The organism is Nocardia nova NBRC 15556 (assembly GCF_001613005.1).
GTDB lineage: Bacteria > Actinomycetota > Actinomycetes > Mycobacteriales > Mycobacteriaceae > Nocardia > Nocardia nova.
The window spans coordinates 1-56,411 of record NZ_BDBN01000038.1 but is presented as its reverse complement, the minus strand read 5'-3'; the positions used below and the strand labels follow the sequence as shown (position 1 = coordinate 56,411).

57 protein-coding genes and 1 tRNA gene (1 of these 58 running past the window's edge) are annotated in these 56,411 nt (G+C 68.5%); 18 read left to right on the top strand and 40 right to left on the bottom strand.

Features of this window, described 5'->3' with window-relative positions:
• Positions 1–1,042 carry the 5' portion of a glycosyltransferase gene (locus NN2_RS16625; RefSeq protein ID WP_063014645.1) on the bottom strand. 170 nt of this gene lie to the left of the window's left edge, so only the first 1,042 of its 1,212 coding nucleotides appear in the window; it begins with the start codon at positions 1,040–1,042; its stop codon lies beyond the left edge, outside the window.
• Positions 1,043–1,648: 606 nt separating this feature from the next.
• Positions 1,649–3,718, bottom strand: a complete 2,070-nt coding sequence (locus NN2_RS16620; RefSeq protein ID WP_063014643.1) for a catalase — start codon at positions 3,716–3,718, stop codon at positions 1,649–1,651.
• A 420-nt stretch (positions 3,719–4,138) separates the two neighbouring features.
• Between NN2_RS16620 and NN2_RS16615 the strand changes: the two genes are divergently transcribed.
• Positions 4,139–4,795: a trypsin-like peptidase domain-containing protein gene (locus NN2_RS16615; protein WP_156511355.1), complete on the top strand. Its 657-nt coding sequence runs from the start codon at positions 4,139–4,141 to the stop codon at positions 4,793–4,795.
• Here NN2_RS16615 and NN2_RS16610 read toward each other — a convergent pair.
• Entirely contained in the window at positions 4,774–5,244 is a 471-nt protein-coding gene (locus tag NN2_RS16610; RefSeq protein WP_063014639.1) for a PaaI family thioesterase, read from the bottom strand. The genes NN2_RS16615 and NN2_RS16610 overlap by 22 nt on opposite strands.
• A 170-nt stretch (positions 5,245–5,414) precedes the next feature.
• Positions 5,415–5,487 (bottom strand) — tRNA-Asn (locus NN2_RS16605).
• Between the two features lie 295 nt (positions 5,488–5,782).
• Here NN2_RS16605 and NN2_RS16600 point away from each other — a divergent pair.
• Entirely contained in the window at positions 5,783–6,028 is a 246-nt protein-coding gene (locus NN2_RS16600) for a hypothetical protein (protein WP_036499775.1), read from the top strand.
• A gap of 64 nt (positions 6,029–6,092) precedes the next feature.
• Here the strand turns inward: NN2_RS16600 and NN2_RS16595 are convergent, their stop codons facing one another.
• The 7 genes from NN2_RS16595 to NN2_RS16575 form a co-directional block, all read right to left on the bottom strand.
• Positions 6,093–6,692 carry an alpha/beta fold hydrolase gene (locus tag NN2_RS16595; RefSeq protein WP_245658737.1) on the bottom strand — a complete coding sequence of 200 codons (600 nt, stop codon included), beginning with the start codon at positions 6,690–6,692 and terminating at the stop codon, positions 6,093–6,095.
• On the bottom strand, positions 6,626–6,922 hold the full coding sequence (locus NN2_RS38605) for an alpha/beta fold hydrolase (protein ID WP_245658736.1): 297 nt from the start codon (positions 6,920–6,922) through the stop codon (positions 6,626–6,628). The genes NN2_RS16595 and NN2_RS38605 overlap by 67 nt, the downstream gene beginning before the upstream one ends.
• A 14-nt stretch (positions 6,923–6,936) precedes the next feature.
• Positions 6,937–8,847 carry a DNA primase gene (gene dnaG, locus NN2_RS16590; RefSeq protein ID WP_063014637.1) on the bottom strand — a complete coding sequence of 637 codons (1,911 nt, stop codon included), beginning with the start codon at positions 8,845–8,847 and terminating at the stop codon, positions 6,937–6,939.
• A gap of 163 nt (positions 8,848–9,010) precedes the next feature.
• Entirely contained in the window at positions 9,011–9,193 is a 183-nt protein-coding gene (locus NN2_RS38600) for a zinc ribbon domain-containing protein (protein WP_245658735.1), read from the bottom strand.
• A gap of 14 nt (positions 9,194–9,207) precedes the next feature.
• Complete coding sequence (locus NN2_RS16585; RefSeq protein ID WP_227462941.1) at positions 9,208–10,470, bottom strand: deoxyguanosinetriphosphate triphosphohydrolase; 1,263 nt, start codon at positions 10,468–10,470, stop codon at positions 9,208–9,210.
• Between the two features lie 24 nt (positions 10,471–10,494).
• Complete coding sequence (locus NN2_RS16580) at positions 10,495–11,187, bottom strand: YdcF family protein (protein WP_030512880.1); 693 nt, start codon at positions 11,185–11,187, stop codon at positions 10,495–10,497.
• Positions 11,188–11,265: 78 nt separating this feature from the next.
• Complete coding sequence (locus NN2_RS16575; RefSeq protein WP_030512879.1) at positions 11,266–11,961, bottom strand: MBL fold metallo-hydrolase; 696 nt, start codon at positions 11,959–11,961, stop codon at positions 11,266–11,268.
• A gap of 64 nt (positions 11,962–12,025) precedes the next feature.
• On the opposite strand from NN2_RS16575, the gene NN2_RS16570 reads away from it, so the two are divergent.
• Positions 12,026–14,023 carry a TPM domain-containing protein gene (locus NN2_RS16570; RefSeq protein WP_063014635.1) on the top strand — a complete coding sequence of 666 codons (1,998 nt, stop codon included), beginning with the start codon at positions 12,026–12,028 and terminating at the stop codon, positions 14,021–14,023.
• 10 nt (positions 14,024–14,033) lie between these two features.
• Here NN2_RS16570 and NN2_RS16565 read toward each other — a convergent pair whose 3' ends face one another.
• The 7 genes from NN2_RS16565 to NN2_RS16535 all read right to left on the bottom strand — a co-directional run bounded on the left by NN2_RS16565 (position 14,034) and on the right by NN2_RS16535 (position 20,800).
• Positions 14,034–14,492 (bottom strand): VOC family protein, encoded by a 459-nt coding sequence (locus NN2_RS16565; RefSeq protein WP_063014633.1) that lies wholly within the window; start codon positions 14,490–14,492, stop codon positions 14,034–14,036.
• A 35-nt stretch (positions 14,493–14,527) separates the two neighbouring features.
• Entirely contained in the window at positions 14,528–15,133 is a 606-nt protein-coding gene (locus NN2_RS16560) for a response regulator transcription factor (protein WP_063014631.1), read from the bottom strand.
• Positions 15,134–15,190: 57 nt separating this feature from the next.
• Complete coding sequence (locus NN2_RS16555; protein ID WP_063014629.1) at positions 15,191–16,417, bottom strand: sensor histidine kinase; 1,227 nt, start codon at positions 16,415–16,417, stop codon at positions 15,191–15,193.
• A gap of 85 nt (positions 16,418–16,502) precedes the next feature.
• Complete coding sequence (locus NN2_RS16550) at positions 16,503–17,285, bottom strand: ABC transporter permease (protein WP_063014627.1); 783 nt, start codon at positions 17,283–17,285, stop codon at positions 16,503–16,505.
• 1 nt (position 17,286) lies between these two features.
• A complete protein-coding gene (locus NN2_RS16545) occupies positions 17,287–18,222 on the bottom strand; it encodes an ABC transporter ATP-binding protein (protein ID WP_063014625.1) in 936 nt (311 codons plus the stop codon).
• Between the two features lie 68 nt (positions 18,223–18,290).
• Positions 18,291–19,211, bottom strand: a complete 921-nt coding sequence (locus NN2_RS16540) for an NADP-dependent oxidoreductase (protein WP_063014716.1) — start codon at positions 19,209–19,211, stop codon at positions 18,291–18,293.
• A 197-nt stretch (positions 19,212–19,408) separates the two neighbouring features.
• A complete protein-coding gene (locus tag NN2_RS16535; RefSeq protein WP_063014623.1) occupies positions 19,409–20,800 on the bottom strand; it encodes a glycine--tRNA ligase in 1,392 nt (463 codons plus the stop codon).
• 157 nt (positions 20,801–20,957) lie between these two features.
• On the opposite strand from NN2_RS16535, the gene NN2_RS16530 reads away from it, so the two are divergent.
• Positions 20,958–21,353: an ArsR/SmtB family transcription factor gene (locus tag NN2_RS16530; RefSeq protein WP_245658734.1), complete on the top strand. Its 396-nt coding sequence runs from the start codon at positions 20,958–20,960 to the stop codon at positions 21,351–21,353.
• Positions 21,350–21,781, top strand: coding sequence for a Fur family transcriptional regulator (locus NN2_RS16525; protein ID WP_104364756.1), 432 nt, complete (start codon positions 21,350–21,352; stop codon positions 21,779–21,781). Before NN2_RS16530 ends, NN2_RS16525 begins: the two co-directional genes overlap by 4 nt.
• Positions 21,782–21,799: 18 nt before the next feature.
• Here the strand turns inward: NN2_RS16525 and NN2_RS16520 are convergent, their stop codons facing one another.
• Genes NN2_RS16520 through NN2_RS16510 form a run of 3 tightly spaced genes read right to left on the bottom strand, consistent with a single transcriptional unit; the run spans position 21,800 to position 23,865 of the window.
• Positions 21,800–22,198, bottom strand: a complete 399-nt coding sequence (locus NN2_RS16520; protein WP_082857032.1) for a hypothetical protein — start codon at positions 22,196–22,198, stop codon at positions 21,800–21,802.
• A gap of 8 nt (positions 22,199–22,206) precedes the next feature.
• Positions 22,207–23,004 carry an isoprenyl transferase gene (locus NN2_RS16515; protein WP_051755092.1) on the bottom strand — a complete coding sequence of 266 codons (798 nt, stop codon included), beginning with the start codon at positions 23,002–23,004 and terminating at the stop codon, positions 22,207–22,209.
• A gap of 42 nt (positions 23,005–23,046) precedes the next feature.
• A complete protein-coding gene (locus NN2_RS16510) occupies positions 23,047–23,865 on the bottom strand; it encodes an SAM-dependent methyltransferase (protein ID WP_063014619.1) in 819 nt (272 codons plus the stop codon).
• 156 nt (positions 23,866–24,021) lie between these two features.
• Between NN2_RS16510 and NN2_RS16505 the strand changes: the two genes are divergently transcribed.
• Positions 24,022–24,897 carry an LLM class F420-dependent oxidoreductase gene (locus NN2_RS16505; protein WP_030512865.1) on the top strand — a complete coding sequence of 292 codons (876 nt, stop codon included), beginning with the start codon at positions 24,022–24,024 and terminating at the stop codon, positions 24,895–24,897.
• 9 nt (positions 24,898–24,906) lie between these two features.
• Here the strand turns inward: NN2_RS16505 and recO are convergent, their stop codons facing one another.
• From recO to NN2_RS16465, 8 genes are all read right to left on the bottom strand, one after another.
• Positions 24,907–25,680, bottom strand: a complete 774-nt coding sequence (gene recO / locus NN2_RS16500; protein ID WP_063014617.1) for a DNA repair protein RecO — start codon at positions 25,678–25,680, stop codon at positions 24,907–24,909.
• Positions 25,681–25,775: 95 nt separating this feature from the next.
• Positions 25,776–26,189 carry a hypothetical protein gene (locus NN2_RS16495; protein WP_146098627.1) on the bottom strand — a complete coding sequence of 138 codons (414 nt, stop codon included), beginning with the start codon at positions 26,187–26,189 and terminating at the stop codon, positions 25,776–25,778.
• Positions 26,190–26,421: 232 nt separating this feature from the next.
• Positions 26,422–27,342 carry a GTPase Era gene (era, locus tag NN2_RS16490; RefSeq protein ID WP_063014613.1) on the bottom strand — a complete coding sequence of 307 codons (921 nt, stop codon included), beginning with the start codon at positions 27,340–27,342 and terminating at the stop codon, positions 26,422–26,424.
• Positions 27,339–27,719, bottom strand: a complete 381-nt coding sequence (locus NN2_RS16485) for a cytidine deaminase-like protein (RefSeq protein WP_063014714.1) — start codon at positions 27,717–27,719, stop codon at positions 27,339–27,341. The genes era and NN2_RS16485 overlap by 4 nt, the downstream gene beginning before the upstream one ends.
• Complete coding sequence (locus NN2_RS16480; RefSeq protein WP_063014611.1) at positions 27,706–29,064, bottom strand: hemolysin family protein; 1,359 nt, start codon at positions 29,062–29,064, stop codon at positions 27,706–27,708. Before NN2_RS16480 ends, NN2_RS16485 begins: the two co-directional genes overlap by 14 nt.
• A gap of 145 nt (positions 29,065–29,209) precedes the next feature.
• A complete protein-coding gene (gene ybeY, locus NN2_RS16475; RefSeq protein ID WP_030512859.1) occupies positions 29,210–29,764 on the bottom strand; it encodes an rRNA maturation RNase YbeY in 555 nt (184 codons plus the stop codon).
• A gap of 91 nt (positions 29,765–29,855) precedes the next feature.
• Positions 29,856–30,932, bottom strand: a complete 1,077-nt coding sequence (locus NN2_RS16470) for a PhoH family protein (protein WP_063014712.1) — start codon at positions 30,930–30,932, stop codon at positions 29,856–29,858.
• A gap of 196 nt (positions 30,933–31,128) precedes the next feature.
• A complete protein-coding gene (locus tag NN2_RS16465) occupies positions 31,129–32,025 on the bottom strand; it encodes a LysR family transcriptional regulator (RefSeq protein ID WP_063014609.1) in 897 nt (298 codons plus the stop codon).
• A 101-nt stretch (positions 32,026–32,126) separates the two neighbouring features.
• Between NN2_RS16465 and NN2_RS16460 the strand changes: the two genes are divergently transcribed.
• The gene (locus NN2_RS16460; RefSeq protein ID WP_063014607.1) at positions 32,127–33,398 is read left to right on the top strand and encodes an MFS transporter; all 1,272 of its coding nucleotides are present in this window, start codon (positions 32,127–32,129) and stop codon (positions 33,396–33,398) included.
• A 46-nt stretch (positions 33,399–33,444) separates the two neighbouring features.
• Here NN2_RS16460 and NN2_RS16455 read toward each other — a convergent pair whose 3' ends face one another.
• The 6 genes from NN2_RS16455 to NN2_RS16430 all read right to left on the bottom strand — a co-directional run bounded on the left by NN2_RS16455 (position 33,445) and on the right by NN2_RS16430 (position 39,117).
• Positions 33,445–34,185: a 16S rRNA (uracil(1498)-N(3))-methyltransferase gene (locus tag NN2_RS16455; protein WP_063014605.1), complete on the bottom strand. Its 741-nt coding sequence runs from the start codon at positions 34,183–34,185 to the stop codon at positions 33,445–33,447.
• Positions 34,186–34,192: 7 nt separating this feature from the next.
• Positions 34,193–35,341 carry a molecular chaperone DnaJ gene (dnaJ, locus tag NN2_RS16450; protein ID WP_063014603.1) on the bottom strand — a complete coding sequence of 383 codons (1,149 nt, stop codon included), beginning with the start codon at positions 35,339–35,341 and terminating at the stop codon, positions 34,193–34,195.
• A 131-nt stretch (positions 35,342–35,472) separates the two neighbouring features.
• A complete protein-coding gene (hrcA, locus tag NN2_RS16445; RefSeq protein ID WP_063014601.1) occupies positions 35,473–36,504 on the bottom strand; it encodes a heat-inducible transcriptional repressor HrcA in 1,032 nt (343 codons plus the stop codon).
• A gap of 234 nt (positions 36,505–36,738) precedes the next feature.
• Positions 36,739–36,948, bottom strand: coding sequence for a hypothetical protein (locus tag NN2_RS16440; RefSeq protein WP_030512852.1), 210 nt, complete (start codon positions 36,946–36,948; stop codon positions 36,739–36,741).
• 114 nt (positions 36,949–37,062) lie between these two features.
• Positions 37,063–38,265 (bottom strand): radical SAM family heme chaperone HemW, encoded by a 1,203-nt coding sequence (gene hemW / locus NN2_RS16435; RefSeq protein ID WP_082857030.1) that lies wholly within the window; start codon positions 38,263–38,265, stop codon positions 37,063–37,065.
• Positions 38,266–38,310: 45 nt separating this feature from the next.
• Complete coding sequence (locus NN2_RS16430) at positions 38,311–39,117, bottom strand: AraC family transcriptional regulator (protein WP_082857029.1); 807 nt, start codon at positions 39,115–39,117, stop codon at positions 38,311–38,313.
• Between the two features lie 110 nt (positions 39,118–39,227).
• On the opposite strand from NN2_RS16430, the gene NN2_RS38170 reads away from it, so the two are divergent.
• The 7 genes from NN2_RS38170 (at position 39,228) to NN2_RS16400 (ending at position 45,377) form a co-directional block, all read left to right on the top strand.
• Positions 39,228–39,437 (top strand): hypothetical protein, encoded by a 210-nt coding sequence (locus NN2_RS38170; protein WP_063014599.1) that lies wholly within the window; start codon positions 39,228–39,230, stop codon positions 39,435–39,437.
• Between the two features lie 173 nt (positions 39,438–39,610).
• Positions 39,611–39,703, top strand: coding sequence for an Ms4527A family Cys-rich leader peptide (locus NN2_RS39095; protein WP_368854180.1), 93 nt, complete (start codon positions 39,611–39,613; stop codon positions 39,701–39,703).
• Positions 39,704–39,836: 133 nt separating this feature from the next.
• Complete coding sequence (locus tag NN2_RS16420; protein WP_030512848.1) at positions 39,837–41,615, top strand: nitrite/sulfite reductase; 1,779 nt, start codon at positions 39,837–39,839, stop codon at positions 41,613–41,615.
• A gap of 13 nt (positions 41,616–41,628) precedes the next feature.
• Positions 41,629–42,345: a phosphoadenylyl-sulfate reductase gene (locus tag NN2_RS16415; protein ID WP_030512847.1), complete on the top strand. Its 717-nt coding sequence runs from the start codon at positions 41,629–41,631 to the stop codon at positions 42,343–42,345.
• The gene (gene cysD, locus NN2_RS16410; protein ID WP_104364755.1) at positions 42,324–43,256 is read left to right on the top strand and encodes a sulfate adenylyltransferase subunit CysD; all 933 of its coding nucleotides are present in this window, start codon (positions 42,324–42,326) and stop codon (positions 43,254–43,256) included. The genes NN2_RS16415 and cysD overlap by 22 nt, the downstream gene beginning before the upstream one ends.
• On the top strand, positions 43,256–44,581 hold the full coding sequence (locus tag NN2_RS16405; RefSeq protein WP_063014597.1) for a sulfate adenylyltransferase subunit 1: 1,326 nt from the start codon (positions 43,256–43,258) through the stop codon (positions 44,579–44,581). The genes cysD and NN2_RS16405 overlap by 1 nt, the downstream gene beginning before the upstream one ends.
• A gap of 19 nt (positions 44,582–44,600) precedes the next feature.
• Positions 44,601–45,377 (top strand): sirohydrochlorin chelatase, encoded by a 777-nt coding sequence (locus tag NN2_RS16400; protein WP_063014704.1) that lies wholly within the window; start codon positions 44,601–44,603, stop codon positions 45,375–45,377.
• 80 nt (positions 45,378–45,457) lie between these two features.
• Here the strand turns inward: NN2_RS16400 and NN2_RS16395 are convergent, their stop codons facing one another.
• Positions 45,458–46,246, bottom strand: coding sequence for an HAD family hydrolase (locus NN2_RS16395; RefSeq protein ID WP_063910784.1), 789 nt, complete (start codon positions 46,244–46,246; stop codon positions 45,458–45,460).
• A 193-nt stretch (positions 46,247–46,439) separates the two neighbouring features.
• Here NN2_RS16395 and NN2_RS16390 point away from each other — a divergent pair, with 193 nt between their 5' ends.
• Entirely contained in the window at positions 46,440–47,213 is a 774-nt protein-coding gene (locus NN2_RS16390; protein ID WP_063014595.1) for an SDR family NAD(P)-dependent oxidoreductase, read from the top strand.
• Positions 47,214–47,219: 6 nt separating this feature from the next.
• On the opposite strand, the gene NN2_RS16385 is transcribed toward NN2_RS16390, so the two are convergent.
• Complete coding sequence (locus NN2_RS16385; RefSeq protein WP_063014593.1) at positions 47,220–48,152, bottom strand: helix-turn-helix transcriptional regulator; 933 nt, start codon at positions 48,150–48,152, stop codon at positions 47,220–47,222.
• Positions 48,153–48,241: 89 nt separating this feature from the next.
• Between NN2_RS16385 and NN2_RS16380 the strand changes: the two genes are divergently transcribed.
• Positions 48,242–48,682: a VOC family protein gene (locus NN2_RS16380; protein WP_063014591.1), complete on the top strand. Its 441-nt coding sequence runs from the start codon at positions 48,242–48,244 to the stop codon at positions 48,680–48,682.
• Positions 48,683–48,688: 6 nt separating this feature from the next.
• Here the strand turns inward: NN2_RS16380 and NN2_RS16375 are convergent, their stop codons facing one another.
• The 3 genes from NN2_RS16375 to NN2_RS16365 form a co-directional block, all read right to left on the bottom strand.
• Entirely contained in the window at positions 48,689–50,980 is a 2,292-nt protein-coding gene (locus NN2_RS16375) for an Hsp70 family protein (RefSeq protein WP_063014589.1), read from the bottom strand.
• 420 nt (positions 50,981–51,400) lie between these two features.
• Entirely contained in the window at positions 51,401–52,984 is a 1,584-nt protein-coding gene (locus NN2_RS16370; RefSeq protein ID WP_063014587.1) for an FAD-dependent oxidoreductase, read from the bottom strand.
• A 14-nt stretch (positions 52,985–52,998) separates the two neighbouring features.
• The gene (locus NN2_RS16365; protein ID WP_063014585.1) at positions 52,999–54,006 is read right to left on the bottom strand and encodes an AurF N-oxygenase family protein; all 1,008 of its coding nucleotides are present in this window, start codon (positions 54,004–54,006) and stop codon (positions 52,999–53,001) included.
• Positions 54,007–54,289: 283 nt separating this feature from the next.
• Between NN2_RS16365 and NN2_RS16360 the strand changes: the two genes are divergently transcribed.
• Positions 54,290–54,949 carry a GntR family transcriptional regulator gene (locus tag NN2_RS16360; RefSeq protein ID WP_063014583.1) on the top strand — a complete coding sequence of 220 codons (660 nt, stop codon included), beginning with the start codon at positions 54,290–54,292 and terminating at the stop codon, positions 54,947–54,949.
• Entirely contained in the window at positions 54,949–56,214 is a 1,266-nt protein-coding gene (locus NN2_RS16355) for an MFS transporter (protein WP_063014580.1), read from the top strand. The genes NN2_RS16360 and NN2_RS16355 overlap by 1 nt, the downstream gene beginning before the upstream one ends.
• Positions 56,215–56,411: the final 197 nt, after the last annotated feature.

The window sequence follows — 56,411 nt, the reverse complement described above, 5'->3', positions numbered from 1 at the left end:
GGACCTCGGCCAGAACGGCGGGGTCCCTCGAGGGGACCAAGTGTCCGGTCACCCCATCGAGAACGGTGTCGAGCATTCCGCCGACCGCGGTGGCGACCACGGGCTTCGCGCACGACATCGCTTCGAGGGGAACGATGCCGAACGGCTCGTACCACGGCGTGCACACCACGGCGTCGGCCGAGCGCAACAGCATCGGCATCTCCGCCCGCAGTACCGGCCCGCGCAGCCGGACTCGTTGCGACACACCGTATTCCGCGGCCACGGCCCGCAATCGCGCTTGCTCGGCTTCGTCCTCGGCGCTCGCCGAACCGCCGGCGATGACCAGTTCGGTATCGGGGACCTCCGACAGTGCCGCGATCGCGGTGTCGAACCCCTTGCGCCGCACCATGCGGCCGACCGAGACGATCCGCCGCGGCAGCTCGGGTTCCTCGGCGGGGCCGTCGGGAGTGAACAGCGACAGGTCGACACCGCAGGGCACCACCGATGTGCGCTCGCGCGGCACACCCATCCTGCCCAGCTCGCGGACCTCGTCGGAACAGGTCGCGACGATATGGGTCGCTCCCGCCGCCACCCGGCGCTCGGATTGGACACGGGAGCGTGGGCTGGTGTCGGCCAGCCCTTGAAAGCGCCGCTTCACGGTGCCCAGCGCGTGGAAGGTCAGAACGACCGGAACGGCGAGGTCGCATCCGGCGCGTTCGGCGGCGATCCCCGACATCCAGAAATGCGCGTGCACGACGTCAGGCCGATCGGCACTCCACTGGGCGCGCAGGAAGGCGGCGAACTCGCCGAGGAACGGCAGAATATCGTCTTTCGAGATGTGCTCCGGCGGACCGGCCGGAACGTGGATCACGCGATATCCCGCCCCCACCAGCACTTCGGGGGGAATGTCGGGGTCGTCTCGGCGGGTGTATACCCGCACATCGTGCCCCAACCGGGCCAGTCCCGCAGCGAGCTCGGACACGTGCACGTTCTGCCCGCCCGCGTCCACACCACCCAGGGGAGCCAACGGGCTCGCGTGCTCGGACACCATCGCAATCTTCACGCTTCCTCCGATCCGCGTCGCCGCCGGTGGATCTCGCGCTCTCGAACTGCGCCATAGCCGGCGGAAACCGTGCCATGGATGTTGGGACTCGCTGCGCCCGGCTCGATCGTCGACTTCTGAACCGGTTCGTGGTCGTCATGCCCTCGCAGCGGCGATGCAAACGGTCCGGAGCAGAACCATCGGGCAACCGGGCGGGCGGCGGATGTGACAGTCCAGCCGCACGGCGGCGGCTCCCGGCCGAATCCCCCTGTGCGCCATTAAATCCGTGGGTAAGCATCGGTTCGCGCGCCGCGGGCTCGTCGGCACTGGACCGCAACTCGCCCGGCCGCGCGCAGGTAGCCGGCCGTGTACAGGTAGGTTGTCCTCACTCCGCAGCGGCGCGGCGAATTGCGCAGGTGGGCGCCGTGCTCGTCGGCTCCGGCAAGCGGGACCAGCCACGCTTCGACGCCCAGGGCCGCGGTAGCGGCCGCCCCGCCCGGCAGGTGACTCGGCGTGTGCACGTCGACGACGGGGGCGGCACCTCTCGGCACAGTCGCTCCGAGCGCACCCACACCAGACGTCGGGGACCGCGTCCCGAGGACGACGACCGCGGCGCGCTCGTCATCGTCAGTCCTCGAACCGGGCCCAGTACCGGACATCCCGGCACCGGCCGAGGAAGTCGGCCACCGATGCGCCCGCCGCGAGATCCATGACGCCGGCATCGAGTTCGCCGGTCAGTCCCGCGGCCGCGAACAGCGCGCCGGCATTGCGGTGGGCGATGAATTTGCCGTGCGCGTAAGCGTCGCTGACGAAGTCGCGCGCCGGCGGCACGGTGGTGAGTTCGGCGGCTCCGGCCTCGGACGCGAGAATCACGACCGCGTCGTAGAGCACCGAGGGTCCGCCGTCGATCTTCTGGTCCGCTTCGACAGTTTTGCCGTCCTCGGTAGTGACACCGCCGACCTTCGGCGCGACGATCTCAAGGATCGCCTTCTCCGCCTGGACCGCCTCGCGTACCTCGGCCAATGCCTCGGCATCGACCCCGTCGGTGACCAGCACGCCGATCTTGCGCCCCGCGATGCTGTCCGGGCCGTTGCGCACGATACTCAGCGCGGGCGAGGGCGCCAGATCGGTGATCGGCTCGCGGGCACAGCGAGCCGGTTCCGGAAGCTCCGCGAGGCCGAGCTCGTCGGCGACCGCCGTGGCCAGATCCTCGTGAACGTTGCGCAGCGCGGCGACGACCCGGGCACGGATCTCGACTCGATCGCATTTGCTCAGCTCGAAGACGAACGCCTCGACGATGTGCCGCTGCTCGATACTCGTCTGGCTCACATAGAACTGACGAGCCTGGCTGTAATGGTCGGCGAAGCTTTCCGCGCGCAGCCGGCGTTTGGGACCGGATACAGTCTCGGGAACCGTCGTGAAGCCCCGTTCGGGATCCTCGCGCGGGCCCTTGATCTCGTCGGGCCACGAATTGGGCTCGTAATTGGCCCGGCCCTTCGGATTGACCATAGCCATGTGGCCGTCCTGCTGGAACGTCGCGAACGGGCACTTCGGCGCGTTCACCGGCAGATGGGTGAAGTTGGGGCCGCCGAGCCGCTTCAGTTGGGTGTCGAGATACGAGAAGTTGCGGCCCTGCAGCAGTGGGTCGTTCGTGAAATCGATGCCCGGGATGATGTTCTGCGTGCAGAACGCCACCTGCTCGGTTTCGGCGAAGAAATTGTCGACGACCCGGTTCAGCACCAGCTTGCCGACCGGGCGCACCGGCACTTCCTCCTCCGGGATGATCTTCGTCGGATCGAGGATGTCGAAGGCGAAGCGACCGGCGAAGTCGTCGTCGAACAGCTGCATGCCCAATTCCCATTCCGGATAGTCACCGGACTGAATGGCATCCCAGAGATCGCGGCGGTGGAAATCGGGATCGGCGCCGTTGATCTTCAGCGCCTCGTTCCACACCACCGACTGCATGCCCTGCTTCGGCTTCCAATGGAATTTGACGAACGTGGAGCGGCCCTCGGCGTTCACCAGCCGGAAGGTGTGGACACCGAATCCCTCCATGAACCGGAACGAGCGCGGAATCGCTCGGTCGGACATGATCCACAGCAGCATGTGGGTCGATTCGGGAGTGAGCGAGACGAAGTCCCAGAAATTGTCGTGGGCCGTCTGAGCCTGCGGAAAGCCACGATCGGGCTCCTGTTTGGCGGCGTGGACCATATCCGGGAACTTGATGGGGTCCTGAATGAAGAAGACCGGGATATTGTTCCCGACCAGATCCCAATTTCCCTCGCGCGTATAGAGTTTCACCGCGAAACCACGGACGTCGCGAGCCAGATCGAACGAACCCTTGTTACCGGCCACCGTGGAGAATCGGACGAATGCCTCGGTCCGGCGACCGGCCTCCTGGAACGGATCGGCCCGGGTCAGATCGGACAGCGAATCGTAGTTCTCGAAATAGCCGTGCACGCCGAAACCGCGGGCATGAACCACCCGCTCCGGAATCCGCTCGTGGTCGAAGTGGAAGATCTTCTCGCGGAAGTGGAAGTCCTCCAGCAGCGCGGGCCCGCGCTCCCCCGCCCGCAATGTGTTCTGATCGTCTCCGACAACCACACCCTGCTGGGTGGTCAGCCGCACGTCCTCACCGGTTGCCTCCTGGTGAGTTTCGCCGCCGTTGCCCGGCCGACCTGCCACATCGTCCGTCATCTCCCGACCTCCTGCCGCTGTACGCCGAACCGCTCGGTCACCGAGCCGATACCCGCCCGGTCCGGAGACAAACGTTCGCTCGGCTACCGAAAGGGCCGTGCGGCGAACTTCGACGAGCAGACCCTCCGGCCCGCGACGGCGAGCGAAAGTCGTTGCAGTCCTTGAGATCCCGGTCGCTCAACCGACGGCACAGCTTGGGCCGGTCCCGAGCAGGACAGCTGCGGGCGGCCTCGGCGTTCGATCCCGGTCTTCGGACGCGTTTTCCCTCCCCATCACGCGCACTACCCGAGCCGATCGCGACTATTCCTCGGCAAGTGACCGAAGACCCTATGAACGGCCGGCATCCTGTCCGTAGAAAAGGCTGCAGCGACATCGCAGGCGGTAGGGAGGAGTGACGCCGAGGGCGCCATGGCCGAGCAGATGAAGAGATCGATCATCGCAACCGCGCTGTTGGCCGGAGCCGTCGTCCTGGCGGCGCCGGCGGTGGCTCCCGCCGATTCGCCCGCCCGGGCGGTGGGGCCCGGCACCTCGCTCGGCCTCTGCACGATCACCGCGGCCGGACACGACGCAGCGGGCAACGCGGTGGCGCTCACCGCCGGTCACTGCATGTTCAGCCCCGGGCAGAGCGTCGTCGCCCCCGCCATCGGCAGGATCGGGCACTACGCCAGCTGGACATCGAAATGGGCGCTGCTGCAATCGGATTCCACCAGCGACTGGGCCGTCATCGCACTGCGCCCCGGCATCGACATCTCGACCGTGGCCCCGAACGGCGCCGTGATCGATCACGTCGGTGCGGTCCCGGCCCCCGGCAGCCGCCTCGACAAATACGGCAGCACCACCCGCTCCACCAGCGGCCAGGTCGATTCGGTCACCGACAATGTGATCCACACCTCCGTCCCGGGCCTCAACGGCGACAGCGGCTCCCCCGCCTACCAGGGCACGGGTCTGGTGGGCATCGACTCGCAGATCAACCCCACGACACCGGCCGGCCCGTTCTGGTTCTCCGGCATCGAGGGTGTGCTGGCCGAGATCAACTCCCGTCCGGGGATCGTCGGCTACGGCTTCCGGATCGGCTGATCCGATGCGCCACTCAGACAGATCAACGTCTGCTGGCCGGTCGCGATCAGTGTGCGCCGATCGTCGCGGACCCCGAACACCTCCAGCCTGCACACGGTCAGCGTGCGCCCCGATTTGAGGACGACACCGACCGCCTCGAGGTGATCCCCCTCGGCCGGGGCGAGCAGATTGATCTTGTACTCCACTGTCAGCACCGAGGAGTCGTCGGGGAACAGCGTGTATGCCGCATATCCGCCGGCGCTGTCCGCGATGGCACTGGTGGCGCCGGCATGCACATACCCGTGCTGCTGCGTCACCTCGGGCCGGTGCGGCAGTTCGATGTGCACCCGACCCGGACCGATATGGGCGAGCCGGGCGCCCAGATGACGCATCAGGCCCTGCCGCTCGAAACTCTCCCGGATGCGCGCCTGCACAGCGGGACTCGCCTGCTCGTATGCCGCCTCGTCCATCGATCTCCTCGTGAGCCCGTTCGCGGCGCACATCGTATCCCCGCGCCCTGCGACCGCCCGGCGGTGAGGATCCCGAATCGGACGGCCGGCGTTCGCCCAGGCCAGGGCTCTCAGAACGAGAACAGCCCCTGGTCTGTGGTACGTTCCCACAGGCCAGGGGCTGTTTTCTGCTCCCCCATCTGGACTCGAACCAGAAACCTGCCGATTAACAGTCGGCTGCTCTGCCAATTGAGCTATAGGGGATTGCTCCGGTCAGCCCGTGCGGGCCGGCCGAGCACAAACTTTAGCTTATGTCCGGTCCGCTCCCCAAATCGGCCCGGGAGCTGGGGAAATGCGGAACGGAGCGGCGTGTCGGGGGCGGGCGGCACGGCCCTGACCGCGGTCTCCAACCAAAGTGTGCCGGTGGGGAATTCGAGAGCCCGGCGGTAAGGATCGGAAATTGTCGGTGGGGTCTGGCAAGGTGGTGCCGGATCGACAGTCCGACTCGATGTCGGGCAGGATGTACGGCGCGGACAGCTACTGGGAGGAGCCCGAAAGAATGCTGCGGTTGATCATCGGCGTCGCAGCCGGTTATGTGCTGGGGGCCAAGGCGGGGCGGGCTCGCTACGAGCAGATCAGCAAGACCACCCGTGCTGTCGCCGCCAGCCCGGTCACCCGCAAACTGGTTCAGGCCAGCCGCCAGAAGCTGTCGGACCGCCTCAATACCCAGCCGCGGCTCGAACCCATGGAGCCGATCGACGAGCGCACCACCGTCCTCGTCCCCCAGGACCAGCTCCGCCGCTGAGCCACGATCCCGGTGACACGCTGCCCGACGTTTCCACCGGGCAGCGTGCCACCGGATCGCCCAACTACCGGCCGAGCCGATTTTTCCCGGGCTCCGCTTCGGCCGGCGAGCCCGCGCGTACCGCCGCGGCGATGTGGCGGGCGAGCAGGTGCGGCGCCTGCGCGTGCGCCAGATGCCCCTGCCCCGATAGCCGGTCGATGCGTGCCCGCGGCAGTGCGCCGGCGATGCGGTCGAATGCGGCGCCGTAGGGTGCGGCGTTCGCGTTGAGTTCGCCCAGCAGCAGGGTGACAGGGACGCTCAGCGCCCGATACCGCCGCAGGTCCACCCGGTAGGCCTCGATTGCCGCGAGTTCCGTCGGCAGCGGCGCCGCCAGCGGGCGCAGCACCGCCCACACCGGCGATTCCCGCAGGGCGGCAACATATTCCGTAGAGAAGCCCGATACATCGGTGTTGACCAGCCGGACGGCCGCATCCAGATCACCGCGGTCGACGGCGGCGCGCAGCGCGGGAATCGCGGCGGGGGCGAAGGGCGCCGATACCGGTTCGTAGGCGATCACCGACCGAAGATCCGACCGCTCACAGGCCGCCTCCAGGGCGATCAGTCCGCTGTAGCTCCATCCGAACAGCTCCACCGCCGCGCCGAGGGCGTCGAGGATGCGGTGCAAGTCGTCGATCTCGGTCCGTACGGAGTAGTCGGCTCCCAGCGGCCGCTCGGCAGCCGTCCGCGGCGATTGATCGTCACCACCGGATTGGACAGTCCGAGCCGCTCCACGACGGGCCGCCAGGTGGCGGCATCGGACATGACCCCCGGAACGATCACCAGCGGCGGGCCGTCACCGTCGACGATCTCGGCGGTCAGTTCGGTCCCGGAGCGATGGAAAGAGATCGATCTCATTCCGAATGGAACGATCAGGCCACGTTGAAATCATCCGAGTTGCCCATGGCCTGGGTGAGCAGGCTCTTGCGGTACTGCTCGAGGGCGACCAGATCGCCGAACAGGGCCATGTAGTCGTCCGGCTGTTCGGTCGACGAGACCCGCTGCAGTTTCGACTTGAGCGCGGCGACCTGGCGCCCGACCCACGCCTCCTGCACCCGCGCCAGCACGCCGGAGATGAACCGGGGGATGTCGTCCATCGATTTGACCGGGAGCGGCTCGGCGGCCAGTTCGGAGACCAGTGCGCGCAGCATCAGATCGTCGGTGTGATCGGCGACGCGCGAAACCCATTCCGCGCCACCGAGTCCCGCTGCCGTGCCACCGGCGGCGGCGAGGGCGGCGCGCACGGCGGTGTAAGCGGGGTGGGTGAACGCTTCGGGCTCGAGACTGTCGAAGATCGGTCCCGCGGTCGCCGGATACTGCAGGGCGGCGGCGAGTACTTGCCGCTGCGGCAGCAGCACCGGATCACCCGGATTCGGGCGGGCGGCGGCCGACTCCGCGACCGCTGTCTCGGCGGCCGCTTCGCGGCCGGGCACGCCCTTCACCGGCTTACCGCGGCGGGCGTGGTCACCGACCCGTCGCACCACCAGCTGGATGTCGTCCCAGCCGACCCACCCGGCCAGCTTCGTGGCGTACGCCTTGCGCAGCGCGTTGTCCTTGATCTGCGCCACCACGGGCACCGCGCGCCGCAGCGCCTCCACCTGCCCCTCGGGGGTGTCGAGGTTGTGGTCGGCGAGCAGGCCGCGAATCACGAACTCGTACAACGGGACCCGCCGGGCCACCAGGTCGCGGACCGCACCGTCGCCGGAACGCTGACGCAATTCACACGGGTCCTGCCCGTCGGGGGCGACCGCGATATAGGTCTGCCCGGCCAGTTTCTGGTCACCGGAAAAGGCCTTCAGCGCCGCTGCCTGGCCGGCGGCATCACCGTCGAAGGTGTAGATGATCTCACCGCGCCAGAAATTGTCGTCCATCAGCAACCGGCGCAGCATCGACAGGTGCTCGTCGCCGAAGGCGGTGCCACAGGAGGCGACCGCGGTCGTCACACCCGCCAGATGCATGGCCATCACATCGGTGTAGCCCTCGACGACCACCGCCTGGTGGCTCTTGGCGATCTCCCGCTTGGCGTGGTCGAGCCCGAACAGCACCTGAGACTTCTTGTACAACACCGTTTCCGGCGTATTGATGTACTTCGCGGTCATCTGGTCGTCGTCGAACAGGCGCCGGGCGCCGAATCCGATGACGTCGCCGCTCAGATTCCGGATCGGCCACAGCAGCCGGCGGTGGAACCGGTCGATCGGGCCGTGCCGGCCGGGCTTGGACAGCCCCGCCGCCTCCAGCTCCTTGATGTCGAAACCCTTGCGCAGCAGGTATTTCGTCAGCGTGTCCCAACCGGCCGGGGCGTAACCGCAGCCGAAATGCCGCGCGGCGTTGGCATCGAAATTGCGGTCGGTGAGATACTTGCGAGCCACCTCCGCGCCCGGTTCGCGCAGTTGCGCCTGATAGAACTCGTGCGCGGCCGCATTGGCGGCGACCAGCCGGGAACGGGTGCCGCGGTCGCGCTGCACCGAGGTTCCGCCGCCCTCGTAATTGATCTTGTAGCCGATCCGGTCGGCCAGTTGCTCGACCGCCTCGACGAATCCGACGTGGTCGATCTTCTGCAGAAACGCGAACACGTCGCCGCTCTCGCCACAACCGAAGCAGTGGAAGTGGCTGTGGTTCGGCCGCACGTGGAACGACGGCGACTTCTCGTCGTGGAACGGGCACAACCCCTTCAGCGAGTCCGCACCGGCCCGCTTGAGCGACACATACTCACCGACGACATCCTCGATGCGTACGCGTTCACGTATTGCCGCGATATCGCGATCCGGAAGTCGACCTGCCACGGCATCCGAGTCTAAAGCGTGTCGAACGACCATGGTTGATCGGTCGGCACCGCCCTTCTCGGGCGTCGTCGGTCCCCACCGCGGCAAACGGCGTGAACGTCGGTTCCCACGTCTCTCGGGAAGGTTTCACCGGCACTCGACGGTGCTGGTCAGAGCCTTCCCGTCAGCGGGCGTTGATGACCCGGCCTCCTGCTCGGGGGTCCGGGGGTTCATGCTGGGCGGCCGCCCAGCGTGCGAGATTTATCGCGGCATTGAGGTCTCGATCGAGCCGGTAGCCACATCCGCAGGTAAAGACGCGGTCAGCCAGCGTCAGTTCTGCGTTGCGCCTCCCAAAGTCAGGGCCCACGCCGACGACCGGGGTCAGTGGGCCGCGATCCGTTCCAGCCTGCTCTCGGTGTAGGAGGCGATCTGGTCGACGATCACGCGCACGCGGGCGGTGTCGTCGGTGGCCGCCTCCCACCACGGCAGCAGGATCGGGTCGAGGCCCTGGGGGGCGCCGGCCAGCAGGCGGTCGGCCACGAATCGGATGCGCTCGCGCTGTTCGGCCTGGCGTTTGTGATGTTCGGGGTCCGACATCACGTACCGCAGGGCGACCGTTTTCAATAGCGCGACCTCCGCGGCCACCACGGCCGGCACCTCGAGGTCGGCGGCGTAGCGGCACAGCGACTGCCCGGTCCATGCGGCACGGGTCGCCTCGACCGCCGCGGTCGCGAACCGGCCGACCAGATCGCTGGTCAGCCGCTTGAGCGCGACCGAGGCGCGCAGGGTGCCGTCGTAGCCGGCGGCCTCGGCGATCACTTGCAGCTGCGAGAGCCGCTGACCGGCCGCGATCAGATCGTCGGCGGACAGGTCGCGGTGCTGGCGCTGGCCCAGTTCGGCGAGGGCGGCCTGTTCGGCCGGATCGGCGAGCGCTCGCAGATCGATCCGGCCCGCGATGACCCCGTCCTCGACATCGTGCACCGAGTACGCCACATCATCGGACCAGTCCATGACCTGCGATTCCAGCGACTGCCGCCGCTCGGGCGCACCCTTGCGGACCCAGCTCAGCCGGTCCAGATCGGCGTCGTAGGCGCCGAACTTCGCACCGGAAGCCGTTCTGCCCCACGGATATTTGACGGTGGCGTCGAGGGCGGCGCGGGTCAGGTTGAGGCCGTAACTCTCCCCCGCCGCATCGAAGACCTTCGGCTCCAATCTCGTCAGAATCCGCAGATTCTGGGCGTTGCCCTCGAACCCGCCGTAGGCGTCGGCGAATTCGTCGAGGGCGCGTTCGCCGTTGTGGCCGTACGGCGGATGGCCGATGTCGTGAGCCAGCCCGGCCAGATCGACCAGGTCCGCGTCACAGCCCAGCCCCTCGGCGATGCTGCGCCCGATCTGGGCGACCTCCAGCGAGTGGGTCAGCCGGGTGCGCGGCGTGTCGCCGTCGCGGGGACCCATCACCTGGGTTTTGTCGGCAAGTCGCCGCAACGCCGCCGAATGCAGCACCCGCGCCCGGTCCCGCGCGAAGTCGCTGCGCCGCGCCGGTGCGGGCGACCACCGCAACCCCGCCGTGGGCGAGGTCTCGGACACCATGCGCTCGTGATCACTGTCGACATACGGGCATTCGGGCATCGCGTCGAAACTCATGGGAGATACCGCCTGGTACGTTTCTCACTGCTCCGCGGTGTATTTGAAATCCGCGGAGAAGTGAGTGAGCTGATACCACAGCAGCGCACCGGTTTCGCGGGCGATGCCGTGGAATTGGGACTCCCGGGTGTAGACCGCCGGGCCGGTGCGCGTCGGCGCGGTCCACGCGTCCAGACCGGCGTCGCGGGCCATGGTGCGGGTGCGCAGCGAATGCCACGGATCGCTGACCAGCACCGCCGAGGACAGGTCGCGAGCCCGCATCGCGGAGGCGACCGCCTCGATACTCTGCAGCGTGTCCGATCCGGTCTCCACGGCCACTACCCGGTCGGCGGGCACGCCGCGATTCTTCAGGTAGTTCTTACCGGAGGCGGCCTCGGTGTAGTTGTCTCCCACCTGTTTGCCGCCGACCGTGATCACCAGCGGCGCAACACCTTTGGTGTACAGGTGATAGGCCTGGCCGAGCCGGGCCTCGAAAACCGAGGACGGGGTGCCGTCGTATTGCGCGGCGCCCAGCACCACGATCGCGTCGGCGCGGCTGTAGTCGTCGATCCGAGCCACCTGCCAGACCCGGAAAGCGGTGCCGCCGACGAGCACGACCCCGATGAGGACGGTGCCGGCGATCACCCGGCGCACCCAGCGCGCGACCGCCGATCCGCGCGGACGGCGCGGCGCGACGGGCGTGCGGGTCGGGGCGGGATGGGTGAGGGCCGAGGGCATTCCCCGAGTGTGCCAGTGCTCGGTCACGCCACGATTGCGGAGCGCCGGATCCTCACCGCTGCCGGGCACCGGAACCGCTCACCAACCGCGTTGCCGCCACTGCGCGAGCTGCGGACGCTCGGCACCCAGGGTGGTGTCGTCGCCGTGGCCCGGGTAGACGACCGTATCGTCGCCGAAGCGGTCGAACACCTTGGTGGTGACGTCGCTGTAGAGGGAATCGAAATCCTCCGGGGAAGTGGTGCGCCCGACACCCCCGGGGAACAGGCAGTCGCCGGTGAACAGATGGGTGCGCCCGGAGCCGTCGGTGAGCGCCAGCGCGACCGAACCCGGGGTGTGTCCGCGCAGGTGGACGACCTCGAATTCCAGTTCACCGATCGAGACGGTGTCACCGTCGGCCAGCAGCCGGTCCGGCCGCACCGGAAGCGGTTCGGCATCCAGGGCGTGGGCGGCGGTCGGTACGCCGGTGTCGGCGACCACCGCGCTCAAGGCCTGCCAGTGGTCGAAATGCTGATGGGTGGTGACGATCAGCCGCAGCCGCCCGGGCACCTCCTGGTCCAGCAGGGCCTGGATGCGTTCGGATTCGTTGGCGGCGTCGATCAGCACCGCGTCACCGGTGGCGGTGTCCTGCACCAGATAGACGTTGTTGTCCATACCGCCGACCGACATCTTGACGATCCGGGCGCCCGGCACATCGCGCTGCTGCGGATTCGAACCCGGCGCGACGTGGCCCGTATAGGGGATATCCAGCGTGATCACCCTGCCGATGGTAATCATCGGTTCCGACACGGGTCGGCCGGATCAACGCCCGTTACGCCGTGTCGGCGGATACATTCGTGCTATGCCGCCGGACTCGCGTCTTCGCCGATCACAGCCGCCGACGCTGCTCGCGGTGCTGCTGTCGATCGTGTTCGGGTTCGTGCTCGGCTGCTGCGGCCCGGCCGTCGCCGACGAGCCGATGCGGCTCAACGAATACGTCACCGATTCCGCCCAGGTTCTCGACGGTCCGCAGCGCGACACCGTGCGCGCGTCGGTGGACGCGCTCTACACCGCGCACCGGGAGCGGCTGTGGGTGGTCTACGTCCGCGATTTCGGTGGCGTGGATCCGCAGACCTGGGGTCAGCGCACGGCGACCGCGTCCGGATTCGGCGAGCGCGATGTGCTGCTGTCGATCGCGACCAGCGACCGCTCCTATGCCTTCACCGGTGCGCTCCCGCCCTCGGTGAGCGATGCGGAACTGAATTCGCTGCTCACCGATCAGGTGGAGCCGCGGCTGCACAACGGCCAGTGGGCCGAGGCCGCGGTGGCCGCGGCCGACGGATTGTCCACGGCCATGGGAGATTCCGGTGGTGTCGGGATCTGGCCGCTGATCGTGATCACTTTGATCGTGCTGGGTGTGATCGGCCTGGTGCTGGGCTATTCGCAGTTGCGCCGGCGGGCACGGGGGCGCGCCGAGGCCGACGCCGCCCAGGCGGTCGACCCGACCGACACCGCCGCGCTGGCCGGGCTCCGCCCGGATCTGCTCGAGGCTCGCTCGGCGCAGGTGCTGGTCGACACCGACAACGCGATCCGGGCCAGCGCCGAGGAACTGCGCCTGGCCACCGACGAATTCGGCACCACCGCGACCGCCCCGTTCGCCGCCGCGCTCGAGTCCGCGAAACAGGCGTTGGCGCATGCCTTTTCGATTCGCCAGCGGCTCGACGACGAGATCCCGGAAACTCCTGATCAGCGCCGCGATCTGCTGGTCGAGCTGATCACCACCTGTGGGCGGGCCGATGCCGAACTCGACGACAAGGTGGCCGAATTCGACGCCATGCGCAATCTGCTGATCGACGCCCCGCAACGGCTGGACGCGCTGACTCGCGATGTGGTCGATCTCACCGTGCGCCTGCCGCGCTCGGAGGAGACGCTGCGGCGGCTGCTGGCCGCACAACCGGAATCGGTCACCGCGCCGGTGCGCGACAACGTGACGATGGCGCGGGAGCGAATCGGCTTCGCCGAGAACACGATCGAACAGGGCAGGCAGGCCGCGGCCGAGCCGGTCGGACGCCAGGGTGGGGTGGTCGCGGCGATTCGCGGCGCGGAGGCCGCGGTGACCGCCGCCCGTACCCTGCTCGACGCCGTGGACACCGCCGAGACCGATATCACCCAGGCGCGAGCCGGTCTGCCGGCGGCGATCGACGAACTGGGTCGCGACCTCGAGACCGCGCGGGGGCTGACCGAACATGGCGGCCCGGAATTGGCGGACGCGATGTCCGGCGCCCGCACCGCATGGGAGGCGGCCCGGACCACCGGGGACCGCGACCCGCTCGGCACGTTCCACCGCGCGGTCGCGGCCGATACCGCACTGGATCGCGCGGTCGCGGCGGCCGGTGAGCGCAAACTCGCCGCCGAACAACTGCGGCGCCGCCTGGACCAGGCCGTGATCGCCGCGCAGAGCCAGGTCCGGGCGGCCGCCGACTTCATCGACACGCGCCGTGGCGGTATCGACGCCGCGCCCCGCACGCGCCTGGCCGAGGCCCAGCGGAATCTGGATCGGGCGCAGCAGCTTTCGGCCACCGACCCGCAGGCGGCACTGGACAGTGCGCAACAGGCCGCCGATCTGGCCACCCGCGCACTGCACGCCGCCGAGGCCGATGTGCGGGAGTGGCAGGCGCACCGGCCGGTGTCGGGGACCTCGCAGGCCGGCGCCGTATTGGGCGGAATTCTGATCGACAGTCTGCTGCGCGGCGCGGGCAGCGGCTATCGCGGCCGTTCGATGGGCGGATCCGGCTGGGGCCCCGCCTCTTTCGGGGGATCCGACAGTTCCCGCCGGATCAGCCGGGGCGGGCGGTTCTGATCCGGTCGTCTCACCGTGCCGGTGGTACGGCGTCACCGGTGCGGGTCGCGAGCCACTGCTGGAGTTCGATCAGGTTGCCCTCGGGGTCGCGCAGGTAGGCGCAGCGGAGACGGCCGTCGTATTCGACCGGTTCGCCCGAGATTTCGGCGCCGCGCGCGGTGATCTCGGCGAGATAGGCGTCCAGATCGTCGACCCGCAGCGACACCATTGCCGCGTCGGCGGGCGGGACCGGCGCCACGTCGCTGCCCGACGGCGATCGCGGGCCGGCCTCGGACCGCAAGGTATCGCCCAGCGCCGCAGCCAGATTCGCGCGCTCGTGCAGAGCGAGCGTGCTACCCAGCTCGGGTTTGAAGGCCGCGTAGGGCGGGCGCGGGTCGTCGGTTTGCGGTGTGAGTCCGACAATGTCGCGATAGAACGTCACGCAGCGGTCGAATTCGGACACGATCAGGCGGATCTGCGTCAGGTGCACATCGGCGAATCTACGCCCGCGGCAACCTGGGCCGCTCACAACCAGCCGAGGCGTTCGGCGGCGCGGACGGCCTCGGCGCGGGTGCGGGTGCCGGTCTTGCCGATCGCGGCCGACAGATGGTTGCGAACGGTCCCCTCGGACAGATGCAGGCGGCCCGCGATGACCGCCGCCGTCGATCCGTCGGCCGCGGCGGCGAGCACCTCGCGCTCGCGTGCGGTGAGCGGTGAGGTTCCCGTGGTGAGGGTTTCGGTGGCCAGCGCCGGATCCACCACCCGCAGGCCCATGTGCACGCGCCGCACCGCATCCGCCAATTCCCGTGCGGGCGTGTCCTTGACGACGAATCCGCCGGCTCCTGCGTCGATGGCGCGGCGCAGATAGCCGGGCCGGCCGAACGTGGTCACCATCAGAATCCGGATGTCCGGGAATTCCGCATGCAGACGCGCCGCGACCGAAATACCGTCCATTCCGGGCATTTCCACATCGAGCAGGACCACATCCGGTGTGGTGCACCGCACCGCGTCGAGAACCTCGTCACCCCGGCCCACCTCGGCCACCACCTCGAGGTCGGACTCCAGCCCCAGCAGTGCCGCCAATGCGCCCCGCACCAGCGCTTGGTCGTCGGCGAGCAGCAACCGGATCACCGCCGTCGCCCCCGCCGTGATTCACCGACCGACATCATCCATCGCACACCTGCGACCCTAATCCGGACGGCAGGCTCGCCGCCGCCCGACCGGCCGAACCTCGGCCGCGGTGGTGAAGTCCACGGCGATCACGGTTCCCCCGGAGGGAGGTGTGTCGACCGTGAACACACCGCCCGCGTCGCGCACCCGGTCGCGTAAGCCGGTCAGTCCCGAGCCGAAGACACTGCCGGACAGCCCTTTTCCGTCGTCGAAGATGTCGATCCGCGATTCGCTCACCCGTACCCGGCAGTGGCGGGCGCCGCTGTGGCGCACCACGTTCGTCACCGCCTCGCGCAGGACCCATCCGAAGATCACCGCGTATCGCTCGGGGAGTTCGGCCGGGTCCGGGAGCTCCGCCTCGATACCGGCGGCGCGCAGGGCCGTACGCGCGTTGACCAGTTCACTCGCGAGCGACACCTCGCGCAGGCCGCCCACCGTATCGCGCACCCCGGCCAGCGCCTCCCGGGCGAGTCGCTCCACATCGGCCATCTCCTGCCGGGCCCGGGACGGATCCGAATCGAGCAGCCGTTGCGCCAATTCGGTTTTGACGGTGATGACGGTCAGCGAGTGCCCCAGGATGTCGTGCACGTCGCGCGCCACCCGGTTGCGTTCCTGCACGATCGCGAGCTCGCCCTGCTGGCGGCGAGTCAGTTCCCGCAACTGGCCACGCCGCCGGCCGATTTCGCGACCGGTCCACATCACCACCGGAATGAAGGCGAAATACAGCGGGGCGCTGCCGTAATGCAGCGACAGGCCGATCAGCAGCGCGGCCGTACCCGCCACCACCGCACCGGATTTCGCGGTCGGAAGGACGAAGACGGCGGCGGCCGCGACGTAGATGGCGGTGCCCAGGCCGGTGACACCCAGCAGTACGGTCATCGCGGCGGCGAGCGCCGCCAGCGCGCCCACCACGAGCCAGCGCGGCCACTCGTACGAGACCGGCAGCACCGCCTGTGCGTGTCCCTCGTCCCAATCCGGTTGCCGGAACGGACCGAAGCACGAGGCCGTCAGCACCCAGAAGACCGCGAGGCATACCGCCGCCGCGACGGCCCGCATCCTATGCCCGTCCTGCCATTGCGAGACGATCGGCGCGATCAGATAGAGCAGCCAGATCAAAGCCAGCACCGCGCCGAAGAACAGGCGTCGATGCTGGATGGCGGTATGCGGGGCGGGTTCGCGGTCCATCCTGCGGGCGATCCGGTCCAGCGCTCCGGATATCGGCCGATCGACCGGAGGTACCCGCATCCGCACCCTCCGTCTCCTGCCCTGGCCGCCGCCGGATTCCGACGCTACCGCACCGTCCACCGAGGCGGACGGTGCGGCGCGGCGGTCAGCGAGCGGTGTCACGCCGGAACAGAACCGCGGCTCCCAGGGCGAATACCGACGCCCACACCGCGATATTCAGCACGGCCAGTGCGGCGGAACCGGCACCGGTGTCGCCGAGCGGCAATCGGGCCAGGGTCGCGACGCCGTTGGTCGGGAAGACCTTCGACACCGTCTCGAACCAGCCGTGCAGCGGCATGAACAAGCCACCGGCGAACGACAGCAGCGCCAGGACCGGGCCGAGGATCTGCATCACATTCTCCGAGGGCAGCACATAGCCCATGAACAGTCCGAAGGCCGCGAAGACCACCGAGGTCAGCCACGCGATCAGGAAACAGCCCACCCAGGCCGCCGTGGTCAGATGCGCGCCGGTCACCGCGCCGGCGACGAAAACGACGACGACCGAACACAATCCGAGCACCATCGCGCCGGCCACTTTGGTGGCGACGTAGGCGGCCGGGCGCAGCGGCGTGAGTCGGAGCTGGCGTACCCAGCCGGCGGCGCGCTCCACCGCGACCATGGCGCCGCCGCTGGTGGTGGCCAGCATCGCCCCGTAGACGGCCATCGACACCATCACGTAGGCCGTGACATTCGCCGAGCCGTAGGTTTCGTTGCGGGAGGAGTTCTGGGCGCCGAAGATCACGAAGAACACCACGGGCATCACCAGCGCGAAGATGACGGTGCGGCGGTTGCGCAGCATACGGCGCAGTTCGAGCAGCAGGAATCCCCAGCTGAATCCGCCCGCGCCCGGGCGGGCGGCATGCGATGCGGGCACGATCGATGTAGTCATCTCAGTGGTCTCCGGTCAGTGCGAGGAAGGCGTCTTCGAGATTGCGGCCGGTGATTTCGATGTCGACGGCCGGTGTCCTGGTCAGCAGATAGCGGGCGACCGCGTCGGAGTCGTTGCCGTGCACCAGCACTCGATCACCGCGCTGTTCGACTCGGTCCACGCCGGCGAGGGCGAGCAGGCTCGCGGGATCGGCGTCGGGCAGCGTCGCCGAGACGGTGCGGCCGGAGGCCAGATTCTTCACCGACGCGGCACTGCCGTCGGCCACGACCCGCCCGCCCCGCACCAGCACGATCCGGTCGGCGTAGGCGTCGGCCTCGTCCAGGTAGTGGGTGGCGAAGACGACGGTGCGGCCGAGATCCGCGTCGGCGCGAATGGCGTTCCAGAAATCGCGGCGGCCCTCGACGTCCATACCGGTGGTCGGCTCGTCGAGGATCAGCAGATCCGGATCGGGCAGCAGCGCGAGCGCGAACCGCAGGCGCTGCTGCTGACCGCCGGAGCATTTGCCCACCATGCGGTCGGCGATGCCGTCGATTCCGGCACGGACGAGCACCTCCCGGGCGGGGCGCGGATTCCGATGCAGGGCCGCGACGACCCGCACCGTTTCGCCGACGGTGAGATCCGGGAGCAGACCACCCGACTGCAGAACGGCCGAAATCCGGCCCGCCGCAACCGCTTCCGCCGGCGTTGCGCCCAGAATGCGGGCGGTTCCGGCGTCGGGCCGCAGCAGGCCGAGCATCATGTCGATACTGGTGGACTTCCCGGCACCGTTGGGTCCCAGGAAGGCGACCACCTCACCCGCGGTGACGGTCAGATCGAGTCCGTCGACCGCGCGGACGGGCCCGGCGGAGCTGCGGAAGGTTTTGGTCAATCCGCGAAGCTCGATCACCGGTGCGGCGGCGACCCGTTCCGCCGAACCGGATGTCATTGCTGATGTCATGGTTCCACTGTCGCGGGGAACCCGGCGCCGTACCTGGCCCGAGCGTCACGACTGTGCCATGACAGATATCATGGCAGCAGGACGATCTTGCCCCGGGTGTGGCCGCGCTCGAGTTCGGTGAACGCCGCGCGCACCTCGCCGAGCGGATAGGTGGCGGCGATCGGAATCCGGACGGTCCCCGCGGCGGCCAGTTCGGCCAGCTGGGCGAGCACGTCGATGGTGTCGGCGGCCGCATTGCCCTCCGCCTTGACGCCGTACTTCTCCACGGCGGCGAAATCGATGATCGTATCGATGCGCTCGGGCTTCACGCCGAGATCGAGGGCGAGTTCGACGTAGCCGTTGCCGTGCGTATCGATGAAGGCGTCGATACCGCCCGGCGCCGCCTCCCGGATGCGCTCGGCGAGACCGTCACCGTATTCCACCGCGACCGCCCCCAGCTCGCGGAGATAGTCTTGGTTGTCCGGCCCGGCGATGGCGATCACCGTCACCTCGCGGGCCCGAAGCAGTTGCACCACAATGGATCCGACTCCACCGGCCGCGCCGGACACCGCGATGGTGTCGCCAGCCTCCGGGCTCACGGCCCGCACGGCGGCGAAGGCGGTGGTGCCCGCGACGTACAGCGATCCGGCCACCTCCCACGACAGGCCCACCGGCTTGGGGGTGACCTGCTGGGCCGGCACCACCACCCGGGTGGCGTGGCTGGACCGTTTGTCGCTGAATCCGAGCACCTCGTCGCCGACGGCGATCCCGCTCACCCCGTCGCCGAGCGCGACGATGCGCCCGGCGAAATCGGTGCCCTCCCCCTCGGGAAAAGTGGCCGGCCACAGCTCGTGCAGCGAGCCGTTGCGGATCTTGGCCTCGCCCGGATTGATGCCCACGGCCGCCACCTCGACCGCGACCTGGCCGGGTCCGGGCTGCGGATCCGGCACCTCACGAACCTCGAGCACATCGATATCGCCGTAACGATCGAACTTGACCGCCTGCGCCATGATCAGGACCTTTCGTCGCACCTGTGGGCCGGGCCCGGCCGGACCGCACTCGGCCCGCCGAATCCCGGATTCTCAGTGCCCGGAACGACTCGGACCACCGCGTTATTTCCGCCGCTCCCACTTTTGCGCGCGATCAGCCCCGATGACGCCCGGGTCTTCGGTTATGTCCGAATTCGGTATACCCGGGCGCGGTGAACTCAGGCGCCGAGCAGGCGCTGGGCCAGGTAACCCTCCACCTGGTCGAGCGCGATCCGCTCCTGTGTCATCGAGTCCCGCTCGCGCACGGTGACCGCCTGATCCTCGAGCGTGTCGAAGTCGACGGTGATGCAGAACGGGGTGCCGATCTCGTCCTGGCGGCGGTAGCGGCGGCCGATCGCACCGGCGTCGTCGAAGTCGACGTTCCAGTTCTTCCGCAGTTGCGCGGCAAGGTCTTTCGCCTTCGGCGACAGATCGGCGTTGCGCGACAACGGAAGTACGGCGGCCTTCACCGGCGCGAGCCGGCGATCCAGGCGCAGCACGGTCCGCTTCTCCATGACGCCCTTGGCATTCGGCGCCTCGTCCTCGGTGTAGGCGTCGATCAGGAAGGCCATCAGCGAGCGGGTCAGGCCGGCCGCCGGTTCGATCACGTACGGCGTGTAGCGCTCGTTGGTGTTCTGGTCGAAGTAGCTCAGATCGGTGCCGGAATGCTTGGAGTGGGTCGACAGGTCGAAGTCGGTGCGGTTGGCGACACCCTCGAGCTCACCCCATTCGCTGCCCTGGAAGTGGAAGCGGTACTCGATATCGACCGTGCGGGTCGAATAGTGCGAGAGCTTCTCCTTCGGGTGCTCGTAGAGCCGCAGATTCTCCGCGTCGATGCCGAGGTCGGTGTACCAGGCCAACCGGGTGTCGATCCAGTACTGGTGCCACTGCTCGTCCTCACCCGGCTTGACGAAGAATTCCATCTCCATCTGCTCGAATTCGCGGGTGCGGAAGATGAAGTTGCCGGGGGTGATCTCGTTGCGGAAGCTCTTGCCGATCTGCGCGATACCGAACGGCGGCTTCTTGCGCGCGGTGGTCATCACGTTCGCGAAATTCACGAAGATGCCCTGCGCGGTCTCCGGGCGCAGGTAGTGCAGGCCCTCCTCGGACTCGATCGGCCCGAGGTAGGTCTTGAGCATCATGTTGAAATCGCGCGGTTCGGTCCACTTGCCGACCGTGCCGCAGTCCGGGCAGCCGACCAGATCCATGGACACGCTGTCCGGATCGTCGATCTTGTGCTTCTCGGCGTACGCCTCCTGCAGATGGTCCTGCCGGTGCCGCTTGTGGCAGTTCAGGCATTCGACCAGCGGGTCGTTGAAGACGCTGACGTGTCCGGAGGCCACCCACACCGGCCGCGGCAGGATGATCGCGGAGTCCAGGCCGACCACATCGTCGCGGCTGGTGACCATGGCCCGCCACCACTGCTTCTTGATGTTCTCCTTGAGCTCCACGCCCAGCGGGCCGTAATCCCACGCCGACCGGGTCCCTCCGTAGATCTCGCCGCTGGGATATACCAAGCCACGACGCTTGGCGAGGTTCGCGACGGTGTCGATCTTCGACTTGGGTGCCACGGTACGAGCTCTCCCTCTGGATGATGGGTGGAACGATTCGCCCCAGCCTAGCGACACCCCCGGGCGCACCGCGAAGCAGTATCGACGGCCTGCCTCCTTGACATGCGCACTTATGCATATCAATAATGGCATCGGTTTCCAATAAGGAGTTGGTTCGATGACCTCCGACAGCGGTGTCCCCGCGCGTCGAAGCCGCGTCGCCGTCGAGGCGCCCGCGCCGATCCCGCACGACCCGTATCCGTATCGCGCCCCGACCGCCCCCGCGGTCCCCGCCCGCACCACCCTCGACAACGCGGGTGAACTGCTGCGCGCGCTGGCCGCGCCGGTGCGGATCGCGATCGTGCTGCAGCTGCGGGAATCGCCGCGCTGCGTGCACGAGCTGGTCGACACGCTGGGCGTCACACAGCCCCTGGTCAGCCAGCATCTGCGCATTCTGAAGTCCGCGGGCGTGGTGCGCGGTGAACGCACCGGCCGTGAGGTGATCTACGAACTGGTCGACGACCATCTGGCACGCATCGTCGTCGACGCCGTCGCACACGCCGAGGAAGGATGACCGTGCCGGAGAAGACGGGCACCGCCGAGAAGACTGTCGGAATTCGCAGCACCCGCCAGCGCAGTGCGATCACCGCTCTGCTGGGCGATATCGAGGAATTCCGTTCGGCCCAGGAGCTGCACGACGAACTACGCCGCCGCGGTGAGGGCATCGGCCTGACCACCGTGTACCGCACGCTACAGTCGCTCGCCGACGCCGGCAAGGTCGACGTATTGCGCACGGACACAGGCGAATCCGTGTACCGGCAGTGCTCCAAGGGCCACCATCACCACCTGGTCTGCCGCCAGTGCGGACGCACCGTCGAGGTGGAGGGTCCCACCGTGGAGGCCTGGGCCGCGGCCATCGCGGGCGAGCACGGCTTCACCGACATCAGCCACACCATGGAGGTGTTCGGCACCTGCCGCGACTGCGCCCACATCGGGCGCTGATCCGGTCGCCCCCGCCGGTCAGGGCACCAGACCCTGGCGGGCGCGGCCCGCGCCGGAGAGGACCAGCAGCAGCATCGTCGCCAGCGCGTCGTCGTCGAGGCCCGCCGCGGGGAAGGTGTAGCGCAGCAGCACGTCGGCCAGTTTTTCGTGGGCGATGATGGTCAGCGAGCCGAACTGCAGCGCGTTGTTGCGATCGGCTACCCGCTTGTGCAGTTGCGGCTTCAAGGGACGATCCCAGGCGAGGACGCAGGTCAGCGTGAGAACGTCCAGGCCGGGCGCCAGTGTGACGCCGCGCAGCGAGCACAGCGCGCCCTCGAATTCGAAGCCGAGGGCGCCGCCGTCCTCCTCCCGCACGGCGACATCGCATTTCCGCAGGCAGGCGGCGGCTTGGGCCTGCAATTCCCGGGCGACGGTCAGATCGTTGCTCACTTCACGCCACCGAACCGGCGATCGCGCTTGGCGTACTCCACACAGGCCTCCCACAGGTCGCGGCGGTCGAAGTCGGGGAACAGGGTGTGCTGGAAGACGAATTCCGCATAGGCGGACTGCCAGATCAGAAAGTTCGAGCTGCGCAGCTCACCGGATGGCCGCAGGAACAGATCCACATCCGGCATATCCGGTTCGTCGAGATACTTCGCGAAGGTCGATTCGGTGATCTTCTCCGGATCCAGCTGTCCGGCCGCGACCTTCCGCGCGATTTCCCGTGCCGCGTCGGCGATTTCGGCGCGGCCGCCGTAGTTGACGCACATGGTCAGCGTCATCACGGTGTTGTCCTTGGTGAGCTCCTCGGCGATCTCCAACTCCTTGATCACGCTGCGCCACAGGCGCGGGCGGCGGCCCGCCCAGCGCACCCGCACCCCCATCTCGTGCATCTCGTCGCGGCGGCGCCGGATCACGTCGCGGTTGAAGCCCATCAGGAACTTGACCTCGTCCGGGCTGCGCCGCCAGTTCTCGGTCGAAAAGGCATAGGCGGAAAGCCATTTCACGCCGATCTCGATACACCCCTCGACGGTGTCCATCAGCACCGCCTCGCCGCGCTCGTGCCCGGCGGTGCGCGGCAGCCCGCGATCCTGCGCCCACCGGCCGTTGCCGTCCATCACCAGCGCCACATGCCTGGGCACGAACTCCGGCGGCAGCGCGGGCGGAGTGGCGCCCGACGGGTGCGGTGACGGCGGACGAATCGTGCGGGTGGTCTGGGAGCGGTTACCGATCACGCCACCTATCCTGCATCACCGCGCATCGCCCGTGACCGGGGCCGTGGGAAATCAGCGCTTGACGCCGACCGCGGCCCAGATGCCGAACGCCTCGTCGGCCCACGCGAGCCGCTCCTCCGGGATGTAGAAGTCCGGATTCGGCTGCCAGCGGTGCATCGGAACCACGCCGGGCTCGACGATCTCCAGTCCGTCGAAGAAGCGGGTGACCTCGGCCTTGTTGCGCAGGGCGACCTTCATTCCGGCCTGGGCGTAGACCGCCGCCACCTTCGCGAGCCGTTCCGGATTCACATCGCTGGAGGCGTGGGTGATGCTGAGGTACGACCCGGGCGCGAACACGTCCATATAGGTGCGCACGATGTCGTAGGCGCCCTCCTCGTCGGTGACGAAATGCATGATCGCGGCGAGGTTGAGCGCCACCGGCCGGGACAGATCGATCACCGCGCGGAACGCCTCGGAGCCGAGGATCACGTCCGGATCGCGCACATCGGAGGGAATGTATTCGGTACGCCCCTCCTCCGAGCCGATCATCAGCGCGCGGGCATGCGCCAGCACCAGGGGGTCGTGATCGACGTACACCACGCGACAGTGCGGGTCGACCGCCTGCACGGCGTTGTGCAGATTCGGTTCGGTCGGAATTCCGGTACCGATGTCGAGGAATTGCCGCACGCCGTTGCGCGCCGCGAAACGCGCTGCCCGATGGACGAATTCGCGATTGGCGCGCGCCGCCTGCGCGGTCTCGGGAAATACCTCCATCACCTTCGACGCGGCCTCGCGATCGGCCGGATAGTTGTCCTTGCCGCCGAGGTAGTAGTCGTACATCCGCGCCGAATGCGCCTTCTCCGTATCGAACTCGACCAGTTCGTGAGACATCGAAGCTTTCTCCGTAAGGTTGGGTGGGACCTTCGAGTGAAGTTACCTCGTCCGAGCCGCACGTAGGGCCCGCATTCCGGGAAACCTCTTGACCTGGAGTGCGCTCCAGGGCATAGCGTTCTCTCCGGGAAGTCAGTCACTGACGAGGAGAACTCCATGGAGCTCGGGTTTCACATTCCTATCTTCGATATCGACGGCGGCACCCCCGCGATCGCGGGTGAGCTGGCGCGAGTGGGGCAGGCCGCGGAGGCGGCGGGCGCCACCTGGTTGTCGTTCATGGATCACTACTTCCAGATCGAGCCGACCGGCCTACCGGCCGAGGCGAACATGCTGGAGGGATACACCACGCTGGGATACCTTGCGGCACATACCAGCTCGATCGACCTCGGGCTGCTGGTCACCGGCGTGACCTATCGGCATCCGGGTCTGCTCGCCAAGATCGTCACCACCCTCGACGTGCTGTCGGGCGGCCGGGCCACGCTGGGTATCGGCGCCGCCTGGTTCGAGCGGGAGCATCGCGGGCTCGGCGTCGAGTTCCCGCCGCTGGCCGAACGGTTCGAGCGGCTGGAGGAGACGCTGCGGATCTGCGCGCAGATGTGGGATCCGGACAACAACGGGCCGTTCGAGGGCAAGTACTACCAGCTGGCCGAGACGCTGTGCTCACCGCAGCCGATCCATCGCCCGAACGTGCTGATCGGTGGCGGCGGCGAGAAGAAGACGCTGCGATTGGTCGCACAGTACGGCGACGCCTGCAATCTGTTCGGCACGTCGCCGGAGGATGTCGCCCACAAACTGGACGTGCTGCGCCGCCACTGCGACGATGTCGGCCGCGATTTCGACACCATCCGCACCACGATCATGGCCAACAATCCGCGCCCGAATCCGGACGTTCGCGACGAATTCGTCCGCAGCATGGCCGATTACGCGAAATTGGGCATCGACGCGGTGCTGATCACCCCGACCACGAGCTCGCCCGCGGCATGGATCGAGGGCATGGCGCCGGCGGTCCCGCAGCTGGCCGACCTCGGGTAGGCGGCCGGGTTATCCCACCCGTGAGGCCGGCGGCTCCGCCGCCTCGTGCGGACGAGAGCGCTCGATCAACGGCAAGGTCCGCAGCTGCCGTTCCAGATGCCACTGCAAATGGGCGGCGGTGAGCCCGCTGGCCTGGCGGCGGACGGACTCGGCGACCGCGTCGAGTCCGGTCCAGTCCCCGCGATTGAGCGCACTCATCAATTCCAGGACTCCGACCGAGGGCGTGGCCGAGCCGGGCGGGCGGCAGTGGACGCAGACCGCTCCCCCGGCGGCCACGTGGAAGGCGCGGTGCGGGCCGGGGGTCGCGCACCGGGCACATTCGTCGAGGGCGGGCGCCCAGCCCGCGAAACCCATGGCGCGCAACAGGAATGCGTCGAGGATCAGTTCGTGCGGGCGCCGGCCGGCGGCGATCGCGCGCAGGGCGCCGGCGGTCAGGGTGTGCAGGCGGGGGGCGGGGGCGCGCTCCTCGCCGGCGAGGCGTTCGGCGGTTTCCAGCACCGCGCAGGCGGTGGTGTAGCGACCGTAGTCGGCGACGATATCGGCGGCGAACGCCTCCACGGTATGCACCTGCGTCACGGTGTCGAGGTTGCGTCCGGGATACAGCTGCACGTCGATATAGGCGAACGGTTCCAGCCGGGCGCCGAACTTCGACCGGGTGCGGCGCACACCCTTCGCCACCGCCCGGACCAGCCCGTGCTGACGGGTGAGCAGCGTGACGATGCGATCGGCCTCACCCAGTTTGTGCTGGCGCAGCACAATCGCCTGGTCCCGATACAACAACACGCTGACAGTCTCCCACGCCGCTCCGACGTGCCCGCGCCCCCACGCCACTCGGCCGCCGATCGCGCGACGCTTTCCGACGTCACACCCGCGACGTCTCACACGCTGCGCGGCAGCCCCTCCGCGTACAGCTGCGCGATGCGCGGGGCGTGAATCGTGCGCAGCAGCAACGTGGTCCAGCCGGTGCGAATCGGATCGATCGCGCCCCGGTCGGCCTCGACGAGCATGCGTTCGGACCCCTGCAGTTCCATGGTGACGGCGGGATGGCCCAGCCAGACGTCGACCAACGCCTCCCGATTCCCCCAGATGACCAGGCGTTTTCTGCTCATCCCGATGGTTCCGCCGACGATATTCTCCCAACTGGAAGAACCGTAGTGCAGTGGTGTCCGATAATTGCGTCTGGCCAGCGATCCACTCACCGGGCCGAATACGACGATCCCTTCCGATTCCAGATCCGAACGCACTTGCGGCGGCAGCTCTTTCGAGCCGAACGCCCGGGACATCCACTTCACGCCAGGATCGTAGGCCCGTCTCACAATGTGCGTGCGCACACAGTTCGCGCGCTCCTGCGGAAATACCGGAAACGCACATCACAATTCGACTACGGCCGACCTGGGACTCCGATATGGACGGGTGAACAGCTTCGCGCCGGGTTTCGCGCGCGCCCCCGAGACGGAGATCACAGATGACGACGTCATCGATCGGAGCCGCACCGGTCGGACCGATCCCTCGTGGGAACGACGATCAGAATCCCAGCTTGCGCAGCTGTTTGGGGTCGCGCTGCCAGTCCTTGGCGACCTTCACGTGCAGATGCAGATAGATCCGGGTGCCCAGAATGTGCTCGATCTGCTTGCGCGCCGCGGTGCCGACCTCTTTGAGCCGGGCGCCGCGCTTGCCGATGATGATCGCCTTCTGACTCGGCCGCTCCACGTACAGCAGGGCATGCACGTCGAGCATGTCCTCGTGTTCCTCGCGCGGCATGATCTCCTCGATCACCACCGCCAGCGAATGCGGCAGTTCGTCGCGCACACCCTCCAGCGCCGCCTCGCGAATGAGTTCGGCCATCAGGGTTTCCTCGGGCTCGTCGGTCAGCTCCCCGTCGGGGTAGAACGCCGGGCCCTTCGGCATCTTGGAGGCGATCACATCGACGAGCAGTTCGACCTGCTCACCCTTGGCCGCCGACACCGGAACCACCTCGGCCTCGGGGCCCAGCAGTTGCGAGACCGCGAGCAGTTGCTCGGCGACCTGCGGCTTGTCCACCTTGTCGATCTTGGTGACCACGCCGAGCAGCGTCGTCTTCGGCGCCATCTGCTTGACCTGCTGGACGATCCAACGGTCACCCGGGCCGATCTTCTCGTCGGCCGGAATGCACAGCGCGATCACGTCGACCTCGGAGTAGGTGTCGCGCACCAGATCGTTGAGGCGCTGCCCCAGCAGGGTGCGCGGCCGGTGCAGTCCGGGAGTGTCGACCAGGATCAGCTGGGCGTGGTCGCGGTGGACGATGCCGCGGATGGTGTGGCGGGTGGTCTGCGGCCGCGAGGACGTGATCGCGATCTTCTGGCCGACCACGGCGTTGGTGAGCGTGGATTTGCCGGTGTTGGGCCGGCCCACGAAACACACGAAGCCGGAACGGAATTCGCCCTCGCCGGGCTGCTGGACGCTCATCGCGCCGACTCGGTTCCGGCGGCGACGGTGCGGTAGCCGGCGCCCTTGCGATCGGTGACGATGACGACCGCCGACGCGCTCACCTCACGCACCGCGGCCACGCCTGGATCGGAATCCTGACCACCGACCAGCACCGCCGCCTCGAACCCCTCCGCACCGCTGGAGATCGCGGCCGCGACCGCCGCCTGCAGCGCGGACAGCGACAGCGCGTTCAGCTCCACCGTGCCCGCGGCGTAGGTGCGGCCGTCGGTATCGCGGATCGCCGCGCCCGCCACCCCGCCGGTGCGTCCCATCGCGCCGCGCGCCAGCACCAGCAGTTTGCCGTCCTCGGCGTTCAAATCGGCGGTGTTCACATCGGCGGTTTCACCCTCGGTCATCGCCATCTCCGTTCTCGTATCTCGACGTCTCTTCCCGCCCCTGACGGTCGCCGCGCACCGCATCCGCGAGCGCGCCCGACATTTCGTCCGGTTCCTCCGCGCGGCGCGCGACGACGGTGTGCACCCGCACCCGGCCGCGGGTATCGGCGCCGCCCTCCCCCTGCAGCAGCAGCCCGTGCACGACGACCTCCGATCCCGGCAGCGGCACCCGGCCCAGCGTGTGCGCCAGCAGGCCGCCGACGGTGTCGACGTCCTCCTCCTCGATCTCCAGGCCGAACAGCTCGCCCAGATCCTCGACCGGCAGCCGGGTGGAGACGCGGTAGACGCCCTCGCCCAACTCCTCCACCGGCGCGATCTCGTCGGTGTCGTATTCGTCGGCGATCTCACCGACGATCTCCTCGAGCACATCCTCGATGGTGACCAGCCCGGCGATTCCGCCGTATTCGTCGACCAGCAGCGCCATATGGTTACGGCGACGCTGCATCTCGTCGAGCAAGGCGTCGAGCGGTTTCGAATCGGGCACGAACACGGCCGGCCGCATCACCGCCCGCACCTGCACGCTGCGGCCCCGATCCGCATACGGCACAAGATCTTTCAGATAGACCACGCCGAGGATGTCGTCGACGTTCTCACCGATCACGGGAATGCGCGAGTGCCCGGACCGCACGGCCAGCGACATCGCCTGCGCCACCGCCTTGTCCGCCTCGATCCACACCATCTCGGTGCGCGGCACCATCACCGCGCGGGCCGCGGTGTCGCCGAGTTCGAACACCGACTGGATCATGCGGCGTTCCTCGGAGTCGACCACACCGCTCTGCTGCGCCATATCGACGATTTCACGCAGTTCCACTTCGGAAGCGAAGGGGCCGTTGCGAAATCCGCGACCGGGGGTGATGGCGTTACCGATCATGATCAGCAACCGGCTCACCGGTCCGAGCAGCGCCCCGATCGCCTGCAGCGGCAGCGCGGCCGCCAGCGAGATCGAATACGCGTGCTGGCGGCCCAGGGTGCGCGGGCCGACACCGATGACGACATAGTCGACCACGACCATGATCACCGCGGTCACGGCCAGCGCCCACCCCCAGCTGAGCACCTCGCTCAGCGCGGCGGCCAGCAGGACCGTCGCCGCGATCTCACAGGCCAGCCGCAGCAACACCATGAGGTTCACATAGCGGGGCCGGTCGATCGCGATCCGGGCCAGCCGGCGGGCGCCCGGACGGTCGGCGCGGACCAGATCGTCGACCCGCGCCGGCGAAACGGTCATCAACGCGGAATCGATCGCCGCGAAGACACCGCCGACCGGCACCAGCAGAATCGCCAGCAACAGTGGGATCAGCCAGTTCACGCTCTACCCTCGGCCGCATGAGCTCGGGCCTGCGTGGTGACGCTGCGCTGCCGCCTCCGGCCCTGACCGCTCATGCTGTGTTCAGCCGCCGCATGAGCTCGGGCCTGCGTGGTGACGCTGCGCTGCCGCCTCCGGCCCTGACCGCTCATGCGGGGTCCAGGGGGTCGCCCGGGGCCGTGAATCCGGTCTTCCCCAGCAGGCGGCGGTCGCGTTCGGCCAGTTCGGCTCGGCGGGCGGCCTCGCGCAGGCTTTCGTACCATTCGGCGAGCAGGCGGTTCTGCAGGCCGAACATCACCTTCTCCTCTTCCGGCTCGGCGTGGTCGTAGCCGAGCAGATGCAGCACCCCGTGGACGGTGAGCAGCGCCAGTTCGTGGTCGAGGGAATGGCCGGCCTTACCGGCCTGGGCGGCGGCGAATTCCGGGCAGAGCACGATGTCGCCGAGCATCGAGGGGCCCGGTTCGGCGCCGTCGGGACGGCCGCCGGGTTCGAGTTCGTCCATCGGGAACGACATCACGTCGGTGGGACCCGGCAGGTCCATCCACCGCATGTGCAGGTCGGCCATGGTGTCGAGATCGACGAGCACCATCGACAATTCGGCCGCCGGATGCACGTCCATCCGCTCGATCGCGAACCGCGCGACGCTGACCAGATCCGGTTCCGATACGTCGATGCCCGACTCGTTGGCGATCTCGATACTCACCCTGCCAGCCTAATGGGGGCCGCGCATGGCCTCACCACCACACCAGCGGCGAGCCGCTCCGGGCAACTCAGCGGCGAGCCGCTCCGATGGCTCAGCGGCGAGCCGCCTTGTCCGCCGCGCGGCGCTGGGCTCGGTTGCCGCCCGGGTAGTGCCGCGCCACCTGCGGCCGGGCGTCGGACTCGTAGCGGTCGTAGGCGTCGACGATGTCCGAGACCAGCCGGTGGCGTACCACGTCGCTGGAGGTGAGCTCCGCGAAATGGATGTCGTCGATATCGGTGAGGATGTCGCTGACCACCCGCAGCCCGGATCGGGTGCCGCCCGGCAGGTCGACCTGGGTGACGTCGCCGGTGACGACGATCTTCGAGCCGAAACCGAGCCGGGTCAGGAACATCTTCATCTGTTCCGGCGTGGTGTTCTGCGCCTCGTCCAGGATGATGAACGAGTCGTTGAGGCTGCGTCCGCGCATATACGCCAGCGGCGCGACCTCGATCACTCCGGACGCCATCAGCTTCGGAATCGCCTCGGGGTCCATCATGTCGTGCAGGGCGTCGTAGAGCGGACGCAGATACGGGTCGATCTTCTCGTTCAGCGTGCCCGGCAGAAATCCCAGCCGCTCCCCTGCCTCCACCGCCGGACGGGTGAGGATGATGCGGGTGACCTGCTTGCTCTGCAGCGCCTGCACGGCCTTGGCGACCGCCAGATAGGTCTTACCGGTACCGGCCGGGCCGATGCCGAAGACGATCGTGTGCTCGTCGATGGCGTCGACATAGCGCTTCTGGTTCAGAGTCTTCGGGCGGATGGTCTTGCCGCGCCGGGCGATGATGTCCAGACTCAGCACCTCGGCCGGGGAATCGGAGGATCCCTCGGTCAGCATGGACACCGTATGCCGGACCGCTTCCGGGGTGACGACGCGATTGTGCGCGGTCAACGCCACGAGCTGCTCGACCACCCGCTCGGCCAGCGCCACGTCGGCGGCCTTACCGGTGAGGGTGACCGAATTCCCGCGCACGTGGATGTCGGCGTCGAGCAGACCTTCGAGTTCACGCAGGTTCGCATCGGCGGAACCGAGGAATCCGAATACGGACTCCGGGGCCAGTTCGATGCTGGACCGCACCGTCCGGGCCGCTGGACCCGAACCGTTACCATTGCCGGGGGCGCCGGCTCCGATGCCGGTCGTGGGTGTTGTCGGGTCGCCGATATCGCCTGATGTTCGCAAAAGGGGCTATGGCCTGCTTTCCGGTCTCGAACGGATCCTCTCCTTTCCTCAAAGTCTATCGCGCGGCACCGACACCGCCCACTTATTTGATCTCCAGCCCCAGCTCAGAGGCCGCTCACCCGGAAGATGAGCGGTCGTCACCGTTCGTTCACCGCCCGCTCCCGCGCGACCATTCGACGGCGAACTCGCGAAAGGTGCGCACCGCATCGCCCGGCACCGCGTCCGCCGACCAGATCAATCCGACCGCGCGGGCGGCACCCGGATCCGTCAGCGGAACCAGCACCGGCCCGGGCTGCGGCCCCCGCACCGCGGGCTCCTCCAACGGCAGCAGCGCCACTCCGAGTCCCGCCGCCACGAGACCCGACACGGTCACCAGATCACTGGACTCCAGCGCGATCCGTGGCCGGAAATCCGCTGCGGCACAGAGCTCGTCGAGAATTCTGCGCATCCCGTAGCCGGTGGGCATGGCGATGAATTCGGCCTCCGCGGCCTCCGCCAGCCGAATCTGCCGCCGGCCCGCCAGCCGATGATCGACCGGAACCCCGAGGGCGAGGCGCTGCCGGAACAGCGTGCGCCAGCCCAGCCCGGGCAGCGCCGGTTCGGGCGAGGTCAGACCGAGATCGGCCGTACCGTCGAGCACCTCGGCGGCCACCACGTTGGCAGGTCCCTGGTCGAGCCGGAACGTGATCCGCCCCGACACGCGCCGGAAGCCGGCGATCAGCTCCGGCACGACCCGCCCGCCGAAGGAATGGACGAACGCCAGCCGCACCGACCCCCGGGCCGGATTCGCCAGATCCGCGAGCGCCCGGCTCCCGGCGTCCAGTTCGGCCTGGGCGCGGCGGGCGTGTTCGTAGAAGATGCGCCCGGATTCGTTGAGCGTCAGCCGCTTACCGTGCCGATCGAACAACTGCGTGCCGAGTCGCTGTTCCAGCCGGGCGAGCATGCGCGACAGCGTGGGCTGGGCCAGATGCAGCCGATCGGCCGCCGCACCCACGCGTTCGAGTTCGGCGAGGGTCAGAAACCAGTGCAAATCGTCACTCGCCATCGGCAGGCTCCCCGCGCTCAGCTCAGCTAATGCCGCAATTGCATCAACTTACCGATCATTATGCATTTCCTTTTCCAGCCCTGTGGAGCCACGGTGGAGGCATGACCAGCGCGACCGTGACCACCGCTCCCGTCCGGACGGCCGAGGACGCGCGGCACGAGCGGCGGATCACCCTCGCGCTGTTCGCGGCCGGACTCACCACCTTCGGGTCGATGTACAGCGCGCAGGCGCTGCTGCCGAGCCTGTCGACGGCCTTCGGCGCCACGCCCGCGCACGCCGCACTGGCGGTATCGCTGACGACGGGTCTGCTGGCGGTGGCGATCGTGCCGGTGAGCGTGCTGTCGGGGCGGTACGGCCGCACCCGGGTGATGATCGCGTCCGCGGTGGCGACCAGCATCATCGGTCTGCTGTTGCCCTTCAGCCCGAATCTGGACCTGATGCTGGCGGGGCGGGCCGTGCAGGGCATCGCCGTGGCCGGCGTGCCCGCGGTCGCGATGGCGTATCTCGCCGAGGAGATCGGTTCGGCCGGATTGGGCACCGCGATGGGCATCTACGTCTCGGGCACCACCATCGGCGGCCTGGCCGGCCGGCTGATTCCCGCCTTCACCTTGGAGGTGGCGTCCTGGCGTTGGGGCGCAGCGATTTTCGCGGTGGGCGCCGCGCTGTGCACGGTGTGGTTCGTGCGGATGCTGCCACCCTCCCGATACTTCGTCGCGCGGCCCCTCGGCGTCGGCGCGCTGCTCGGCGACCTCGCCACGCATCTGCGCAACCGCGCGCTGCTGCCGCTGTTCGGGTTGGCCTTCCTGCTGATGGGCGGATTCGTCTCGGTGTACAACTTCCTGGGCTACCGGCTCATCCAGTCGCCGTTCGGTTTGTCCGCGGCCACCGCGGGTGCGGTCTTCCTGATGTATCTGTCGGGCACGGTCTCGTCCACCGCGGCGGGCCGGTTCGCCGATCGGCTCGGCCGTTTCCCGGTGGTGGCGATCTCTCTCGCGACGATGAGTATCGGCCTGCTGCTGACCATTCCGGATCATCTGGCGATCCTGTTGCCGGGTCTGCTGTTGTTCACCGCGGGCTTCTTCGGCGCGCACGCCGTGGCCAGCGCGTGGGTCGGTGCCACGGCGACAGGCAATCGCGCGGCCGCGTCCTCGCTGTACCTGTTCGCCTATTACGTCGGCAGTTCGATCGTCGGCGCGTTGGCCGGGCTGGCCTACAGCTGGCACGGGTGGGCCGGATTGGCGCTGTACGTGGGAGTGCTGATCGTCGTGGCGGCGGGTCTGGTGGCTTGCCTCGGATTGCGGTTGCGAGCCGAGAGCTTCCGGTCCCGGCCCACCGCCGGCCCGTCCGAGATCGGAACTTCTGGCCCCGCCTGACGACCGCGCCGCACCGTCGGGCGCGGATGCCGGCCGGATCCGGGACCTACCAGCGCGGAGTCAAAGCCCCCAGCGCACCGAGCGCGACCGCCGCGGCGGTGGAGGTGCGCAACACCGTCGGCCCCAGGAGCGCGACGGTGGCGCCCGCCGCGGTGAGCGCACCCAATTCCGAGTCGTCCAGACCGCCTTCGGGGCCCACGATCAGCACGATCGGCGCGGTCTGCGGGAACGCCAGCTCGGCGAATCGCGCCGTCGCGGATTCGTGCAGCGCGATCGCTATGCCGTTGTCCGCGAGGGTTTTCCGGACCAGCTCGGCCACATCCGCGGTGCGATGCAGATCGGCGACCTCGGGGATGTAGGCCCGCCGCGACTGCCGGGCCGCCGTCCGGGCCGCCGCACGCCACTTGTCGACGCCCTTGCGCGCCTTGGCTTCCCAGTTCGCGACACACCGGGCGGCCTGCCACGGGACGATCGCGTCGGCGCCCGCCTCGGTCATCAATTCGACCGCGAGTTCGGAACGATCCGATTTGGGCAGTGCCTGCACGACCGTCACCGCCGGCGACACGGGCGGGGCGACCGCGCGGTCGAGCACCTTCAGATCCAGGCGATCCCGCCCGGTGGCCACGACCTCGGATTCGGCGAGCAGTCCCGCACCGTCGGAGAGCGTGATCGGCTCGCCGACCCGGATGCGGCGCACGGTCGCGGCGTGCCGGCCCTCGGGACCGTCGAGCACCGCGACCGCGCCGACCGGCGGTATCTCGTCGACATAGAAAACCGTTGCGGCCACGGCGTTTTCAGCGACCGCTGAAGGAGGCCCGCAACCGTGCGAACAATCCGCTGTTGTGTTCGGATTGGGCCGAGAGCACCTCGGTGTGTTCGCCGTTGCGCATCGCCTGGTACTTGCGCAGCAGGTCGAACTGCTTGTTGTCCAGTTTGGTCGGGATCACGATGTCCAGGTGCGCGACCAGATCACCGCGCGCACTGGAACGCAGCTTGGGCATGCCGTGGGCGCGCAGCACCGACACCTCGCCCGGCTGGGTGCCCGGCGGAATGGTCAGTTCGGTGGGCCCGTCCAGGATGGTGTCGATGACCACCGTGGTGCCGAGCGCGGCATCGACCATCGGTACCCGGATCGTGCAGTGCAGATCGTCGCCGTCGCGGACGAAGGTGTCGTGCGGCTGCTCCACGATCTCGACGTACAGATCACCGGCCGGTCCGCCGCCGGGGCCGATCTCGCCCTGTGCGGCCAGCCGCACCCGCATGCCGTTGGCCACACCCGCCGGAATCGGCGCGGCGATCTCGCGGCGGGCACGCACCCGGCCGTCGCCACCGCATTTGCGGCAGGGGTCGGGAATGGTCTCGCCCGTACCGCGACAGGTCGGGCACGGCCGGGACGTCATCACCTGTCCCAGGAAGGACCGCTGCACGGTCTGCACCTCACCCGCGCCGCCACAGGTTTCACAGCGCACCGGCTTGGAATTGCCGTTGGTGCCCGAGCCCTGACACAGATCACAGAGCACCGCGGTGTCGACGGTGAGGTGTTTGGTGACACCGACCGCGCATTCGGCCAGCGACAACCGGGTCCGCAGCAGCGAATCCGCGCCCGGCTGCACCCGGCCGCGCGGTTTGCGCGAACTGGTGGCGTTCATACCGCCGAAGAAGGCCTCGAACACATCGCCCAGACCACCGAAACCGGCGCCGGAGAAGCCGCCGCCCGCGCCCGCCGATTCCATCGGGTCGCCGCCCATATCGACGATGCGGCGCTTCTCGGGGTCGGTGAGAACCTCGTAAGCGGTGGATACCTCGCGGAACCGCTCCTGCGCGTCCGGATCCGGGTTGACGTCGGGGTGCAGTTCCCGGGCCAGCTTGCGGTAGGCGCGTTTGATCTCCTGGTCGGACGCGTTGCGCCCGACGCCGAGGATTCCGTAGTAGTCCCGTGCCACTTGAGTCTCTAGTCCTGTTCCGAATGGGTGTCGTCCAGCATCCCTGCTCACAGCCGATGCTGCCATGTTCACTGTGGCCGACCGGCGAACCAGGTTGCCGACCGGCGCGGATCCCGGTTACCGGGGCGGGCTCATCGTTCCGCGAGCACCTCACCGATATAACGGGCGACCGCGGCGACCGAGGCGATCGTGCCGGGGTAGTCCATCCGGGTCGGGCCGACCACTCCCATACCTCCCAGCACGGTACCCGGCATACCGTACCCGGTGGATACCACCGAGGTGCCGCGCATCTGCTCGACGCGGGTCTCCTCGCCGATCTGCACCGTCACCGTGCCGGGCTGCTGCGCGGCGGCCAGAAGTTTCAACACCACCACCTGCTCCTCGAGCGCCTCGAGCACGGCACGCAGCGAACCCGGGAAACCGAAATCGCCGGCATTGCGGGTCAGGTTGGCCGTGCCGCCCAGCACCAGCCGCTCCTCCGGATGCTCCACCAGGGTTTCGACCAGAACGGTCGACACCCGGACCAGAACGTCGCGTAGCCGGGCGGGGGCGTTCTCCGGCAACGCCGCGACGGCGCTCGAGGCAGCGGACAGACGCTTACCGTCCATCGCCTTGCCGAGCATGCCGCGCAGTGCGGCGAGATCCTCCTCGTCGATCACCGCACCCAGATCGACGAGCCGCTGATCGACCCGCCCGGTATCGGTGATCACGACCAGCAGCAGCCGGGCCGGATTGAGCGCCACGACCTCCAGGTGACGCACGGTCGACGCCGAGACCGTCGGGTACTGCACCATCGCGACCTGCCGGGTCAGCTGCGCCAGCAGCCGCACCCCGCGTCGCAGGACGTCGTCGAGATCGACGCCGCTTTCCAGGAATTCCATGATCGCGCGGCGCTCGGCATTGGACAGCGGCTTGACCTCGGCGATGTTGTCCACGAACTGGCGATAGCCCTTGTCGGTCGGGATGCGACCGGAGCTCGTGTGCGGCTGAGTGATGTATCCCTCGGCCTCGAGGACCGCCATGTCATTGCGCACGGTTGCGCTGGAGACGCCCAGATTGTGCTTGTCCACCAGCGTTTTCGACCCGATCGGCTCCTTGGTCGCGATGTAGTCCGCGACGATCGCGCGCAGGACCTCCAGCCGCCGCTTCTCGGTGCTCGACATCGGCCCCACCTCCTCGTTCGCCTTCGGGGTCCACGCGGCCGCACACGGGCAGCATCGACCACGCGGATTCCCGGTTGATCCGACACCAGTTTAGTTCCTGTGCTCACGAGTTCCCGCGTGTGAGGTCGCACAGTGATGCCGGGCCGGCGCCGGGGACCCGGTCGCGCAGCGGAACGGAGGTGGAGCCACGGAATGCGCGGGCGAAGATGTCCGTCTTGCGCCCGCGGCGCGAACTCAGTCCGATTCGGCGACGAGTTTGCCTGCCGCCGCATCCAATCCGAGCATCGTCAGCAGCGACTGGCAGTCGTCGACTCCGGTCGAATGACTGGCCACCGCCCGCGCGGCGAGCGCGCCGCGCCGTGCGGCCTCGGCCTTCTCTGCGGCACGCGTTTCGGCGAACTCGCTCTGCTCGTGGACAAGTGTGATGTGGCGTGCCTGTGACATGGATCTCCTCAAGTTGCCTCGAACCCTACGCTGTCCGGACTCCCGCCCGGGCCGCAGCGCCGAATTCGGGGCGAAATAGACCGATTCACCGGGCCGCTACCGACCGACAGCCGGTCAGCCCAGCAGATCGCGGACCACTCCGTCGGCGAGCAGACGCCCACGGTCGGTCAACACCAACCGATCACGGTCGACAACGGCCAGTCCGTCGGCGACCACACGCTCACATGCCGCGCGGCCGTCGGCATCCAATTCCTCGACCGGGAGTCCGGAGCGCAGGCGTACGCCGAGCATCACGCGCTCGGTGTACCGCTCCGCGTCGGTCAGCGCCTCCCAGCCCGCGGCGGGCAGTCCGGCGCGGGCCGCGACGCGCTCGGCGTAGCGGCCCGGATGCTTCACGTTCCACCAGCGCACGCCGCCGAGGTGGCTGTGCGCGCCGGGGCCGGCGCCGAGCCAGTCGCCGCCGTCCCAGTAGCCGAGGTTGTGCCGGCAGCGCGCGGAAGACGTTGTGGCCCAGTTGGATACCTCGTACCAGCCGAATCCCGCGGCGGCAAGGCGGGCGTCGATGCGTTCGTAGCGGGCGGCGAGGGTGTCTTCGTCGGGGGCGGGGAGTTCGCCGCGGCGGACCTTGCGGGCCATGGCGGTGCCGTCCTCGACGATCAGGGAGTAGGCGGAGACGTGGTCGACGCCGGCGGAGAGGACCGCGTCCAGGCTGGCGTCGAGGTCGGCGTCGGATTCACCGGGCGTGCCGTAGATGAGGTCGAGGTTGACGTGGTCGAAACCGGCTGCCCGGGCCTCGCGGGCGGCCGCTACGGCACGTCCGGGGGTGTGGGTGCGGTCGAGAATGCGCAGAACGTGGCTCGCGGCCGATTGCATGCCGAGGGAGACGCGGGTGTAGCCGGCGGTTCGGATGCGCTCGAAGAACTGCGGGGAGGTGGACTCCGGATTCGATTCCGTGGTCACCTCCGCATCGGCGGCGAGGGAGAACTCGGCACGGATGGCGTCGAGGACATCGGCCAGGCCGTCGCCGCCCAGCAGCGACGGGGTGCCGCCGCCGACGAAGACCGTCGACACCGGCGGTTGCGCGCTCGGCAGTTCCGCGAAAGCCGCTGCCGCGGTGGTCAATTCGCCACGCAGGGCATCGAGCCACGACTCCGGCGAGGCGGAGGAACCCAGCTCGCCCGCCGTATACGTGTTGAAATCGCAGTAGCCGCAGCGCGTCGCGCAGAACGGGACGTGCACGTAGATCCCGAACGGCCCGCCGCCGAAATCGCGCAGCGTCGGCGCGGCGGTGGTGTGTTCGGGAGCGGGTGCGGTCACCCCACCAGTGTGCCCGGTGCGGCGCAGTGACCGGCGGCACACCGGCTAGTCGATCGCTTCCGGCGCCGGTAGCCCGCGAGTTCGGTGCGAACGGGCGTATTTTCCGGGAGTGGCGCCGACGATGTCGGCGAACGCCGCGATGAAGCCGCTCGGATTCGCCCACCCGCAGGCGTGCGCGACATATGTCGCGTCGTGCCCCTCGGCGAGCAGGACGAGCGCGTGCGAGATGCGCAGTTGGGTGCGCCACTCGTAGAAGGTCATGCCGAGCTCGTCGTGGAACAGCCGGCTCAGCGTTCGCGCTCCCGCGCCGACCCTGCGCCCGAGTTCGGCCAGCGCGGTGTTGTCGCCGGGGTCGTCGTACAGAATCCGCGCGAGGGCCCGCAATCGGTCGTCGCGGGGTTGCGGCAGTTGCAGCGGCTGCTCGTGCGCTTCCCGCAGTTCGTCGACGAGCACCCGATGCAGCCGGGCGCGCGCACCACGGTCGTGGTCGCGGGGCCCGGTGAGAGTGAGGAACACCTCGCGGGCCAGATCGGTGGCCCCGAATACCGCGGGGCGGTCCGGTAGCAGCCGGGCCGGTGCCACCGGGAGAAAGACGATCCGCATGTCGGTTCGCCCGTGGGCGCGGTGCTGGTGCGTGAATCCGGCTGGGGTCCAGCCGATTCGGCTGGCCGGCACGATCGACGTCCCGCGTTCGGTGTGCACCGAGAGCACCCCGCGGGCGGCGTACACCAGATGCCCGCGCGCATGCGCGTGGACCGAACTCGACGCTCCCGGCGCCCACTGGTGAACGCCCCCGGACGGCCACAGCCGCGACGTAGAAGCCGTCGCGGCAGGTTGGCGGCGAACGGGCATGAATCGGCATTCTATCGGTGGTCGGCCGCCCCGGTTGCCCACGACAGTGAACGCATGAGTGAGACGACGATGCGTGCGGCGCGCTGGCGGCCTCGGGCGTCCTGTCCGGGGTGCGGCAGCGCGCGGCGCGGCTGCTGATTCGGGGCGGGACCTCGTCGGTGGGCATGGCGGCGATCGCCATCGCGGCAGCCGAGGGTATCGAGACCGCGGCCACGACCCGGCAGCCCGCGAAGGTGGACGCGCTCATCGCCGCCGTGGTCGCGGCCCACCGCCGGATGCAGAACGACGAGGCGACCGGAAAGCTCGTCATCGTGTCCTAGCCGACCCGTCGGCGTCCCGTGGGAAGGCCCCTGCGGCATCGCGATCGGCGAATCCGCTTGATCTATGACGCATCTCACAAATTAGGACGGCCGTCCAGGGAATTTCCCGCTTTTTTGCGGAGAATATGACCCACCGGTCGGAAAGACCCACCTGACATGGCACAATAACTTCCATGACCGGACTTGGAGTACGACTCGTGGCGCGCCGCCATGTCGACTTCAAGCGCGTCTGCAGCGCCAGTTGTCTGCCGGATCGCCTCCGGTAGCTCGGCCTCCCCTCTCCCCGGTTCCCGGCATCCTTCGCGATGCCCATCGGTCCGATTCGCTGAACTCCGAAGGCGCGAGCCAGCCCCTCCCGCCTGCCGCAAGGCCTGATCCATCTTCTTCAGGAGCGACCCTATGACGTCGAGTACCGACGCCGGTCCCAGCCCCGAGTCCGTTCGCGCGGATCGTGAACGCCTCGCCCGTGAGCGTCGTGCCCGGCCCCGCCCGGAGGCTTCCGGCCCGCGCGAACGCACCGGCAAGCCGGTCCGCCGCAAGTCCGAGGGCCAGTGGGCCCTCGGTTACCGGGAACCGCTGAACGCGAACGAGCAGAGCAAGAAGGACGACAATCCGCTCAACGTCCGTGCGCGCATCGAGAACATCTACGCCAAGGGCGGATTCGACTCGATCGACAAGAGCGATCTGCGCGGCCGCTTCCGCTGGTGGGGCCTCTACACCCAGCGTGAGCAGGGCTACGACGGCACCTGGACCGGTGACGAGAACATCGACCTGCTCGAGGCCAAGTACTTCATGATGCGCATCCGCTGCGACGGCGGCGCGCTCAACGTCGAGCAGGTGCGCACCCTCGGCCAGATCTCCACCGAGTTCGCCCGGGACACCGCCGATCTGTCCGACCGCGAGAACCTGCAGTACCACTGGATCGAGATCGAGAACGTCCCGGAGATCTGGCGGCGCATCGAGGCGGTCGGATTGCAGACCACCGAGGCCTGCGGCGACTGCCCGCGCGTGGTCCTCGGCTCCCCCCTGGCCGGTGAGTCGCTGGACGAGGTCGTCGACGGCAGCTGGGCGGTCGAGGAGATCACCCGGCGCTACATCGGCAAGAAGGAGTACTCGAACCTCCCCCGCAAGTTCAAGACGGCGATCTCCGGCCAGCAGGATGTGGTCCACGAGATCAACGACGTGGCGTTCGTCGGCGTCGAACATCCCGAGCACGGCCCCGGTTTCGACCTGTGGGTCGGCGGCGGCCTGTCCACCAACCCCATGCTCGCGCAGCGAGTCGGTGCGTGGGTGCCGCTGGAGGAGGTGCCGGATGTGTGGGAAGCCGTCGTCTCGCTGTTCCGTGACTACGGTTACCGCCGGCTGCGGACCAAGGCGCGGTTGAAGTTCCTCATCAAGGACTGGGGCATCGAGAAATTCAGAGAAGTTCTCGAGGAGAAGTACCTGCAGCGCAAGCTCATCGACGGCCCCGCGCCCGAGAAGCCGGCCCGGCCCATCGACCATGTGGGCGTGCAGCGGCTGCGCAACGGCCTCAACGCGATCGGCTTCTCCCCGATCGCCGGCCGTGTCTCGGGCACGATCCTGACCCAGGTCGCCGACGCCGTCGAACGGGTCGGCGCGGACCGGATCCGGTTCACTCCGTACCAGAAGGTCGTCGTACTCGACGTCCCCGACGACAAGGTCGAGGAACTGATCGCCGAACTGGAACCGCTGGGCCTGCAGGCCCGGCCGTCGGCCTGGCGGCGAAACCTGCTGGCCTGCAGTGGTATCGAGTTCTGCAAACTCTCGTTCGTGGAGACGCGCAAGCGTTCGCAGGTCCTGGCGCCCGAACTCGACCAACGCCTGGCCGATATCAACGCCCAGTTGGACGTGCCGGTCACGATCAACATCAACGGCTGCCCCAACTCCTGCGGCCGTTCACAGATCGCCGATATCGGTTTCAAGGGCCAGCTCGTCGACGACGGCGACGGGAATCAGGTGGAGGGCTATCAAGTTCACCTCGGTGGCAGCCTCGGGCTCGACAGCGGCTTCGGCCGCAAGCTACGCCAGCACAAGGTGACCAGCGAGGAGCTCGGCGACTACATCGAGCGTGTCGTCCGCAATTTCGTCAAGAACCGCAACGACGGTGAGCGGTTCGCGCAATGGGCTGTCCGCGCCGACGAGGCCGACCTTCGGTAACGGGAGATTCAGTATGGCAACCACTTTGGAAAAGCTGAGCGAAGCCGAGCTGCGCAGGATCGCCGAGGACGGCGCGGCGCAGCTGGGTCCGGACGCCTCGGCCACCGAGCTGCTGCAGTGGACCGAGGACACCTTCGGCTCGAGCTACATCGTCGCCTCGAATATGCAGGATGCGGTGCTGGTGCAACTGGCCGCGCAGGTGCGGCCCGGCGTCGAGGTCCTGTTCCTCGACACCGGCTACCACTTCGCCGAAACCATCGGCACCCGGGACGCGGTCGAAACCGTCTACGGCGTGAACATCCTCAACGTGCGGCCCGAACACACTGTCGCCGAACAGGATCAACTGCTTGGCAAGGATCTGTTCGCGCGCGACGCGGGTGAATGCTGCCGGCTGCGCAAGGTGGTGCCGCTGCAGAATTCGCTGGCCCCCTACAACGCGTGGGTGACCGGCATCCGGCGCGTGGAGGCCCCCACCCGGGCCAACGCCCCCCTGATCTCCTTCGACGAGGGCTTCGGCCTGGTGAAGATCAATCCGATCGCCGCCTGGTCCGACGACGAGATGGCCGCGTATATCGACCAGCACGGCATTCTCGTCAATCCCCTTGTCGAGGAGGGATATCCGTCCATCGGTTGCGCTCCGTGCACGCGGAAGCCGGAACCGGGATCCGATCCGCGAAGCGGCCGCTGGGCCGGCCTCGCCAAGACCGAATGCGGGTTGCACGCCTCATGACTTCAACGGTGACCGAGACACAATTCGATACCCTTGCCGCCCTCGAGAGCGAAGCCATCCACATTTTCCGTGAGGTGGCAGGCGAATTCGAGCGTCCGGTGATCCTGTTCTCCGGCGGGAAGGACTCCACGGTCCTGCTGCATCTGGCGCTCAAGGCCTTCTGGCCCGCGCCGCTGCCGTTCTCGCTGCTGCACGTGGACACCGGCCACAACCTCGACGAGGTGCTGGCCTTCCGCGACCACGTGGTCGAGAAGTACGGGCTGCGGCTGCACGTCGCCAGCGTCGAGGAGTATCTGGCCGACGGCCGGCTCACCGAGCGGCCCGACGGTATCCGCAACCCGCTGCAGACCGTGCCGCTGCTGGACGCCATCACCGAGAACCGCTTCGACGCGGTCTTCGGCGGCGGGCGGCGCGACGAGGAGCGGTCGCGGGCCAAGGAGCGGATCTTCTCGCTGCGCGACGCCTTCGGCCGCTGGGACCCGAAGCGGCAGCGCCCGGAACTGTGGAACCTGTACAACGGCCGGCACGCGCCCGGTGAGCACGTGCGGGTGTTCCCGCTGAGCAACTGGACCGAACTCGACATCTGGCGCTACATCGCGCGCGAGAACGTCGAACTCGCGACCATCTACTACGCGCACGAGCGGCCCGTGTATCAGCGCGACGGCATGTGGATGACCCCGGGCTCCTGGGGTGGTCCGCGCGAGGACGAGGAGCTGGTCGTCAAGTCGGTGCGTTACCGCACCGTCGGTGACGGATCCACCACCGGCGCAATACTTTCCGATGCCGCGACCAACGACGACATCCTCGCCGAGGTCGCCGCGTCGCGACTGACCGAACGTGGCGCGACCCGCGGCGACGACCGCGTCTCCGAGGCCGCCATGGAAGACCGCAAGCGAGAGGGTTACTTCTGATGAGCGAGTGGAGCTTGCGGAACGAGCAGACAACACAGCCCGACCTCCTCCGTCTCGCCACCGCCGGCAGTGTCGACGACGGCAAGTCCACACTGGTCGGACGCCTGCTCTACGACACGAAATCGGTACTGGCCGACCAGATCGACGCCGTCACCCGGGCCTCGGTCGACAAGGGCCTGGCCACCCCCGATCTCTCGCTGCTGGTCGACGGGCTGCGCGCCGAACGCGAACAGGGCATCACCATCGATGTGGCCTACCGGTACTTCGCGACGCCGAAGCGGTCCTTCGTGCTCGCCGACACCCCGGGCCACGTGCAATACACCCGCAACACCGTCTCGGGCGCGTCGACGGCACAGTTGGTGATCCTGCTGGTCGATGCCCGCAAGGGCGTCATCGAGCAGACCCGGCGCCACGCCGCCGTGATGGCGCTGCTGGGTGTGCCGAAGCTGGTGCTGGCGGTGAACAAGATCGATCTGGTCGACGACGCGGAAGCGGTGTTCGCGCAGATCGTGGCCGAGTTCACCGAGCTCACGAGCAAACTCGGCTGGGCCCCCGAGGACATCGTCGAGATCCCGGTCTCGGCGCTGCACGGTGACAACATCGCGTCCCGCTCGGAGAACACCCCGTTCTACGACGGCCCCTCCCTGATCGAGCATCTGGAGTCGGTGCCGGTCGATGCCGACAGCACCGGCCGCCATCAGGTGGGCCTGCGCTTCCCGGTCCAGTACGTGATCCGCCCGCGGACCGCGGAGTACCCGGACTACCGCGGGTATGCCGGACAGGTCGCCGCGGGCGTGGTGTCGAAGGGTGACGAGGTCGTGGTGCTGCCCTCCGGCATCCGGACCACGGTCGAGCGCATCGACACCGCCGACGGCGAACTGCCCTCCGCCCAGCCCGGACGCAGTGTGACCCTGCTGCTCACCGACGATGTCGACATCTCCCGCGGCGACACCATCGTCGCGGCGGCCGACGCTCCCGAACCGATCGATGCGTTCGACGCCACCTGCTGCTGGCTCGGCGACAAGCCGCTGCGGCCCGGCGCCCGCCTGCTGCTCAAGCACGGCACCCGGACCACGCAGGCCATCGTCGGCGAGTTGATCGAGCGGTTCGACGAGCAGAACCTGGCCGCCGATCCGAATCCGGAGTCGTTGGTGCTCAACGATATCGGCCGCATCTCGGTGCGCGTCGCAGAGCCGATCGCGGCCGACGACTATCGGGTCAACCGGTACACGGGCAGCTTCCTGCTCATCGACCCGGCGGGCGGTAACACGCTGGCCGCGGGCCTGGTGGGCGACGTACTGACCTCGGTCGAGGTCGGCAGCTGAGATGGGTTCGGCCGGTGGGATGTTCGTGAACGGCGAGCGGTCGCTCGCCGGTGTCACCACCGGCCGCGCCCCGGCATTGATCGCGGTCGCACACGGCAGCCGTGATCCGCGGTCCGCCGCGACGATGTCGGCCGTGGTCGCCGAGATCGCCGGACAACGTCCGGATGTCGACGTGCGCCTGGCATTCCTGGACCTGAACACCCCTTCGGTGGAACAGGTCATCGATGCCGTTGCGGCACAGGGACATACCGAGGCCGTTGTCGTCCCGTTGCTGCTGGGCAGTGCGTTTCACGCCCGGGTGGATCTGCCCGGCATGCTCGCGGCTGCCCGCCGTCGGCATCCGCTGCTGCGGATCACGCAGGCCGATGTGCTCGGAACCGACGAACGACTGGTGGCGGCGCTGCGGGACCGAGCGCTGCACGCGGGCGCCGACCGCGACGATGCCGAGCTGGGTATCGCGGTCGCAGCCGTCGGATCCTCGTCCGCGGCCGCCAACCGGATCACGGCCGAGGTCGCGGTGGCGCTCACGCACAGCACCCGCTGGCGGTCCGCGATCTGCTTCGCGACCACGCAGCCGTCGCTGAGCCGAGCGGTCTCGGATCTGCGCAGCCGGGGAGCCCGCCGGGTGATGGTCGCCCCGTGGTTCCTGGCCCCGGGGTTGCTCATCGATCGTCTCGCCGTCGCCGAACCCGGCCTCGTGCACGCACCTGCGATCGGGCCGCACCGGTTCCTCACCGAGGTCGCGCTCGAGCGTTATCGGGCCGCCGACCGGATGTCCCTCGACCTCACGGCCTGATTCCGCCTGTCCTTCCGGCAGTCTCGGTCACCCTGGTCCCGCCCGGTCCGGACCCACGTGGGTCGTGCCGGCTTCGCGGTTCATCCCGCGAACCAGCGCTCCAGCACCAGGGCCGCCCCGTCCTCACTGATATCGGCGGTCGTTTCGTCGGCGAGCTCGCGGACCGGGGGCACCGCGTTGCCCATGGCGACGGAATGCCCTGCCCAGGTGAGCATGTCGATATCGTTGTAGCCGTCGCCGATGGCCAGGGTCTGCTCGAGCGGGATGTCGAGGGTCAGGCGAAGTTGTTCCAGCGCCCAGCCTTTGGACACCCCCTGTTTGGAGGCCACCAGCCACGGTTCGTCCTCGCCGTGCACCCAGCCGGCGCCGGGGAGGTCGAGTTCGCCGACGGCGTCGATCATTTCGTCGAGGCTGCCGCCGGGCCACCAGCCGTTCAGCCGCGTGGTGGGCTCGAGGCTCAGTTCGGCATCGTCGACGAAGCGGAATTCGCCGAGCCGGAAGCTGCCGGGGTAGTAGCCGGTGGCCCAGGTCCCCACTCCCACCTTCTCCACCGACAGCACCATATCGGGCAGCAGTGAACGCAGTGTCGCGACCGCGGGCTCCGGGTCGAAGGTGTGGACCGCCAGTGGTTCCCAGTTCGAAATGTCCACGTGCACAGCGCCGTTCGAGCACAGCGCCTGGCCCTCCTCGAGTCCCAGCTCCTCCATCACGAGCCGGGTGGCGAGCAGGGTGCGGCCGGTCGTGATCACCACATGGGCGCCCGCGTCGACCGCGGCACGCACCGCCGCACGCACCCGCGGGCTCATCGGTGCGCCCGCCTGCAGGATGGTCCCGTCCACATCCAGGGCAATCAGTCGAGGACTGTTCACCCGGTCATTGTCACCGATCGTGCATCTGCGCTTACAGCCCCGCCGCCGTTACCCGGCGGTATGCCACTCCGACGACTAGATGACACATCAACTACAGGTCCGAATCCCGTCAGCTTTGCCGGTTTCGCGCGACTTGACTGGCACCTGTCACGAGATCGCGTGGCAGACAACGGATATGGAGAGGGCAGCAGAGATGGACACGACAGTGCACCACCGCTTCGAATCGAAGGTCGTACTGATCACCGGCGCCAGCAGCGGGGTCGGCGCGGCCGTGGCCCGGCGAGTGGCGGCGGAGGGCGCCGCGGTGGTGCTGGGCGCCCGGGGCAAGGAGGCCGGGGATTGGATCGCCGCGGATATCCGCGCCCAGGGCGGCCGGGCCGTCTTCGTCCCGACCGACGTCACCGTGGCCGAGGACGTGGATCGGCTCACCCACGCCGCGATCGACGAATTCGGCCGGCTGGACGCGGCCTTCAACAACGCCGGCGCGGTCAACTCCTTCGGACCGGTGCAGGACATCGACGAAGCCGGTTGGCGCGCAGATCTGGAACTCAACCTCACCGGCGTGTACTTCGGCCTGCGGTCCCAGGTGCCGGCGCTGCTGGAGTCCGGCGGCGGGGCGATCCTCAACAACGCCTCCAACCTCGGCGTGGTCGGTATGGGCTCGGTCGCCCCCTACGTCGCTGCCAAACACGGCGTGGTCGGCCTGACCCGCGCGGTCGCGCTGGAGACGGCCACCGCGGGTGTGCGGGTCAACGCGCTGGTTTCGGGCGCGGTGGATACCCCGGCGTTCCGCGCGTCGATGGGTGCGACACCCGAAGGCGAGGCGGCGATCGCGGCGCTGCACCCGCTCGGCCGAATCGCCCGCGCGGAGGAAATCGCCTCGCTGTGCGCCTACCTCCTCTCCGACGAGGCGAGCTTCGTCACCGGCGCGGCGGTCGCGGTCGACGGCGGGTTCACCGCTCGGTAACGCGGATCAGCGGTAGATGGCGGTGAGCTCGGCCGCCAGCGCGGCCAGCTCACGCCGAATCGATTCGGGGGCAACGACTTCGAGGCGTCCCCCGAATCCGGCGAGCTGTTCGGCGATCGCGCGCGGCAGATGGGCGCTGATCCGCAGCCGCACCCGGCCGCCGTCGACCGGACCGTCCTCGGCGCAGTGCCGGCCCAGCCGATCGCGCAGGACCGGCACGATCTCGGGATCGGCGTGCACGATCGCCGACACCTCGCCGCGGCGATGTTCCATCTGTTCGACGATCTCCGACCACGCCTGCGCCAGATCGAAATCCGCCGGGACGTCGGCGACGCCGTCCCCGACGGTCACCTCGCTCATCCGGTCGACGCGATAGGTCCGGCGCCCCCGGTCGGTCCCGGCGATCAGATACCACACGGCGTCCTTGTCGACGACGCCCCAGGGATCGACGGCTCGCTCACGACCGGCCGGGCCGTAGCGAAATCGGACCGTCCGTCGCCGCGCGACGGCCTGTTGCAGCAACTCGACCTCCGCCGGTTCGGATCGCGGCCGCCGGCCCCAGCCGACCGGATCGATCAGCGTCGCCGCCGAGGCGGCCAGGGCTTGTTCGCGGAACGTCTCCGGCAAGGCTCGCAACAACTTTCGCAGCGCCGAGCGGGTGGCGGGCGAGCCCGAGGCCGCCGGACCGAGCAGCAGGAACAGCGCCCGCGCCTCGTCGGCCGTCATTCCGCTGAGGTCGGTGCGGGCACCACCGATCAGCGCCCAGCCCCCGCCCCGGCCGGGCTGCGAGTAGACGGGAACGCCTGCCGACGACAGCGCCTCGAGGTCGCGGCGCGCGGTCGCCACGGACACCTCGAGTTCCCTGGCGAGCTCGGCGGCGGTCACCCGGCCCCTCGCCTGCATGAGGAGCAGCGTGGCAATCAGACGGTCGGCGCGCATACGGCAATTCTGCCGAACAAAGTGCTCATTCGGTGAGCACTTTGACCGCGAGGATCGTATCGAAGACCGCAACGACCGAGGAGAGACCGATGCTGCGCGGAATGACGACCGTGTCCTACTATGCCGACGACCTGGCGGCCGCCAAGCGCTGGTACGGCGAATTGCTCGATACCGCACCGTATTTCGAGGTTCCCGGCTATATCGAGTTCCGGATCGGCGACTACCGGCACGAACTCGGCATCATCGATCGCCGCTACTGCCCGGACCCCGCCCACGAACCCGGCGGCGCACTGCTGTACTGGCACGTCGACGATCTCGACGCCGCACTGCAGCGGCTCCGCGAACTCGGCGCGGCCGAACACCAACCCGTCACCGAACGCGGTCCGGGCTTCGTCACCGCCTCGGTGGTCGACCCCTTCGGCAATCTGCTCGGCATCATGTCCAACCAGCACTACCTCGACGTCCTGGACAGCCGTCGGGACTCGTCACCGCCGGCTCGGCGCGATATCGGGGCCGAACCCTGTCGGTGAACCCGGTCAGTGCCCGAAACCGCCGAAACCACCGCTGTGGAAGCCGCCGCCCAGGCCACCCCCATGGAAGCCGCCACCGGGGGTGGCGCCGAGGCCTGGGTGGCTCGGCGCGACGGCTCCGGGGTGGGCGGGGGCGACCGGTGCGGGGTTCGTCCCGCCGGGGCGGGTAGCGCCGCCGGGAGGTGTGGCCGTGCTGCCCCCGAGGCCGGGAGGACGGGCGGTTCCCGCACCCGGGGCGGTATCGGAAGACGTTGTGCCCGGGGCAGACTGGGCACCACCGGTCGGTGCGGAATCGGTGCCGCCACCGGTGGGGGCGGAGGTGCCGGGCTTCGCGTTGTCCCCGGCGTTCGCAGTGCCGTTCGAATTGGCAGTGCCGTTCGAATTCGCGGAGTCGCTCGAATTCGCGGAGTCGCCCGAGTGGGAACCGTCGCCCGAATTCGTCGTACCACCGGCATCGGGTCCGGTGTCGGAGTTCGTGGCGTCGCCGGAGTGCGCCGGGCCCGAGTTCGCCGTCCCCGGTTTCGCCGGATCCGATTTCGTACCACTGGAGTTCGCGGAGTCGTCGGCGTGCGAGCCGTGCGTATCGGCGCTGTCGGAGTCCGAGCCCTGGGAGGATGCACTCGACCCGCCGGTCGCACCGGCCGAATTCGACTCGGCGGACGTGGTATCCGAGCCGTCACCGCTGTCCGCGGTGCCGCTCGAGTGCCCGGGCCGCGGAGTGGACGCGGCATCGCCGGTATGCGAATTCCCGGACGACGCACCGGGAGTCGCGGTCGTCTTGTCGGCGGGGACGGGGTTCGTGCCGGATGCGGGTGTACTCGAACCGTCCGGTTTCGGCGCCGGATTTCCGGGCTTCGACGAGTCCTCAGGTGTGGAGCCCCCGCCGGGCGGGGTGCCCTGATCACCGGATCCCGGCTGACCGGGATGCCCCGCGCCGGGCAGGTTGCCGGCCGCGGCGCCGGCGGCCAGGAGCGCCGCCGCGCCCGAGTTCACGAACGGCATGGGGTTGGTGAAACGCGCCGGATCGGAGTAGGTCCGGGCGCGGGGCGGCACGCAGGGCGTGACGGCGCCGTCGTCGCGCAGCGCGTTCTCGACCCGATCGGCCATGGCATGCGAAAAGTCTTGCGCCGCGACGGCGTAGCCGCGCATTCCGGACAGCGAGGTGCCCATCAAAGTGTCGGCGCGGGCCGCCAGCGAAGTGAATCCGACACCGAAGCCGGGTGTCTGCGGCAGGTCGCCGACCTGTTCGCGCAACGCATCCGCCGGGCCGGCCAGCGCGGGGGCGAATTCCATGATCGGGCCGTCGGTACCGAGCGGGCCACCGCCGATCATGGTCGCCGCCGACATGGCGAGAGCGGACACGACCGCGGCGGAGGATACGACCGCGGCGCCCCGGGCGTATCGCCCGGCGTTGCTGTTGCTCGTGGCAAATCGAGCCGAGGCGATGGCGGCTCCGGTCGCGACCGTATGCGCCGGATCCGGCGGGACGATCACCGGAGGACCCAACTCGGCCAGCACCTCCGCCACCTCGACCGGTCGCGCGGCGCCACCGATCAGTAGCACGCGATCGACGTCGTCGATGGTCACCCGCGCACGTTGCAGGCAATCGCGCACCACCCGGAGCGAATTGCGGATATGCCAGGCGCGCAGGCGGCGGGTGTCCTCGGCCGGCACCACCGTCGACACCGGTGCCGGCACGTCCGGAGCCAGCGTCCGTGCGTAGCGCGCCAGGACGGCGCCCAGCGGCCGGCCGCCGAAGGCATCGGATCGCAGGGCCGAGCCGAGCACTCCGCGCTGATTCCATTCGGCCTCGGTCCGGACCACCGCGACGTCCAGGTTGTTGGCGCCCAGGTCGTAGACGAGCGTGGAACAGCTTGCGGAAACACCGTATTCGCCGTCCAGCCATTCCACCGCGGCCACGGGTTCGGGCATCAGAATCACGTCGAAGGCGCCGCAGCGGTGCAGCGCGTACTGCAGCGAGGCGATCTGCCGGTCGGTGTAACAGGCGGGATAGGTGAGGACCGGCCCGGCTTCGGGATCGCTGCCCTCGATCAGGCAGGTGGCGACCGAGGCGACCAGGTCGGCCGAGGACCGGATCCGGCCGCCCAGCGATACCGGCTCGCGCACGCGGGTGAGGTCGGCGAAATCCGTGACCACCGGCGCGAATCGAGGCACTCCGCCGACTCGGACATCGCCGGAGCAGTCGAAGGTGACCGCGGTGCGACGCACGCGGACGGCCGGCCGGCCGCGATCACCGGCAGTTGCCGCCCACACGGAATTCACTGTGCCGATGCTCATGCCGAAGCCAACCGTCATTGCCATCCCGTCAACGCACCGAGACCACGGCCCCAGGTGGTTCAACCATGTGGTCGCGGTCGTTTACCAAATAGCGAACACAGGTTAGCTGGTCGGTCTCGATCACGGAAACCGAATGGGCGGAAAAGCTTTCACACCCACCGCTCGATCGAGCAAAACACCTGATAGGCCGCGATCTTCGGCAAAGTCGGAAGTTCGAATTCGGCTACCGCACGAGAATAGCTGGCAAAACTGGCCATTTCACAGTTGATCGCGCGGAATACCGACCGGTTTTCTATGGAATTGCCGCAATGACATTCACGAGACCGAAATCCGTCCGGCCGTTCCGAATGACTGGATGGTTGCCGAAACGACGAATGCCCCGATCCGGGCGGATCGGGGCATTCGGTCGAAAGACCCGGCTCAGGCGCGAGCGAGCAGCTTTCGCTTCCACCACGGCTGGGCCGTGGCGCCGCCGCGCACCGCATCGGGGCGGCGGCGCTGGACCAGCCGATCGAAATCGGTGGCGTCGGCGGTGGGCCGGCGCAGACGCCCGGCGTTGAAGTCGTCGACCAACTGTCGCACCGTCTGCTGCGCGCAGGACTTGTTGGTGCCGATGAAGCCCGTCGGACCGCGCTTGATCCAGCCGGTCACATAGGTTCCCGGAACCACCGCGCCGCCGGCGGATTCGAGCACCCGGCCGTCGGCGTTCGGGATGACACCGGCGCGCTCGTCGAACGGCACCCCCGGCACGGCCACGCCGCGGTAACCCACCGAAGCCAGAACCAGTGCGGTATCCAGGGTTTCGGTGTCGTCCGTCGCGACAGCGCGGGTGATACCGGCCTCGTCGGTCACGAGTTCGTTGCGCACCAGCTCGATTCCGGTCACGCGGTCGGTGCCGACCAGCGCCACCGGCGAGGAGAGATAGCGGAAGACGATGCGCTTGCGCGCGCCCACCGGACGGTCGGCCACGCTGCGCAGCAGCTTCAGTTTCTGCTCGACCTTCTGCGGCATATCCGGAGTCGGTTCCGGCACATCACCTTCCACGACGATGTCGAGATCGGATCCGAGCAGGCCCACGAATTCGGGAACGGTGAAGGCGGATTCGGCGGGACCGCGGCGGCCCACGATCACCACTTCCTCGATCTTGCTGTGCCGCAGTGCCGCCAGCGCCGCCGGCGACACCTCGGTGGCATCGAGCAGTTCGGGATCCATGGTGAGAATCCGGGCCACGTCGAGCGCGACATTACCGTTGCCGACGATCACCGCGCGCCGCTGCGACAGATCGAAACTGCGCTGCGCGAAGTCGGGATGACCGTTGTACCACGCCACGAACTCGGTCGCGGACAGGCTGCCGGGCAGACCCTCGCCGGGGATACCGAGCTTGCGGTCGGAGGAGGCGCCCACGGCGTAGATCACCGCATCGAAATGGTCCAGCAGTTCGGCGTGCGAGATGTCCGCGCCCACCGCCACATTCAGGTACGACCCGAATCCGGGCTGCGCGGAGATCACATCGAACAACCGGCTCACCTGCCGGGTCCGGGTGTGGTCGGGCGCGACGCCGTGGCGTGCCAGGCCGTAGGGCACCGGCAACCGGTCGAAGACCGTCACCGTCACCTCGGGCTGGGTGAGCAGCTCGTCGGCGGCGTACATCGCCGAGGGACCCGAACCCACGATCGCGACGCGCATCGGGCCGCGATCAGTGTCCACCTCGGCGGCCGGCACCGGCTTGGCCAGCAGTGGACGCGGCCGCGCCTGGCGATAGAAATCGGCGTTGATCTCGATGAACGGCTTCTGCTCCGCGGTGAGCTTCTTCGAGGAGGTGATGGCGTCCACCGGACAGGCCGTGGCACAGGCGCCGCAGTCCACGCATGCCGCGGGGTCGACGTACAGCATCTCCGCCGTCAGAAAATCCGGTTCGTCGGGCGTGGGATGGATGCAGTTGACCGGGCATGCGTAGACGCAGGAGGCGTCGCTGCAGCACGACTGGGTGACTACATACGGCACTGTATGGCTACCCTTCAGGCGGCTTTGGTCTTGGCGCGCTGCGGCTCGGAGCGGTACCGGCTGGCCGGGCCGTCGATCTTCAGCAGCTTCCAGACGTTCTTCGAGATCGGGTTCATCAGGCCCAGCTCCTTGGCCAGGGCCCGCACGTCGATGAAGTAGTCGGCGAAGGTCTGCTGCGCCTCGGCGGAGCCGTAGAACAGTTCCTTGCGCACGTCCTCGGGGATGTCGAATTCCTTGAAGAAGGACTTCGGCGGGGTCGCGATGGACCGGCCGAGGATCCACATCACGATCGGCATGGCCAGCGACAGCACGAACTTCGCGGCCGGATTCGACTCCGGCACATGCTTCTTCAGGAATTCGTGCGCGAAGGAGATGTGGCGCGCCTCCTCGGCGACGTGAATCGCCATGACGCCGCGCATGATCGGATGCACTTCCTCGCCGGAGCGCAGGATCTGCTTCTGGATGTGGTCGATCGGCTCCTCACCGGCGAGCACCGCCATGAAGAACAGATTCGGGAACCGGGCGGCGACCGGCGCGGCGATGTAGCGAAGCTTACGGACCAGCGGGCCCATCCCCGGCACATCGATGCCGATCCGGTTGACCATCTCCTGGAACATCAGGGTGTGGTTGTGCTCCTCGATCATCTCGTGGGAGCAGTACCGGAATTCGGGCGAGCCGTTGGGCAGGCTGAAGTTGTGCGTGACCATGCCGCTGATCAGGATCGACTCGAACTGCAAGCCGACCTTGGCGACATTGGCCTGGCGGTACTTGCCGATGGCGATCTTCTGCTCGTCCGACAGCGCCTGGTACCAGGGGTGACGTCCCAGCGGGTCGGCGGATTCCGGAAGGATCCACCGCTTCTCGCCGGCGGTCGCGGCGAAGTCGGGGTTGTCCCAATCGATGTCGGTGAACGGATCGAAGTGCTTGTTGACCGAACCCTCGGACAGCAGGAGCAGCTTCTGGGCGTATTCCATGGCCTCGGCGACCACAGGGTCTACTTCCGGCGTCGCGGCAACGGACATCGTCGTCACAGCCTCTCCATCTCGCATGGGTAACTGTTTCCCATAGTTACACCTATAGCGGCGGAGGTCAACACCGGCGACCGGCCGTGCCGGGCACCATCGCGCAACCTCGCCGATAGTCCGCCGAATTCCCAGCTCAGTGGCAACCGAAACAGCATTACCGGGAAGTACTGTGCGGGGCGTCACATCGAAGGGAAGGCCGTCACCACCCACGCTCGAGGCGGGTCGGACGTGTCGGCACCCACATGGCAATTCATCCCATGTCCCCGCTAAGCTACAACTTGTGTCTAAGACGTATTCAGCCGCGGAGCGCGCCTATCGGGAGATCAAGGAGCGCATCCTGACCGGGGCACTGCCCGGGGGAGAGCTGATCAGCGAGGGTGAGATCGCGACCGATCTGGGCACCTCGCGCACTCCGGTCCGGGAGGCGTTCCTGCGGTTGGAGACCGAGGGCTGGATGCGGCTGTATCCCAAACGCGGCGCGCTGGTGGTACCCATTCCCGCACACGAGGCCGAACACGTCGCACATGCCCGCTATGTCGTGGAGACCGCGGCGGTGCGCGCCCTCACCGCCGACGAGCGGCCGGCGCTGATCGACGCCCTGCGCGAATCACTGACCCGCCAGCGCGAACTCGTCGCGAGCCTCGCCGCGTCCGACGGCCGGGCGCTGTCGCACTTCGCCACCGAGGACACCGACTTCCATCGCGGCTATGTGGTCGCCGCGGGCAACCCGCTGCTCACCGGGTTCTACGACTCGCTGCGCGAACGCCAGCGGCGGATGAACAGCGTCGCCCTGCACCGCGCGCCGATGAATACCGCCCGCATCGTGGAACAGCATGCGCAGCTGACCGATCTGATCGCCGCCGGCGATACCGCGGGCTTCGATACCGCACTGGCCGAACACCTTTCGGGTGTGCACCAGCTCGAACTGAGAGGACTGTGATGACCGCGCCGACCGCCGTCGACATCCGCCCGGCACGGGTCGCCACCACCCCGCGCGCGTGGTGGGGCGTGGCCGCGGCGGTCTTCGCGATCGCCTGGGGCGGAAACGAATTCACCCCGCTGCTGGTGGTGTACAAGAACGACGGCCTGCCGGTCACGACGGTCGATCTGTTGCTGTTCGAATACGTCCTGGGCATCGTGCCGGCGCTGCTGATCGGCGGGCCGCTGTCGGATCGCTACGGCAGGCAGCGGCTGATGCGGCCCGCACCGCTGATCACCGCGGTCGGATCGACGCTGCTGGCCTTCGGTTCCGGCGTGGTGCCGATGTTGTCGATCGGGCGCGTGCTGTGCGGAGTCGGTCTCGGGCTGGCCATGGCCGTGGGCAGCAGTTGGTTGAAGGAGCTGTCGCAGCCGCCGTTCGCGCCCGTGTCGGCTCCCGGCACCGGCGCTCGCCGCTCGGCGATGAGCCTCACCGGCGGTTTCGCCATCGGAGCCGGCGTGGCCGGGGTGCTGGCGCAGTGGGGGCCGTGGCCCGCGACCCTGGCCTATCTCATCAATGTGGCACTGTGCGTGATCGCGGCCGTCTGGGTGCAGCGCGCACCGGAAACAGTGGCACCGCAACCGATTCGCAAGCCACTGCGTGAGGATCTGCGGATTCCGGCGGCCGGCCACCGGCGTTTCCGCCGCATCGCACTGCCGCTGGCGCTGTGGCTGTTCACCTCCGCCGCGGCCGCTTACGCGATCCTGCCGACGCTGGCCGCCGACCGCATCGCCGGAACCCCGATCGCCTTCTCCGCGCTGATCACGGTGATCACGCTCGGATGCGGCTTCGCCATCCAGTCGGTGGCGCGGCGGATCGACCTGCCGGGTACCGCGCGGATCGCGGCACTGTCGCTGATCCTCACCACGGCAGGCATGGCCGCATCCGTCTACGCGGCGGCGTCGCTACAGCTGTGGGCCGTCGTCGCGACCGCTGCCGTGCTCGGCTTCGGATTCGGCATCGGGATGGTCGCGGGACTGCAGGAGATCGAGCGGATCGCCCGGCCGGACGATCTGGCCGGGCTGACCGCGGTGTTCTATTCGGTGAGCTACCTCGGATTCGGTTCACCGGCGCTGCTGTCGCTGCTGCACAACGCCTTGCGCATCGGCTATCCGGTGATGTTCGCGGCCGGCGCGGTCATCGCCCTCGGATGTCTCGCGGTGGTACTCAACAACTATCGCGATCCGGAGAGCCCGAGCGCCGTCGAGCGACGAATCAGCCGATAAGCCGAGTCGGAAGGGCGTTGTCTGCCCCGCGCCACCTGTGGCGGCACGCCGTCAGTGCTGAACGTGCACTAGTCCCGCGCCCATGGATTGCGCTCCCGCTTCGTCCCCCACCACAGCAGTCGCCGCGAACAGCGCGCCACCGGCCGCGACCGCGACGGTGACCGCGACCCGCGTCAGCCGGCGGCGCAGCACGCGCG

Bases quoted from the DNA above. Each gene is read 5' to 3' on its own strand.
- era (WP_063014613.1), bottom strand. From the start codon at position 27,342: ATGAGCGTCCAGCAGCCCGGCGAGGGCGAATTCCGTTCCGGCTTCGTG.
- NN2_RS16380 (WP_063014591.1), top strand. From the start codon at position 48,242: ATGCTGCGCGGAATGACGACCGTGTCCTACTATGCCGACGACCTGGCG.
- NN2_RS16420 (WP_030512848.1), top strand. From the start codon at position 39,837: ATGACGTCGAGTACCGACGCCGGTCCCAGCCCCGAGTCCGTTCGCGCG.
- NN2_RS16540 (WP_063014716.1), bottom strand. From the start codon at position 19,211: ATGGCGCAGGCGGTCAAGTTCGATCGTTACGGCGATATCGATGTGCTC.
- cysD (WP_104364755.1), top strand. From the start codon at position 42,324: ATGCGGGTTGCACGCCTCATGACTTCAACGGTGACCGAGACACAATTC.
- NN2_RS16545 (WP_063014625.1), bottom strand. From the start codon at position 18,222: ATGACATCAGCAATGACATCCGGTTCGGCGGAACGGGTCGCCGCCGCA.
- NN2_RS16555 (WP_063014629.1), bottom strand. From the start codon at position 16,417: ATGCGGGTACCTCCGGTCGATCGGCCGATATCCGGAGCGCTGGACCGG.
- NN2_RS16465 (WP_063014609.1), bottom strand. From the start codon at position 32,025: ATGGCGAGTGACGATTTGCACTGGTTTCTGACCCTCGCCGAACTCGAA.
- NN2_RS16525 (WP_104364756.1), top strand. From the start codon at position 21,350: ATGACCGTGCCGGAGAAGACGGGCACCGCCGAGAAGACTGTCGGAATT.
- NN2_RS16530 (WP_245658734.1), top strand. From the start codon at position 20,958: ATGACCTCCGACAGCGGTGTCCCCGCGCGTCGAAGCCGCGTCGCCGTC.
- NN2_RS16430 (WP_082857029.1), bottom strand. From the start codon at position 39,117: ATGCCCGTTCGCCGCCAACCTGCCGCGACGGCTTCTACGTCGCGGCTG.
- NN2_RS16575 (WP_030512879.1), bottom strand. From the start codon at position 11,961: ATGATTACCATCGGCAGGGTGATCACGCTGGATATCCCCTATACGGGC.
- NN2_RS16390 (WP_063014595.1), top strand. From the start codon at position 46,440: ATGGACACGACAGTGCACCACCGCTTCGAATCGAAGGTCGTACTGATC.
- NN2_RS16570 (WP_063014635.1), top strand. From the start codon at position 12,026: ATGCCGCCGGACTCGCGTCTTCGCCGATCACAGCCGCCGACGCTGCTC.
- NN2_RS16460 (WP_063014607.1), top strand. From the start codon at position 32,127: ATGACCAGCGCGACCGTGACCACCGCTCCCGTCCGGACGGCCGAGGAC.
- NN2_RS16485 (WP_063014714.1), bottom strand. From the start codon at position 27,719: ATGACCGAGGGTGAAACCGCCGATGTGAACACCGCCGATTTGAACGCC.
- NN2_RS16415 (WP_030512847.1), top strand. From the start codon at position 41,629: ATGGCAACCACTTTGGAAAAGCTGAGCGAAGCCGAGCTGCGCAGGATC.
- NN2_RS16405 (WP_063014597.1), top strand. From the start codon at position 43,256: ATGAGCGAGTGGAGCTTGCGGAACGAGCAGACAACACAGCCCGACCTC.
- NN2_RS16400 (WP_063014704.1), top strand. From the start codon at position 44,601: ATGTTCGTGAACGGCGAGCGGTCGCTCGCCGGTGTCACCACCGGCCGC.
- NN2_RS16385 (WP_063014593.1), bottom strand. From the start codon at position 48,152: ATGCGCGCCGACCGTCTGATTGCCACGCTGCTCCTCATGCAGGCGAGG.
- NN2_RS39095 (WP_368854180.1), top strand. From the start codon at position 39,611: ATGACCGGACTTGGAGTACGACTCGTGGCGCGCCGCCATGTCGACTTC.
- NN2_RS16610 (WP_063014639.1), bottom strand. From the start codon at position 5,244: ATGGACGAGGCGGCATACGAGCAGGCGAGTCCCGCTGTGCAGGCGCGC.
- NN2_RS16510 (WP_063014619.1), bottom strand. From the start codon at position 23,865: ATGTCTCACGAACTGGTCGAGTTCGATACGGAGAAGGCGCATTCGGCG.
- NN2_RS16440 (WP_030512852.1), bottom strand. From the start codon at position 36,948: ATGTCACAGGCACGCCACATCACACTTGTCCACGAGCAGAGCGAGTTC.
- NN2_RS16550 (WP_063014627.1), bottom strand. From the start codon at position 17,285: ATGACTACATCGATCGTGCCCGCATCGCATGCCGCCCGCCCGGGCGCG.
- NN2_RS16365 (WP_063014585.1), bottom strand. From the start codon at position 54,006: ATGTCCGTTGCCGCGACGCCGGAAGTAGACCCTGTGGTCGCCGAGGCC.
- hrcA (WP_063014601.1), bottom strand. From the start codon at position 36,504: ATGTCGAGCACCGAGAAGCGGCGGCTGGAGGTCCTGCGCGCGATCGTC.
- NN2_RS16600 (WP_036499775.1), top strand. From the start codon at position 5,783: ATGCTGCGGTTGATCATCGGCGTCGCAGCCGGTTATGTGCTGGGGGCC.
- NN2_RS16375 (WP_063014589.1), bottom strand. From the start codon at position 50,980: ATGAGCATCGGCACAGTGAATTCCGTGTGGGCGGCAACTGCCGGTGAT.
- NN2_RS16355 (WP_063014580.1), top strand. From the start codon at position 54,949: ATGACCGCGCCGACCGCCGTCGACATCCGCCCGGCACGGGTCGCCACC.
- NN2_RS38605 (WP_245658736.1), bottom strand. From the start codon at position 6,922: ATGAGATCGATCTCTTTCCATCGCTCCGGGACCGAACTGACCGCCGAG.
- NN2_RS16615 (WP_156511355.1), top strand. From the start codon at position 4,139: ATGAAGAGATCGATCATCGCAACCGCGCTGTTGGCCGGAGCCGTCGTC.
- NN2_RS16585 (WP_227462941.1), bottom strand. From the start codon at position 10,470: ATGAGTTTCGACGCGATGCCCGAATGCCCGTATGTCGACAGTGATCAC.
- NN2_RS16580 (WP_030512880.1), bottom strand. From the start codon at position 11,187: ATGCCCTCGGCCCTCACCCATCCCGCCCCGACCCGCACGCCCGTCGCG.
- NN2_RS16505 (WP_030512865.1), top strand. From the start codon at position 24,022: ATGGAGCTCGGGTTTCACATTCCTATCTTCGATATCGACGGCGGCACC.
- NN2_RS16620 (WP_063014643.1), bottom strand. From the start codon at position 3,718: ATGACGGACGATGTGGCAGGTCGGCCGGGCAACGGCGGCGAAACTCAC.